Source organism: Pseudomonas sp. GW821-FHT02B10 (assembly GCF_059421865.1).
The window spans coordinates 223,696-281,366 of record NZ_JBWKVU010000008.1; the positions used below are offsets into that span (position 1 = coordinate 223,696).

The 57,671-nt window shown below is 64.2% G+C and carries 46 protein-coding genes (1 of these 46 running past the window's edge); 17 read left to right on the forward strand and 29 right to left on the reverse strand.

Annotated features, from left to right (window positions below; genetic code table 11):
- The 3 genes from AC07VU_RS18890 to AC07VU_RS18900 form a co-directional block, all read right to left on the reverse strand.
- Window positions 1–62 carry the beginning of a response regulator gene (locus AC07VU_RS18890; protein WP_009044922.1) on the reverse strand. 598 nt of this gene lie to the left of the window's left edge, so 62 of the gene's 660 nt are visible here — the first part of the coding sequence; its start codon is at window positions 60–62; its stop codon lies beyond the left edge, outside the window.
- On the reverse strand, window positions 59–952 hold the full coding sequence (locus tag AC07VU_RS18895) for a sensor histidine kinase (RefSeq protein WP_277590031.1): 894 nt from the start codon (window positions 950–952) through the stop codon (window positions 59–61). The genes AC07VU_RS18890 and AC07VU_RS18895 overlap by 4 nt, the downstream gene beginning before the upstream one ends.
- 503 nt (window positions 953–1,455) lie before the next feature.
- Window positions 1,456–1,923, reverse strand: coding sequence for a hypothetical protein (locus AC07VU_RS18900; RefSeq protein ID WP_102679601.1), 468 nt, complete (start codon window positions 1,921–1,923; stop codon window positions 1,456–1,458).
- A gap of 540 nt (window positions 1,924–2,463) precedes the next feature.
- Here AC07VU_RS18900 and AC07VU_RS18905 point away from each other — a divergent pair.
- Both AC07VU_RS18905 and AC07VU_RS18910 read left to right on the forward strand, forming a co-directional pair.
- Complete coding sequence (locus AC07VU_RS18905; RefSeq protein WP_009044919.1) at window positions 2,464–3,399, forward strand: chemotaxis protein CheV; 936 nt, start codon at window positions 2,464–2,466, stop codon at window positions 3,397–3,399.
- A 99-nt stretch (window positions 3,400–3,498) separates the two neighbouring features.
- The gene (locus AC07VU_RS18910) at window positions 3,499–4,302 is read left to right on the forward strand and encodes an MOSC domain-containing protein (protein WP_495030240.1); all 804 of its coding nucleotides are present in this window, start codon (window positions 3,499–3,501) and stop codon (window positions 4,300–4,302) included.
- Between the two features lie 82 nt (window positions 4,303–4,384).
- On the opposite strand, the gene ppnP is transcribed toward AC07VU_RS18910, so the two are convergent.
- The 8 genes from ppnP to AC07VU_RS18950 form a co-directional block, all read right to left on the reverse strand.
- Window positions 4,385–4,669: a pyrimidine/purine nucleoside phosphorylase gene (gene ppnP, locus AC07VU_RS18915; protein WP_007930001.1), complete on the reverse strand. Its 285-nt coding sequence runs from the start codon at window positions 4,667–4,669 to the stop codon at window positions 4,385–4,387.
- 81 nt (window positions 4,670–4,750) lie between these two features.
- Window positions 4,751–5,293, reverse strand: a complete 543-nt coding sequence (locus tag AC07VU_RS18920) for a 3'-5' exonuclease (protein WP_007930003.1) — start codon at window positions 5,291–5,293, stop codon at window positions 4,751–4,753.
- A gap of 69 nt (window positions 5,294–5,362) precedes the next feature.
- Window positions 5,363–7,321, reverse strand: coding sequence for an acetyl/propionyl/methylcrotonyl-CoA carboxylase subunit alpha (locus tag AC07VU_RS18925; RefSeq protein ID WP_495030241.1), 1,959 nt, complete (start codon window positions 7,319–7,321; stop codon window positions 5,363–5,365).
- Window positions 7,322–7,429: 108 nt separating this feature from the next.
- The gene (locus AC07VU_RS18930) at window positions 7,430–8,227 is read right to left on the reverse strand and encodes an enoyl-CoA hydratase/isomerase family protein (protein WP_495030242.1); all 798 of its coding nucleotides are present in this window, start codon (window positions 8,225–8,227) and stop codon (window positions 7,430–7,432) included.
- A complete protein-coding gene (gene atuD / locus AC07VU_RS18935) occupies window positions 8,224–9,381 on the reverse strand; it encodes a citronellyl-CoA dehydrogenase (RefSeq protein ID WP_007930006.1) in 1,158 nt (385 codons plus the stop codon). The genes AC07VU_RS18930 and atuD overlap by 4 nt, the downstream gene beginning before the upstream one ends.
- Window positions 9,382–9,589: 208 nt before the next feature.
- On the reverse strand, window positions 9,590–11,206 hold the full coding sequence (gene atuC, locus AC07VU_RS18940; RefSeq protein ID WP_495030243.1) for a geranyl-CoA carboxylase subunit beta: 1,617 nt from the start codon (window positions 11,204–11,206) through the stop codon (window positions 9,590–9,592).
- Window positions 11,207–11,209: 3 nt separating this feature from the next.
- Window positions 11,210–12,094, reverse strand: a complete 885-nt coding sequence (locus tag AC07VU_RS18945) for an SDR family oxidoreductase (protein WP_007922898.1) — start codon at window positions 12,092–12,094, stop codon at window positions 11,210–11,212.
- Between the two features lie 12 nt (window positions 12,095–12,106).
- Complete coding sequence (locus AC07VU_RS18950; protein ID WP_495030244.1) at window positions 12,107–13,897, reverse strand: acyclic terpene utilization AtuA family protein; 1,791 nt, start codon at window positions 13,895–13,897, stop codon at window positions 12,107–12,109.
- Window positions 13,898–14,106: 209 nt separating this feature from the next.
- Here AC07VU_RS18950 and AC07VU_RS18955 point away from each other — a divergent pair, with 209 nt between their 5' ends.
- From AC07VU_RS18955 to AC07VU_RS18965, 3 genes are all read left to right on the forward strand, one after another.
- Window positions 14,107–14,730, forward strand: coding sequence for a TetR/AcrR family transcriptional regulator (locus tag AC07VU_RS18955; protein WP_009044910.1), 624 nt, complete (start codon window positions 14,107–14,109; stop codon window positions 14,728–14,730).
- Window positions 14,731–14,836: 106 nt separating this feature from the next.
- Window positions 14,837–15,628, forward strand: a complete 792-nt coding sequence (locus AC07VU_RS18960; RefSeq protein WP_274304233.1) for a substrate-binding periplasmic protein — start codon at window positions 14,837–14,839, stop codon at window positions 15,626–15,628.
- An 83-nt stretch (window positions 15,629–15,711) separates the two neighbouring features.
- The gene (locus AC07VU_RS18965) at window positions 15,712–16,149 is read left to right on the forward strand and encodes a pyoverdine biosynthesis protein (RefSeq protein WP_495030245.1); all 438 of its coding nucleotides are present in this window, start codon (window positions 15,712–15,714) and stop codon (window positions 16,147–16,149) included.
- A 56-nt stretch (window positions 16,150–16,205) separates the two neighbouring features.
- Here the strand turns inward: AC07VU_RS18965 and AC07VU_RS18970 are convergent, their stop codons facing one another.
- Window positions 16,206–16,754, reverse strand: a complete 549-nt coding sequence (locus AC07VU_RS18970; RefSeq protein WP_007922891.1) for an RNA polymerase factor sigma-70 — start codon at window positions 16,752–16,754, stop codon at window positions 16,206–16,208.
- Between the two features lie 375 nt (window positions 16,755–17,129).
- On the opposite strand from AC07VU_RS18970, the gene AC07VU_RS18975 reads away from it, so the two are divergent.
- From AC07VU_RS18975 to AC07VU_RS19005, 7 genes are all read left to right on the forward strand, one after another.
- Entirely contained in the window at window positions 17,130–30,161 is a 13,032-nt protein-coding gene (locus AC07VU_RS18975) for a non-ribosomal peptide synthetase (protein WP_495030246.1), read from the forward strand.
- Between the two features lie 91 nt (window positions 30,162–30,252).
- The gene (locus AC07VU_RS18980; protein WP_495030260.1) at window positions 30,253–30,516 is read left to right on the forward strand and encodes a hypothetical protein; all 264 of its coding nucleotides are present in this window, start codon (window positions 30,253–30,255) and stop codon (window positions 30,514–30,516) included.
- A 289-nt stretch (window positions 30,517–30,805) separates the two neighbouring features.
- The gene (locus AC07VU_RS18985; protein WP_007922888.1) at window positions 30,806–31,024 is read left to right on the forward strand and encodes a hypothetical protein; all 219 of its coding nucleotides are present in this window, start codon (window positions 30,806–30,808) and stop codon (window positions 31,022–31,024) included.
- Between the two features lie 62 nt (window positions 31,025–31,086).
- Entirely contained in the window at window positions 31,087–31,551 is a 465-nt protein-coding gene (locus AC07VU_RS18990) for a nitrogen fixation protein (RefSeq protein ID WP_096375044.1), read from the forward strand.
- Window positions 31,552–31,853: 302 nt separating this feature from the next.
- Window positions 31,854–32,672 carry an alpha/beta fold hydrolase gene (locus AC07VU_RS18995; RefSeq protein ID WP_495030247.1) on the forward strand — a complete coding sequence of 273 codons (819 nt, stop codon included), beginning with the start codon at window positions 31,854–31,856 and terminating at the stop codon, window positions 32,670–32,672.
- 96 nt (window positions 32,673–32,768) lie between these two features.
- Window positions 32,769–33,821, forward strand: a complete 1,053-nt coding sequence (locus AC07VU_RS19000) for a hypothetical protein (RefSeq protein ID WP_495030248.1) — start codon at window positions 32,769–32,771, stop codon at window positions 33,819–33,821.
- 559 nt (window positions 33,822–34,380) lie between these two features.
- Window positions 34,381–34,725, forward strand: a complete 345-nt coding sequence (locus AC07VU_RS19005; protein ID WP_009044904.1) for a DUF6124 family protein — start codon at window positions 34,381–34,383, stop codon at window positions 34,723–34,725.
- Window positions 34,726–34,836: 111 nt separating this feature from the next.
- On the opposite strand, the gene AC07VU_RS19010 is transcribed toward AC07VU_RS19005, so the two are convergent.
- The 4 genes from AC07VU_RS19010 to dsbD form a co-directional block, all read right to left on the reverse strand.
- Window positions 34,837–38,199, reverse strand: coding sequence for a DEAD/DEAH box helicase (locus tag AC07VU_RS19010; protein WP_495030249.1), 3,363 nt, complete (start codon window positions 38,197–38,199; stop codon window positions 34,837–34,839).
- 94 nt (window positions 38,200–38,293) lie between these two features.
- Window positions 38,294–39,061 carry a thiol:disulfide interchange protein DsbG gene (gene dsbG, locus AC07VU_RS19015; protein WP_495030250.1) on the reverse strand — a complete coding sequence of 256 codons (768 nt, stop codon included), beginning with the start codon at window positions 39,059–39,061 and terminating at the stop codon, window positions 38,294–38,296.
- A complete protein-coding gene (locus AC07VU_RS19020) occupies window positions 39,037–39,909 on the reverse strand; it encodes a TlpA disulfide reductase family protein (protein ID WP_009044901.1) in 873 nt (290 codons plus the stop codon). Before AC07VU_RS19020 ends, dsbG begins: the two co-directional genes overlap by 25 nt.
- Window positions 39,909–41,639, reverse strand: a complete 1,731-nt coding sequence (gene dsbD, locus AC07VU_RS19025; protein WP_274304224.1) for a protein-disulfide reductase DsbD — start codon at window positions 41,637–41,639, stop codon at window positions 39,909–39,911. The genes AC07VU_RS19020 and dsbD overlap by 1 nt, the downstream gene beginning before the upstream one ends.
- 153 nt (window positions 41,640–41,792) lie before the next feature.
- On the opposite strand from dsbD, the gene AC07VU_RS19030 reads away from it, so the two are divergent.
- From AC07VU_RS19030 to AC07VU_RS19045, 4 genes are all read left to right on the forward strand, one after another.
- The gene (locus tag AC07VU_RS19030) at window positions 41,793–42,470 is read left to right on the forward strand and encodes a response regulator (protein WP_007922871.1); all 678 of its coding nucleotides are present in this window, start codon (window positions 41,793–41,795) and stop codon (window positions 42,468–42,470) included.
- A 3-nt stretch (window positions 42,471–42,473) separates the two neighbouring features.
- Entirely contained in the window at window positions 42,474–43,796 is a 1,323-nt protein-coding gene (locus tag AC07VU_RS19035) for an ATP-binding protein (RefSeq protein ID WP_007922870.1), read from the forward strand.
- 273 nt (window positions 43,797–44,069) lie between these two features.
- The gene (locus AC07VU_RS19040) at window positions 44,070–45,482 is read left to right on the forward strand and encodes an aspartate aminotransferase family protein (RefSeq protein ID WP_495030251.1); all 1,413 of its coding nucleotides are present in this window, start codon (window positions 44,070–44,072) and stop codon (window positions 45,480–45,482) included.
- A gap of 81 nt (window positions 45,483–45,563) precedes the next feature.
- Window positions 45,564–45,788, forward strand: coding sequence for an MbtH family protein (locus AC07VU_RS19045; protein WP_016704262.1), 225 nt, complete (start codon window positions 45,564–45,566; stop codon window positions 45,786–45,788).
- 176 nt (window positions 45,789–45,964) lie between these two features.
- Here the strand turns inward: AC07VU_RS19045 and AC07VU_RS19050 are convergent, their stop codons facing one another.
- The 11 genes from AC07VU_RS19050 to soxR all read right to left on the reverse strand — a co-directional run bounded on the left by AC07VU_RS19050 (window position 45,965) and on the right by soxR (window position 54,711).
- Window positions 45,965–46,792 carry a class I SAM-dependent methyltransferase gene (locus AC07VU_RS19050; protein WP_495030252.1) on the reverse strand — a complete coding sequence of 276 codons (828 nt, stop codon included), beginning with the start codon at window positions 46,790–46,792 and terminating at the stop codon, window positions 45,965–45,967.
- Between the two features lie 254 nt (window positions 46,793–47,046).
- Window positions 47,047–48,033 (reverse strand): metal ABC transporter solute-binding protein, Zn/Mn family, encoded by a 987-nt coding sequence (locus tag AC07VU_RS19055; RefSeq protein ID WP_277589330.1) that lies wholly within the window; start codon window positions 48,031–48,033, stop codon window positions 47,047–47,049.
- On the reverse strand, window positions 48,034–48,933 hold the full coding sequence (locus AC07VU_RS19060) for a metal ABC transporter permease (RefSeq protein WP_085531635.1): 900 nt from the start codon (window positions 48,931–48,933) through the stop codon (window positions 48,034–48,036).
- Window positions 48,933–49,688, reverse strand: a complete 756-nt coding sequence (locus AC07VU_RS19065; RefSeq protein ID WP_274304221.1) for a metal ABC transporter ATP-binding protein — start codon at window positions 49,686–49,688, stop codon at window positions 48,933–48,935. Before AC07VU_RS19065 ends, AC07VU_RS19060 begins: the two co-directional genes overlap by 1 nt.
- A complete protein-coding gene (locus tag AC07VU_RS19070) occupies window positions 49,685–50,614 on the reverse strand; it encodes a metal ABC transporter substrate-binding protein (protein ID WP_007930423.1) in 930 nt (309 codons plus the stop codon). Before AC07VU_RS19070 ends, AC07VU_RS19065 begins: the two co-directional genes overlap by 4 nt.
- A gap of 34 nt (window positions 50,615–50,648) precedes the next feature.
- Entirely contained in the window at window positions 50,649–51,221 is a 573-nt protein-coding gene (locus tag AC07VU_RS19075; RefSeq protein WP_495030253.1) for a DUF6162 family protein, read from the reverse strand.
- Window positions 51,218–51,562 carry a hypothetical protein gene (locus tag AC07VU_RS19080; RefSeq protein ID WP_274304219.1) on the reverse strand — a complete coding sequence of 115 codons (345 nt, stop codon included), beginning with the start codon at window positions 51,560–51,562 and terminating at the stop codon, window positions 51,218–51,220. Before AC07VU_RS19080 ends, AC07VU_RS19075 begins: the two co-directional genes overlap by 4 nt.
- Window positions 51,559–52,080 (reverse strand): PA2404 family protein, encoded by a 522-nt coding sequence (locus AC07VU_RS19085; protein WP_053262111.1) that lies wholly within the window; start codon window positions 52,078–52,080, stop codon window positions 51,559–51,561. Before AC07VU_RS19085 ends, AC07VU_RS19080 begins: the two co-directional genes overlap by 4 nt.
- Before the next feature lie 17 nt (window positions 52,081–52,097).
- A complete protein-coding gene (locus AC07VU_RS19090; RefSeq protein ID WP_274304218.1) occupies window positions 52,098–53,309 on the reverse strand; it encodes a PepSY-associated TM helix domain-containing protein in 1,212 nt (403 codons plus the stop codon).
- 282 nt (window positions 53,310–53,591) lie between these two features.
- Entirely contained in the window at window positions 53,592–54,053 is a 462-nt protein-coding gene (locus tag AC07VU_RS19095; protein WP_274304217.1) for a VOC family protein, read from the reverse strand.
- A 202-nt stretch (window positions 54,054–54,255) separates the two neighbouring features.
- Window positions 54,256–54,711 carry a redox-sensitive transcriptional activator SoxR gene (gene soxR, locus AC07VU_RS19100; RefSeq protein ID WP_274304216.1) on the reverse strand — a complete coding sequence of 152 codons (456 nt, stop codon included), beginning with the start codon at window positions 54,709–54,711 and terminating at the stop codon, window positions 54,256–54,258.
- A 118-nt stretch (window positions 54,712–54,829) separates the two neighbouring features.
- On the opposite strand from soxR, the gene AC07VU_RS19105 reads away from it, so the two are divergent.
- Window positions 54,830–55,195, forward strand: coding sequence for an antibiotic biosynthesis monooxygenase (locus tag AC07VU_RS19105; RefSeq protein ID WP_085531627.1), 366 nt, complete (start codon window positions 54,830–54,832; stop codon window positions 55,193–55,195).
- Here AC07VU_RS19105 and AC07VU_RS19110 read toward each other — a convergent pair.
- A complete protein-coding gene (locus AC07VU_RS19110; protein ID WP_085531625.1) occupies window positions 55,192–56,298 on the reverse strand; it encodes a sigma-54 interaction domain-containing protein in 1,107 nt (368 codons plus the stop codon). The genes AC07VU_RS19105 and AC07VU_RS19110 overlap by 4 nt on opposite strands.
- A 23-nt stretch (window positions 56,299–56,321) precedes the next feature.
- Window positions 56,322–57,509: an acyl-CoA dehydrogenase family protein gene (locus tag AC07VU_RS19115; protein WP_457274532.1), complete on the reverse strand. Its 1,188-nt coding sequence runs from the start codon at window positions 57,507–57,509 to the stop codon at window positions 56,322–56,324.
- Between the last annotated feature and the right edge of the window lie 162 nt (window positions 57,510–57,671).

Sequence of the window (57,671 nt, forward strand, 5' to 3'; positions counted from 1 at the left end):
AGGGCACGCACGCCAGCCCTGATGAGCGAGTGGTCATCCACCAGAAGTAAATTGCAGGTCAATGTAAAACCTTATTCGTACTGGCCCGTTCGAGTGCGCGAGGCGCCCAGGGGAAGAGTGCTTCGATTTGTGTGCCCTGGTCGGGCTGGCTGGAAACCTTCAGGGTGCCACCCAGTTGCGCGATTCTTTCCGCCATGCCCGCCATGCCGCGTTGTCCTTGCGCGCCAGGATTGGCCGCTGGGGAAAAGCCACAGCCATCATCGCTGATAAACAGCGAAAGGCCCTCGGGCAGGCGTTGCAGGCGTACCAGCAGGTTATCCGCCTGGGCGTGGCGCAGCATGTTGGTGACGGCTTCCTGAGTGATGCGAAAGGCGGCCACTGCCATCTCCTCGGGGATGCCTGCCAGGCGTTGCTTGCATTCCAGGCTCCAGTGCACGGAAGTGTTTTCCAGGGTCTTCAGCAAGTGTGCCCGCAGGCTGGCTTCCAGGCCCAGGCTGGCCAATTGCCGGGGATTAAGAATGGCCGATACATCGCGCACCTTGGCCAGGGTTTCTTCCAATGTGCTTTGAAGCGTCGTGCAGTGCTGTTGCAGGTCTTCGGGCAGGCGGCGCTTGAGCCATTCGCTTTGCAGCTTGGCGGCAGTCAACAACTGACCAATATCATCATGCAATTCACGACTGAGGCGATGGCGCTCGTTTTCCTGGACTTCCAGCAAGCGATCCGCCAGTTCCTGAGGCTGGAACTTGATCGATTTGCGCGAATCGCCGTAATAGGCCCAGACACTGGCCAGGGCCGCCAGATTCAGGATCAGCAGGCTGAGGGGAAAGGTCGTCGACAGGCAATAGACGGCCAGACTTCCAAGTGCCGAGCATGAGCACAGCAACAGGTTGAGCCAGCGCAGGTTTATTCGAGAGAGAAGCCTGGTGGCAGTTGACTTGAGGCTGGCGTACATAGCGGATGGAGCCAATGAATGTTCGCTGCGGGGAGACCGGTCAAGTCGACTGACGGGCCCCGGTTTGGAAAACGGTATTGTTTGAGTATGCGGCTTCAATTAACGCGGTCTATTCGTTGGGAGCAAGCCTTGCACTGATCAGGTGTGTAACAAGATCAATCTGAAATCACAGTGCCATTAAGGATATCGTTTAGTGGCTGGCATAGTATCAGCTTAGCTACCGTTGGTCGCGCCTCTATATATGTCCAGCGGGTCAGGAATATTGCCTTTTGGGACGTATGTTCCGATTCGCTTGTTTTAACTGGCTCCGCTCAAACAGTGACTGTATCTGGCCTTGGCGAACGGGTAGGCGAGATTCAGAACACTTGAAGTCTCGGGATTGGTTTTATTTAGTTGTGTTAGTTGGTTCTGTCGTTAACAGGCATGAAATATTGGATAACGACATGATGCTGGTCAATGTCACGACATATCTAACGACTGAAGTTAGGTATTAACGACAGGGTCTATGCGTTTCTCTTGGCGATCGAAAAAACTTTGAACGAATTTTGGTGGCAGGACAGGGGGGCGGGCAGAGGGTCGATTTGCACGGCGAGGGATTCGATGAGGGTGGCCTGTTCGTTGCCATCGAGGTTCAACTGCCCAGTCACCGGATCGACGAGTTCAAGCTGCCAGGCCATCAGGCTGAAGCATTCCTCGAGGGTGTCGAGGATCTGCTTGTTCATGTCCGGATGAGGATGGGAGTGATCCAGCAACGCATGAACCTGGCGCGAGAATTCGGCGGTGCTGCGCAGCGCCAGCGCGTCGGTTTTCTCGGCCAGTTTGAGCAGGGTGGACAACATGCACTCGATGGCGTCCTGATCGTTCCTGATCAGGTTGAGATGGTTCAGGCATTCAACAGACTTGGCCAATAGTGCTTCTGCCTCAAGCAGAAAGTCGGGTGACTGGTGCCACTCTTTATCGTCGATCAGCATGCTTGTCTCCACGACGCCACGTCAGATGATGGAATGGTCCGTTTTGTGAGCGGCTGTAAGGTATTACGTCGGTTATGCCGTGGGATATAGGACGAATCTGATTGGTTCTCAATGGGCGAAGACGCTGTGCTGGTGTTTAGTCTGCAGGCGACAGACTGCCGAGCACGGTGTGTCGGCCGCGCTTGGACAGCGGAGGCGGGGGGGCTCGAAGGGGCACCAGCCCATCTTCCTGCGATCACAAACAAAAGCCTGACTCCATTCATGCAATGAGAATGGCGTCACATTAATGGCTATTGGATATTGCGAATATCAGGTTGGTCCTGATTGCCGATAGGGGATTCCCTTACAAAGGGGAACCAAGCGCTGAAATAGAGGTCGCGGCGGGGAAGTTGTGTGGATGAAATCGCGAAGCCAGTAAAGCATGATGTTAATGTGACATCAATGCCTTTGCATGGCATTTTGTACGCGGGTCAAGATTCGGCAAATCGCGCCGATAACCCGCGTTAGTGAATTCATCAGAACAAGCCCAGGAGTCATTACATGGCCGGCATTCTCGACACGGTAGATCAACGCACGCAACTGGTGGGTGAGAATCGCCTGGAAATCCTCATGTTTCGTCTGGCCGGGCGACAGTTGTTCGCGATCAACGTGTTCAAGGTGCAGGAAGTCCTGCAATTGCCAAAGCTGACGCTGATGCCCCAGCGCCATCCGTTCGTCTGTGGCGTGGTCAACCTGCGGGGGCAGACGCTGCCGGTCATCGACCTGTCCCAGGCGATCGGCATGCGGCCACTGGTGCCGGGTCCCAACAGCACCATCATCGTCACCGAGTACAACCGCTCGGTGCAGGCCTTCCTGGTGGGAGGCGTCGACCGCATCGTCAACATGAACTGGGAAGCCATCCTGCCGCCGCCGACCAGTGCCGGGCGCCAGCATTACCTGACGGCGATCAGCAAGGTCGACGATCAACTGGTCGAGATCATCGACGTGGAAAAGGTCCTGGCCGAAATCGTTCCGTACAACGCCAAGGTCTCGCGGGACAAGCTCGACGATCCGGTGCTCGAACGTGCCCGCGGCCGTGAAGTGCTGTTGGTGGACGACTCCAACGTGGCGCTGTCGCAATTGCGCGACACCCTGGGCCAGTTGGGGGTGAAGATGCACATTGCCAGCGACGGCCTGAAGGCCCTGAAGATGCTCAAGGCGTGGGCCGATACCGGGGTCGACATGACCGACAAGCTGCTGATGGTGTTCACCGACGCCGAAATGCCGGAAATGGACGGCTATCGTCTGACCACCGAAATCCGCAACGATCCTCGTCTGCGTGGCCTTTATGTGGTGCTGCATACCTCCCTGTCCGGCAGCTTCAACGAGTCGATGGTGAAGAAGGTCGGTTGCGACAACTTCCTGTCCAAGTTCCAGCCGGACAAACTGGTCGACGTGGTGCGCCAGCGCCTGATGCTGGACGAAGTTCCCGCCTGACGGGAGCATTGGCCGGAGCGACGCCTGCGCGGCAGGTGCTTCTTTGATTCGCGGGCCGGCTCGTATAAGGTTGCTTTTTTTGCTACCCGGGAGCTGGCCATGCGTCTCAGCGCGCTTTATCGATACCCCTTGAAATCCGGCAAGGGCGAGTCCCTGCAACAGGTCGCGCTGGACAGGCTGGGGCTGGAGGGAGATCGACGCTGGATGCTGGTCGATGAACCCAGCGGGCGTTTCCTGACCCAACGTGCGGTCCCGCACATGAGCCAGCTTTCGGCGCTCTGGAACGCCGAGGGAGGGCTGACCCTCAGTGCTCCCGGTTATCCATCCCTCGATGTGCCACTGCCTGGTGCGGATGCCCCGTTACGTGGCGTGACCATCTGGCGCGATACCCTGCGCGTACCGGATGCCGGCGACGAAGCCCATGCCTGGCTGAGCAATTTCATCGGCAAGCCGACCCGCCTGGTACAGGTCCCCCCGGAGCGTGCGCGCACCACTCAGGCCGGTTACGGCAAGGATGACGATCAGGTGGCCTTTGCCGACGGTTTTCCGTTGTTGCTGATTGGCGAGTCCTCCCGGGAAGACCTGTCCAGTCGTGTCGGCCGTCCCCTGGAGATGCTGCGCTTTCGCCCGAACCTGGTGATCGAGGGCTGCCCGGCCTTCGCCGAAGATGGCTGGAAACGCATCCGCATCGGCGATATCGAGTTTCGGGTGGTCAAGCCTTGTGCGCGTTGCATTCTCACCACCATCGATCCGCAGACCGGCGAGCGCAGCGCCGACCGTGAACCGCTGGCCACGCTGCAGCAGTACCGGGCGCAAGAAGGCGGGGCGATGTTCGGGCAGAATCTGGTGAACGATGGCATTGGCCGCCTGGAAGTCGGCATGCCGGTCACGGTGCTGGAATAGTCGGTGGCGTAGAAACGAAAAATGCCCGTATCGTCAGATACGGGCATTTTTTATCGCCGACGATTAGTCCCTGGGAGTGGGATCAGCCGCGGTATTCGCACAGGTAGGCGGTGTCGACGGCCACTTTCAGCTGGAACTTGCTGTTGGCCGGTACGTTGAACTGGCTGCCGGCGGCAAAGGTTTCCCAGTCGTTGCTGTCAGGCAGCTTGACGGTCAGGGCGCCGGAAACCACGTGCATGATTTCCCGTTGAGCCGTGCCGAACTCGTATTCGCCCGGAGCCATGACGCCGATGGTGGCGGGACCTTCGGCCGTGCCGAAGGCAATCGACTTGACGGTGCCGTCGAAGTACTCGTTGACTTTAAACATGGGCGATTCCTCAAAAAGGGGTCAAAAAGGCCGGCCAGTATGCACAAGGCCTTCAGATGCGTCACCTGTTGCGCGGACGGATCAGCCGGGAAGAATCAGAGGCAATAAACGCGCCGTATTGCGGGCATCTTCCAGGGCGCGATGCTGCTGGCCGGTGAACTGCAGCCCGGCCAGTTGCAGCGCGCCGTTCAGGCCCAGCGGTCGTTCGAGGCGGCGGGCCTTGGCGAAGCGTTGCTTGAGGTTCATGTGCGGCAGTTGGGCGAGGGCGCTGTGCAGTTGCGAGCGTTGCCACTCCTGCAGCAGTTGCTTGCGATCGTAGTCGCCCCAGCTGGCCCAGCCCTCCAGGCGCGTGTGATGCTGGCCCAGCCAGCGTTCGAACAGCGGCCAGACTTCGCTCAACGGCTGGGCGCCGTCGATCTGGGCCTGGGTGATGTGGGTCAGTTCACGGCAGAACGGCGTCAGCATCGGCCGCCGCAGCGGGCGCACGAAGCGTTGGAAATGGTCCAGTTCACGCCCTTCGCGGTTCACCAGGGTGGCGCCGATCTCGATGATTTCCATGTCGGTCAGCGGCCAGCCTCCTTCGTCCGTGGTGGCTTCCAGATCAATTACCAACCAGTGGGGCATCACAGGCTCCAGCTTCAACATCCCGATGAGGCTTGAGCGTAGCCAAACCCGACGTCTGCGCCTAGCGGCTTATTCCACCTCCAGCAGAATCTGGCGGCTTTTCACCTGATCGCCGAGATTGACCTGCAGCCGCTTGATCACGCCATCGATACCGGCCTTCAGCGGATGCTCCATTTTCATCGCCTCCAGCACCAGCAGCAGTTGCCCCTTGCTGACGGTCGCGCCCTCGCTGACCAGTACGTCGACTATGGCGCCGTCCATGGGCGCCTTTAGCATGCCGCTGTGGGCGCCGGCCTGGCTGGCGACCGGTGCGTGGCTCAGGTCTTGAAGGTGCAGGTTGCCAGGACGGGTGAACAGCCAGAGCTGCCCGGCTTCCAGGGTGTAGGCGTAGCGGCGGCGGATACCGTCGATGGTCGCGCAGGCCCAGCGGCCATCCGTCTCCAGCAGCTGTACCTCGAAGCCTTGGTCGGCGTGTTGAATCCGCAGCGTTCCGGCCTGGTTATTCAGTTCAAGGTTCCATACGGCTTCACCCGAGCCCAGGCGATAGTGCAGCGGCACACTGGCGTTGTTGCGCCAGCCGGCCAGCGCTGCGCCGTGAGGCTGGGCCGCGTGCTGATAAAACAGTGCCGCGGCCAGGGCCAGTTCGGCGCCGCTTGGCGGTTGCGGGCGCAGGCTTGGATCGTCGGCGAAATGTTCGGCGATAAAGGCGGTGCTGAATTCACCGCTGGCAAAGCCAGGGTGGCGAAGCAGGTTCGCCAACAGCTTCTGGTTGCTCGCCACGCCGGTCAGCACCGTGTCCTCGACCGCGCGCAACAGCTTGCGGCGCGCCTCTTCGCGGGTGGCGCCGTGGGCGATGAGCTTGCCCAGCATCGGGTCATAGAACGGGCTGACGCTCTGGCCTTCCAGCAGGCCGTGATCGATACGCACATCGGCACCCAGTGCCGGTTCCCAGCGCCGTACCTGGCCGGTTTGCGGCAGGAAATCCTGCGCCGGGTCCTCGGCATACAGCCGCACTTCGATGGCATGGCCCTTGAGTTCGACCTGTTCCTGGCGCAGTGGTAACGGTTGACCCGCCGCCACCTGCAGTTGCAGGGCCACCAGGTCCAGGCCGGTGATCATTTCGGTGACCGGGTGTTCGACCTGCAGGCGGGTGTTCATTTCCAGAAAGTAGAATTGCCCCCGTGCATCGAGGAGAAATTCCACGGTGCCGGCGCCGACATAATTCACCGCCCGGCCGGCCTTGAGGGCGGCCTCGCCCATGGCCTGGCGCAGCTCGGCGGTCATCACCGGGCAGGGCGCTTCCTCGACGACTTTCTGATGACGGCGCTGGATCGAGCAATCGCGCTCGCCGAGGTAGATCAATTGTCCGTGGCGGTCGCCGAACACCTGGATTTCCACATGCCGCGGTTCGATCAGCGCCTGCTCCAGAATCAACTCGTCGCTGCCGAAGGCGTGCAGCGCCTCGGAGCGCGCGGTACGCACCTGGGCCAGCAGCTCATCGGCTCGCTGCACCAGGCGCATGCCGCGTCCACCGCCACCGGCGCTGGCCTTGATCATCAGCGGGTAGCCGATGCGTTCGGCTTCGCGTTGCAGGGTCGCATCGTCCTGTTCCGCGCCCTGATAACCGGCGATGCAGGGGACGCCCGCCGCGAGCATCGCCAGCTTGGACAGGCGCTTGCTGCCCATCAGTTCGATGGCCTCGGCGCTGGGGCCGATAAAGGTGATGCCGGCTGCCTCGCAGGCGCTGGCGAATTCGGCGTTCTCCGACAGAAAGCCGTAGCCGGGATGCAGCGCGTCGGCGCCCGTGCGCCGGGTCGCGTCGAGGATCGCCTGGCTGTTCAGGTAGGACTGTTGGACCGCCGCCGGGCCGATACGCACCGCCTCGTCGGCCATCCGCACATGCAGCGCATCGGCGTCGGCATCGCTGAACACCGCCACGGTGCGATAACCCAGGGCTTGGGCGGTGCGCTGGATGCGGCAGGCGATTTCACCGCGATTGGCGATCAGGATTTTGCTGAAGGCGGGCATGGGGGAGCTTCCTGAAGTCGGTGGTGGCTGGGCGGGTTTATCGCGAGCAAGCTCGCTCCTACAAGGTGAGCGTCGTCTCTGCAGGAGCGAGCTTGCTCGCGATGGGGCTCATGAGGCCCACGCCGGTTTGCGTTTCTGCACGAAGGCCATGGTTCCTTCGATGCCTTCGGCACCGGTGACGGCGGCGCCAAACTGTTCCGCTGCGCGATCGAGCAGCGGCGCCAGCGGTTCTTCAGTGCTGGCCAGCAACAGGGCCTTGGTCGCGGCGTTGGCCTCGGGCGCGCAGCACAGCACATGGGCCAGCACTTCATCGAGGCGTTCGGCCAGGGCCTCTGGGCCGTCTTCGACAAAATGCACCAGGCCCAGCCGTTCGGCTTCGTTGCCATCAAAGCGCGCGGCGGTCAGGGCCAGCCGACGGGCCTGGGTCAGGCCGATGCGCTTGACCACAAACGGCGCGATCTGCGCCGGCAGCAGGCCGAGGCTGGTTTCCGGCATGCCGAACTGCGCCTGATGATCGGCGATGGCGATATCGCTGACACAGGCCAGGCCGAAGCCGCCACCCAACACCGAGCCCTGCAGCAGCACGATCAGCACCTGTGGGGTGTGCTGGGCTTCCTCGAGCAGTGTGCCGAACGCCCGGTTCAGTTCCTGATAGGCACTGGCGCCCTGGGCACGGGCACTGGCCATGTCTTTCAGGTCGCCGCCGGCGCAGAAGTGCCCGCCGGCGCCCCTCAGGACCAGGGCGCGAATGCCGCGGTCATCGCGTACCGCCGCCAGCACCGCGCGCAGTTCGGCGACCATGTGCAGGCTCATGGCGTTACGGCTGTCCGGGCGATCGAGGGTGATGTACAGGACGCCGCCACGGGGCGCCAGCAGCAGGGTTTCGCAGGCGGGCAGGCGGCTCATTTTCTTTTCCCCGGCAGGATGCCCATGAGTTTGCAGATGATGCCCAGCATGATTTCGTCGGCGCCGCCGCCGATCGAAACCAGGCGCACGTCGCGGTAGGCGCGGGCCACTGGGTTGTCCCACATGAAGCCCATGCCGCCCCAGTATTGCAGGCAGCTGTCGCTGACTTCGCGGCCCAGGCGCCCGGCCTTGAGCTTGGCCATGGACGCCAGGCGGGTGACGTCCTGGCCGCGCACGTATTGCTCGGTGGCCTGGTACACCAGGGCCCGCAGGCATTCGATTTCGGTGGACAGCTCGGCCAGGCGGAAGTGGATCACCTGGTTGTCGATCAGCGCGCTGCCGAAGGTCTTGCGCTCCTTGCAGTACTCGATGGTGCTGTCGACGCAGTACTCCAGGCCCTTGATCATGTTGGCCGCGCCGAACAGCCGCTCTTCCTGGAATTGCAGCATCTGCATCATGAAACCCGCGCCTTCGTGGCCGATGCGATAGCGCTGGGGCACGCGCACGTTGTCGAAAAACACCTGGGCGGTTTCCGAACTGCGCATGCCGAGCTTGTCCAGGTGCGGGCTGAGGCTGATGCCGGGGCTGTTCATCGGCACCATGATCAGCGACTTGTTGACGTGGGGCTTGTCGTCCGAGGTGTTGGCCAGCAGGCAGATGAAGTCGGCGCTGGGGGAGTTGGTGATCCACATCTTGCTGCCGTTGATCACATAGTCGTCGCCGTCCTTGCGCGCGGTGGTCTTGAGCCCGGCCACGTCGGAGCCGGCACCGACTTCGGAGACACCGATGCAGCCGACCATTTCCCCGCTGATGGCCGGGCGCAGGAACTCCTCGCGCAACTCGTCGGAGCCGAAGCGCGCCAGGGCCGGGGTGCACATGTCGGTCTGCACGCCGATGGACATCGGGATGCCGCCGCAATGGATGGTGCCGAATTCTTCGGCGGCGACGATCGAATAGCTGTAGTCCAGGCCCATGCCGCCGAACTTCTCCGGCTTGGAGATGCCCAGCAGGCCCAGTTCGCCGGCCTTGCGGAATATCTCGTGGATTGGAAAGCGTCCGGCCTTTTCCCATTCCTCTACGTGCGGGTTGATCTCGCGCTCGACAAAATTGCGCACCGTGCGCCGCAGTTCTTCATGTTCCTGGGTGAAGATCATTTTTATTGTTCTCCTCAAGTTGAGTGACGCAATCCCTGAACCTTGTTACCCCTGTAGCCGCTGCCGCAGGCCGAAAACACCGTCGTTGCGGAACTGCTCGCTGTCCCTGTAGCCGCTGCCGAAGGCTGCGATCGGCCCCGCAGGGGACGTGCTCTTGATTCCCTCGAAGACCCTTCGGGCCTTATCGCAGCCTGCGGCAGCGGCTACATCAGAACCGTGCGACGCCGAAGCTGTTGGGTTGTAGCTGACGCACCTGCGCCTCGTGGCAGATATCCAGCAGATAACCCAGCAGGGTGCGGGTATCCCGTGGGTCGATCAGCCCGTCGTCCCACAGGTTGGCACTGCCATACAAGGCCGTGGATTGGCTGTCGAGTTTCTGCGCCGTGACCTGTTCCAGCATATCCAGCATCTGCGGATCGGCCGCCTGGCCCTGCTTGGCATGCTTGGCCTCGGTGACGATGCGCAGCACCTTGCCGGCCTGGGCACCGCCCATCACCGCGGTGCGGCTGTTGGGCCAGGCGAAGATGAAGCGCGGGTCCAGGCCGCGGCCGCACATGGCGTAGTTGCCGGCGCCGTAGGAGCCGCCGACCACGATCGTCAGTTTCGGTACCCGGGCATTGGCCACCGCCTGGATCAGCTTGGAACCGTGCTTGATCACGCCCTGCTGCTCCGACTCGGTGCCGACCATGAAACCGGTGGTGTTGTGGAAAAACAGCAGCGGGGTGCAGCTCTGGTCGCACAACTGAATGAACTGCGCGGCCTTGCTTGCGCCTTTCGGGGTGATCGGCCCGTTATTGCCGATAAAACCGCAAGGGCGTCCCTGGATCTGCAAATGGCCGCAGAGGGTCTGCGGGTCGAACTCGCCCTTGAACTCGAGGAAGTTCGAACCGTCGGCGATGCGCGCGATGATTTCCCGGGCGTCATAAGGCTTTTTCGGGTCGTCGGGAATCAGCCCCAGCAGCTCGTCGATCGGGTATAGCGGTTCCGTGTAGGTGCGGGTCGGCTGTAGCGGCAGCCGGGCATTCCATGGCAGGGCTGCGAGGATTTCCCGCACGATGCGCACGCCGTCGCCGTCGTTTTCCGCCAGGTATTCCGCGGTGCCGGCCACCTGCGCATGCATCTCGGCGCCGCCCAGTTCTTCATCGGTGGCCACCTCGCCGGTGGCGGCCTTGAGCAATGGCGGGCCGGCGAGAAACAGCTTGGCCTTGCCGCGCACCACCACCACGTAATCCGACAGCCCCGGCTGGTAGGCCCCGCCGGCGGTGGCCGAGCCGTGGACCACGGTGATCTGCGGCAGGCCCATGGCCGACATGCGTGCCTGGTTGGCGAAGCTGCGCGCGCCTTCGACGAAAATCTCCGCCGCGTAATTGAGGTTGGCGCCGCCGCTTTCGGCCAGGGTCACCACCGGCAGTTTGTTTTCCATGGCGATCTGCTGCAGGCGCAGGGATTTTTTCAGGCCGCTGGGGGAGATGGTGCCGCCCTTGATCGCACTGTTGTTGGCCACCACCAGCACCCGCACGCCGCTGACGTAGCCGATGCCGGCGATCAATCCGCCACCGGCCTGGCTGCCATCCTTGTCGTCGTGCAGCTTGTAGCCGGCCAGGCTCGCCAGTTCGAGAAAGGGTGCGCCGGGGTCGAGCAGCAGGTTGAGGCGTTCGCGGGGAAGCAGTTGCCCGCGCTTTTCGAATTTCGCCTTGGCCTCGGCGGCCTTGGCCAGCAGGTTCTGTTCCAGCTGGCGGATCTGCGCGATGCCGGCCAGCATCGCTTCGCGGTTCTGCTGGAACTGCGGGCCGTGGGGATCGAGCTGGGACTGTATGACTGGCATGGCTTATTTCCCGTCCTTGAGTGGCTCGTCCTTCAGCACATCCGGCAGGTAGGCGCGGTGGAAGCCGTTGTAGGACTCGCTGTGGGACGCCTTGTGCAGCGGCCAGGCACGGCTGCCCAGGCTGGCGGCGCCGTCGATGCGCAAGGTGCTGCCGCTGATGAAGGCCGCCGCCGGGCTGAGCAGGAAGACGATGGCGGCGCTGACTTCCGACTCGGTGCCGATGCGCTTGAGCGGCACGTGTTCGCGCAGGGTCGGGATCACCGCCTTGAATGCGCCTTCGTAGGTGTCCATGCCGCTGGAGGCGATCCAGCCCGGTGCCACGGCGTTGACCCGCACCCCGGCATGGCCCCATTCGAACGCGGCGGTCTTGGTGAAATTGTCCATCCCCGAACGGGCGGCGCCGGAATGGCCCATGCCGGGCATGCCGCCCCACATGTCGGCGAGCATGTTGACGATGCTGCCGCCGTGCTTGCTCATGGACTGGTTGAAAACTTCCCGGGCCATGAGAAAACCGCCCACCAGGTTGGTGCGCAGCACGGTTTCAAACCCTTTCTGATTGATCGAGGCCAGGGGCGAGGGGTACTGCCCGCCAGCGTTGTTGACCAGGCCATGCAGCGGCCCGTGGTCACGGATCAGTTCGCTGACCAGGGCCTTGACCGCTTCCTCGTCGCGGATATCGCAGGCATGTCCGCTGGCCTGGCCGCCGTCTTCGGCGATCTCCGCGGCCACCTTGTGCAGCTTGTCCGCCTTGCGCCCCACCAGCAGCACCCGGGCGCCAAGGGCCGCCAATTCATGGGCGGTGCAGCGCCCGATGCCGCTGCCGCCGCCGGTGACGACCAGGGTCTGGCCGGCGAACAGGTCGGGTTTGAAAATCGAGTCGTAGCCCACGAAAAGCCTCCTTCAGTTGACGGCGTCGGCGATGCTCTGCGGCACCGGGATCTGGATTTCCAGCAACTGCTGGGCGAAGGCCTTGCCTTGCGGGTCGATGCGCAGGCTGGCGACACCGCCGCCGCCGAGGGCGTTCTCCAGCAGGAAATTCAGGCTATGGCTACCCGGCAGGTACCAGCGCTGGACCCGGCCATGCACCGGGTCCAGCACATGGCTCATCCAGTCCACCACGACGGCGGGTGTCAGGGCCTCGGCGATCCACGGCAGGTATTCGGGGGCGCGGGCCATGACCCCTATATTGCTGTGGTTGCCCTTGTCGCCGGAGCGTGCCACCGCCAGCTTGACCAGCGCCACGCTGGCGTCGGCGCGGCCCACGGGGCTGGCCACGGCATGGGGCGCGGGCAGGGCGCTGGCGTCGAGGCTGTCGAGCTCGGGCAGCTCGACCCGGTGGCGCTGGCCGGCCATCTCGACTTCCAGGGTGCAGGCGCTCTTGTCGATCAGGAACGAGAACAGGCGGATCAGCGGATAGACTGTGGGCCGGCCGCCGACGATGCCGGTCAGGCCCGGGGCCATGCCCGTGGCGGCCTGGGCGATCTCCCGGGAAAACAGCACCAGCGCGCGTTTGTCCGGATGGCGCACGGCGAGCTTGATCACCACTTCGCGGCTGTCCTGGCGCTGACCATGGGGGCCATAGGTGGCTTCGCTGCCGAGCAGTTCGATATTGACTTCGCTGTAGGGCGCCCAGCCGCGCTGGCCGAACATTTGCGTGGTCTTGTCGATGATCGCCTGGCTGACCCGACGTGCCTTGGCCACCGCGTCGATGCCGGCGATCAGGCAGCTGGCGGTGCAGCGGAAACCGTCCGGGTAAGTGGCGCTGACCTTGTACTGGCCGGTCGGCGGCAGGCCCTTGGCGCCATGCACGCTGACCGCATTCTTGCCCTGTTGGCGCAGCTTGACCTGGGTGAAGTCGCAGACCACATCCGGCAGCAGATAGGCCCGTGGGTCGCCGATCTCATAGAGCAGCTGTTCGCCGACGGTCAGCGGCGTGACCAGCCCGCCGGAGCCTTCGGGCTTGCTCACCACGAACTGGCCGTCGGCGCTGACCTCGACGATGGGAAAGCCGATGTGTTCGTAGTCCGGCACATCGCGCCAGTCGGTGAAGTTGCCGCCGGTGCACTGCGCGCCGCATTCGATGATGTGCCCGGCGAGGGCGGCCTGGGCCAGTTTGTCGTAGTCGTGCCAGGACCAGCCGAATTCATGCACCAGCGCCGCGCTGACCACCGCGCTGTCGACCCCGCGACCGGTGATGACGATGTCGGCGCCCAGCTTCAGGGCTTCGACTATCCCGGGGGCGCCTAGGTAGGCGTTGGTGGACACGCACATCGGCGGCAGCGGCGCACCGCTGAACATTTCATGAATGCCGCTGCCGCTCAGTTGCTTGAAGCGGGGTTGCAGGTCGTCGCCCAGCAGCACGGCGATTTTCAGGGCCACGCCGGCCTGGTCGCAGGCCGCTTGCAGGGCCGCGGCACAGGCCTGCGGGTTGATCCCGCCGGCGTTGCTGATGACCCGGATCTCCTGCCGGGCGATCTCGCCCAGTAGCAGGCTCAAGACCTCGACGAAATCCGTGGCGTAGCCGGCAGTAGGGTCCTTCATTCGCGCGCCGGCCATGATCGACAGAGTGATCTCGGCCAGGTAGTCGAACACCAGGTAATCCAGGCGGCCGCCCTCCACCAGTTGCGCGGCGGCGCTCGAGGTGTCGCCCCAGAAGGCGCTGGCACAACCGATGCGAAGGGTCTTGGTCATGGCTGGGGCTCTCGATAAAAGACTCGATAAAAAGACGCGATGACAGAACTGGATCGAGACTACCAAGCAAGCGCTTGGTTTGTAAACGTCGGAAATATCTTATTCCCAAGCGCTTGCTTGGTCGTCCCCACGGGCTTAAATTGCGCGCGCAAGCTCCCTGTTTCAGGGGGCTGCCCGCATAACGATCGAGCGAATGTAGGAGAGAGGCCGTGGACGAGCAAAAAGCCTTGCTGGTGATGCGCCAGCTGGTCGCCAACGGGCAACTGACCGATCCGGACAGCGCCCGCGGCAAGCTGCTGCAAACCGCGGCTCACCTGTTTCGCAACAAAGGCTACGAGCGCACCACGGTGCGCGACCTGGCCGGCGCGGTGGGCATCCAGTCCGGCAGCATCTTTCATCACTTCAAGAGCAAGGACGACATCCTGCGCGCGGTGATGGAGGAAACCATCCACTACAACACCGCCCTGATGCGCGCCGAACTGGCCGAGGCCGGCAGCGTGCGCGAGCGGGTGCTGGCGCTGATCCGCTGCGAGTTGCAATCGATCATGGGCGGCAGCGGCGAGGCCATGGCAGTGCTGGTCTACGAATGGCGCTCGTTGTCGGCCCAGGGCCAGGCCGACGTCCTGGCGCTGCGCGACATTTATGAGCGGATCTGGTTGCAGGTGCTGGGCGAGGCCAAGGAGGCCGGCTTTATCAAGGGCGATGTGTTCATTACCCGGCGTTTTCTCACTGGGGCGCTGTCCTGGACCACCACCTGGTTCCGCGCCGAGGGCAGCATGACCCTGGAGCAACTGGCCGAGGAAGCGCTGACCCTGGTGCTCAAGGAGCCGTAGGCCTCCTGCAAGTAATTAATTATTCAGTGGAAAGTTGTCGAAGCCAGGGAAACCGCCTAGTTTTAATGGCATTGCCCTGTTTCTTTTCTTGAGGTGAGTTGCCTTGATGTCTTCGCCAATGCGGACGGCTTTGCGAGTGCTGGTGTGGGGCCTGGCCACCCTGACGGTTTTTCCGGCCTGCGCTGCGCAGTTGGTACGCGTGGGGGCGGCGCATTTTCCCCCTTATACCGTGCGTCCCGAGCAGGGCGCCGACACCGGGCTGCTGCCGCAACTGGTGGACGCCTTGAACGCGCTGCAGAGCGACTACCAATTCGTTCTGGTGCCGACCTCGATTCCCCGGCGTTTTCGCGATTTCGAGCAGGGGCGCGTCGACATGGCGATTTTTGAGAACCCGGCCTGGGGCTGGCAGAACATTCCCCACACCAGCGTCGACATGGGCCTGGAAGATGCCGAAATCTTCACCGCCCAGCGCGAGCCCGGCCGCGGCCAGGAATATTTCGCCGACCTCAAGGGCAAGCGCCTGGCCCTGTTCAGCGGTTACCACTACGCGTTCGCCAACTTCAATGCCGACCCCAAGTACCTGGCCGACACCTACAACGCGACCCTGACCTATTCCCACGACAGCAACCTGCTGATGGTGCTGCGCGGTCGTGCCGACATTGCGCTGGTAACCCGTTCCTACCTCAGTGATTTCCTTTCGCACAATACTGACACGGCGCAGCAATTGTTCGCCTCCGATCGGATCGATCAGGTCTACCACCACTACGCGCTGATTCGCCCCATGGCGCCGATCAGCGGCGAAAACTTCGCCAAGTTGCTGGGGCGCCTGCGCGACAACGGTGAATTGCTGAAGATCTTCGATCCCTACCGCATCGTGGTCATGCCACCGGCCAAATGAAGCCGCCGGCAAGGCGGCTTGCCTAAATTTCCCTGTGCGGCTCACGTCACTTGGTTGAACACTGATGACGCTGAGTCCGTGCCATGTCCTCTCTCGATACGCTGTCCGCTGTGGCCGTTGCCGATACCTGCCGTTGCGCTGCCGATCCCGCTGGCCTGCAAGCGCTGCGCCTGGCCGGTATTGAAACGAGCGGTGCCAGCCGCGGGCCTGGCACGCCACTGCCACCGGCGGGCAGCGAGGTGCTGCAAGCCTTGCGTGGGCAAGAAGGGTGGCGTGACGAGTGGATGGCCGGCTGGTTATCGACCCTGGTGCATTCGTTATGCCTCGACCACGGGCCGAGCGAATGGCTGGCCGAGGACGCGGGCCAGGGGCTCGAGCAGCAGGAGCGTTGCCTGCATTGTGGGAGAGCCTTCGATTTTTCCCACAAGCGCGCCGCCTTGCTGATTCTGGCGCAGGGGCGGGGGGACGGACGGCATCAGACGGTCGAGAAGATCTGGCGGGAGCGTTCCTGTTCGCGGTAGCGCCGTGGCTGACGGTGGCTATCGCGATCAGGTGCGGGAGTCGCGTGCGGCGCGGATCAGTGGCGGGCGTAGGTGTCGGCGCGGTTGCCCGAGACTTTGCGGCAATGCACCAGCGCATCGCGAATCATGAAGTTCACCAGTGTCGGCGAGACCCCGAGTTCCTTGGCGATGTCCTTTTGCGGCACGCCATGCAGGCGATACATCTCGAAGGCATAGCGGGTGCGGCTGGGCAGCTCCGTCAGCGCGTCGGCAATGTGTTCCAGGGTCGAGAAATTGATGTGTGAGGTTTCCGGCGACGCTCCCTGCACGACCACATTCAGACCCTCTTCTTCAGTGCCCGAATACTTCTGCTCCAGCGCCTGCTTGCGATAGTGGTCAATCGCCAGGTTGCGCACGATCTGGAACAGATAGCTCAACTGCGCCTTGAACGATGAGGTGATCTGCGGCGCCGATTGCAGCCGGAAGAACGCGTCTTGCACCACGTCTTCGGCACGGGAACGACAGCCGGTAATGCGCGCCGCGATCTTGACCAGGATCAGGCGGTTGTCGACAAAGGCCTGGAGTAGCGGTGAATCGCACCTGCTTGTGGATACTTGTTCCGTCATGGAAATCACCTTGCTGCAAAAGGGTTAGTAGGACGACAGAAATTTCAGATTCGTCTTACACATCGAGCGACAAATTATGTTGAATGATAATGATTGTCAATTGAGAAAGAGAATTAATGAGCATCTTTGGTGCAGAGTGAGAACTGCGGCTCGTTGTCGCACGTTGTGAAGGGGTTCGAGGGCAGAGTGCGGACTAATTATTTCAAGACGTCATCCGTTCTCATTGGAGAAAGGTTCCGGGTGAAAAATCCCGCCACAGCGCTCTCCAGATGTCCCATTCCGAGGGCAGGGGCCTTTATTTTTCAAAGGTTTATGTAACGGTCGCGGCGTTTTCCCGCGGCTCTACGTGCAAGCACAATCCGCGCAGGAAACCCCATGATGGACGCGTTCGAACTCCCCAGCACTCTGGCTCAAGCCCTTCAACGCCGGGCGGCTCAGACCCCCGATCAAGTGGCCTTGCGCTTCCTTGCCGAAGAGCAGGATCAGAGCGTGGTCCTCAGTTATCGCGACCTGGATCTGCGTGCCCGGACCATCGCCGCCGCGCTGCAGGCCAATGCCGGTCTGGGCGATCGCGCGGTGCTGCTGTTCCCTAGCGGCCCGGACTATGTCGCGGCGTTTTTCGCCTGCCTGTATGCCGGGGTTATCGCGGTGCCGGCCTATCCACCGGAGTCGAGCCGACGCCATCACCAGGAGCGGCTGATCTCGATCATCGCCGACGCCGAGCCGCGGCTGCTGCTGACCAGCAGCGGGCTGCGCGAATCGTTGTCGCAGATGGACGAACTGCAAGGTGCCGACGCGCCGCAACTGCTCTGCGTGGACACCCTGGCGGCGAGCCTGGCCGAAGGCTGGAGCGCCACCGAACTGCGGGGCGACGACATCGCCTTCCTGCAGTACACCTCGGGCTCCACCGCCTTGCCCAAGGGTGTGCAAGTCAGCCACGGCAACCTGGTGGCCAACGAGCTGCTGATCCGCCGCGGCTTCGGTATCGACCTCAACCCCGACGACGTGATCGTCAGCTGGCTGCCGCTGTACCACGACATGGGCCTGATCGGCGGCCTGCTGCAACCGATCTTCAGCGGCGTGCCCTGCGTATTGATGTCGCCGGCGTATTTCCTCGGCCGGCCGTTGCGCTGGCTGGAGGCGATCAGCGAATACGGCGGCACCATCAGCGGTGGCCCGGACTTCGCCTACCGCCTGTGCAGCGAGCGGGTCAGCGAGTCGGCCCTGGAACGCCTGGACCTCAGCCGCTGGCGCGTGGCCTATTCCGGGTCCGAGCCGATCCGCCTGGACACCCTGGAACGCTTTGCCGAGAAGTTCGCCGCCTGCGGTTTCACCTCGAATCATTTCTTCGCCTCCTATGGCCTGGCCGAAGCCACCCTGTTTGTCGCCGGCGGCACCCGTGGCCAGGGCATCCCGGCCCTGCGCCTGGACGAGCAGGCCCTGGCGCAGAACCGCGCCGAGCCGGGCACCGGCAACGCCATGATGAGCTGCGGCACCAGCCAGCCCGAGCACGCGGTGCTGATCGTCGAGCCCAATACCCTGGCCGAGCTGGAAGAGAACCGGGTCGGTGAAGTCTGGGCTGCCGGCCCGAGCATCGCCCATGGTTACTGGCGCAACCCCGAGGCCACGGCCAAGACCTTCGTCGAGCATGCCGGCCGGACCTGGCTGCGCACCGGCGATCTGGGTTTCATGCGCGATGGCGAGCTGTTCATTACCGGCCGCTTGAAAGACATGCTGATCGTGCGTGGCCACAACCTTTATCCACAGGACATCGAGCAGACCATCGAGCGTGAGGTCGAGGTGGTGCGCAAGGGCCGGGTCGCGGCGTTCGCCGTCACCGAGCAGGGCCAGGAAGGCATCGGCATCGCCGCGGAAATCAGCCGCAGCGTGCAGAAGATCCTCACGCCGGACGCGCTGATCAAGCTGATTCGCCAGACCGTGGCCGAGGCCTATCAGCAAGCGCCGAGCGTGGTGGTCCTGCTCAATCCCGGCGCCTTGCCCAAGACGTCCAGCGGCAAGCTGCAACGTTCGGCCTGCCGCAACCGCCTGGCCGAGGGCAGCCTCGACAGTTACGCCCAGTTCTCCGATAACAAGCTCCCCGATCGCCAAGCGGCGGGCGGCGAGGCCAGTGGCGAAGCGACCCGCGAACTGCAAGAGCTGATCGGCCGTATCTGGCGCGAACAGCTGCAAGTCGAGCAAGTAGCGAGCGACGATCACTTCTTCCTGCTGGGCGGCAACTCCATCGCCGCGACCCAGGTCGTCGCGCGCCTGCGTGAAGCACTCGGCCTGGAGCTGAACCTGCGCCTGCTGTTCGAGGCGCCGACCCTCGGCGCGTTCGCCGCGCAGGTCGCCCAGTTGCAACAGGATGGCGGCCTGGCCCAGGGCGCGATCAACGCCTTGCCGCGCGCCGAGGCGCTGCCTCAATCCCTGGCGCAGAACCGCCTGTGGATCACCTGGCAGCTCGACCCGCACAGCAGCGCCTACAACATTCCCGGTGGCCTGCGCCTGCGTGGCGAGCTGGACGAAGACGCCCTGCGCGCCAGCTTCCAGCAACTGATCGAACGCCACGAATCCCTGCGCACGCGCTTTTTCGAGCGCGACGGCCAGGCGCTGCAACAGGTCCTGCCGGCCAGCGAATTCAACCTGCAGGTGATCGACCTCAGCGACCTGCCGCTGGCCGAGCGAGAGGCGCGGGCGCAACAGATCCGTGAGGATGAAGCCCGTACCCGGTTCGACCTGGAACAAGGCCCGCTGCTCCGGGTGACCCTGGTGCGCCTCGACGATGAGGAACACCAACTGCTGGTGACCCTGCACCACATCATCGCCGACGGCTGGTCGCTGAATGTGCTGATCGACGAGTTCTCGCGCCTGTATGCCGCCGCCGTACAAGGCCAGGCGGCAAGCCTGGCGCCGCTGCCGTTGCAGTACGCCGACTACGGCAGCTGGCAGCGCCAGTGGCTGGCCCAGGGCGAAGGCGAACGGCAACTGGCCTACTGGAAACAGCAGTTGGGCGACGAGCACCCGAGCCTGAGCCTGGCCACCGACCACCCGCGTTCGGCGCAACGGCAACACAGCGCCGCGCGGCACAGCCTGCGCTTGGGCGCGAGCCTGAGCGAAGCCATTCGCCAGACCGCCCAGGCCCATGAATCGACGCCGTTCATGCTGTTGCTCACGGCGTTCCAGAGCCTGCTGCATCGCTACAGCGGCCAGCGCGACATCCGCATCGGCGTGCCCAACGCCAACCGTCCGCGCCTGGAAACCCAGGGCCTGATCGGTTTCTTCATCAACACCCTGGTGCTGCGCGCCGAGGTGGACGGGCGCCTGCCGTTCGTTGATCTGTTGGCGCAGACCCGCCAGGCCGCGCTGCAGGCCCAGGCCCATCAGGACCTGCCGTTCGAGCAACTGCTCGAAGCCTTTCCCCAGGCCCGCGAACAGGGTCTGTTCCAGGTCATGTTCAACCACCAGCAGCGCGACCTCGGCGCCCTGCGCCGGCTGCCCGGGCTGCTGGCCGAGGAGTTGCCGTGGCACAGCCGCGAGGCCAAGTTCGACCTGCAACTGCACAGTGAAGAAGACCGCAACGGCCGCCTGAGCCTGTCGTTCGACTACGCCAGCGAACTGTTCGAGGCCGCGACCGTCGAGCGCCTGGCCGAGCATTACGTCAGCCTGCTGCGCGAAGCCTGCGCGCGTCCGCAAACCGCCATCGCCGACCTGCCGTTGCTCAACCCCTGCGAGCAGGCGCAGCAGCAACAGTGGAGCGAAGCTCCGTGCGCGGCGGCCAGCCAATGGCTGCCCGAGCTGCTCGATGAACAACTGCAGCAGACCCCGGAACGCACCGCACTGGTGTGGCAGGGCGGCGAGCTGAGCTTTGCCGAGCTGCATGCCCAGGCCAACCGCCTGGCCCATTACCTGCGCGACAAAGGGGTCGGCCCGGATGTCTGCGTGGCCATCGCCGCCGAGCGTTCGCCGCAGCTGTTGATCGGCCTGCTGGCGATCGTCAAGGCCGGCGGCGCCTATGTGCCGCTGGACCCGGACTACCCGACCGAGCGCCTGGCCTACATGCTGGCCGACAGTGGCGTCGAGCTGCTGCTGACCCAGACCCACCTGCTTGAGCGCCTGCCCCAGGCCGCGGGCGTCAGCGCCATCGCCATGGACAGCCTCAAGCTCGACGGCTGGCCGAGCCATGCGCCGCGCCTGCACCTGCACGGCGACAACCTGGCCTATGTGATCTACACCTCCGGCTCCACCGGCCAGCCCAAGGGCGTGGGCAACACCCACGCGGCCCTGAGCGAACGCTTGCAGTGGATGCAGAACAGCTACCGCCTGGACGCCAGCGATGTGCTGATGCAAAAGGCGCCGATCAGCTTCGACGTGTCGGTGTGGGAGTGCTTCTGGCCGCTGATCACCGGCTGCCGCCTGCTGCTGGCCGCGCCGGGCGAACACCGCGACCCGCATCGCATCGCCCAGCTGGTGCAGCAATACGGCGTGACCGCGCTGCACTTCGTGCCGCCGCTGTTGCAGCTGTTCGTCGAGGAGCCGCTGAGCGCCGGATGCGGCACCCTGCGCCGGGTGTTCTCCGGTGGCGAAGCCTTGCCGGCCGAATTGCGCGACCGGGTGCTGGAGCAGCTGCCGAACGCTCAACTGCATAACCGTTACGGCCCGACCGAAACCGCGATCAACGTTACCCACTGGCATTGCCGCAGTGTCGATGGCCAGCGTTCGCCCATCGGCCGTCCGCTGGGCAACGTGATCTGCCGGGTGCTGGACGCCGACCTCAACCCGGTACCGACCGGCGTGCCGGGCGAGCTGTGCATTGCCGGGGTCGGCCTGGCCCGTGGTTACCTCGGGCGGCCGGGGCTGAGCGCCGAACGTTTTGTCGTTGATCCGCTGAGCAGCGAGGGCGCGCGCCTGTACCGCACCGGCGATCGGGTGCGCTGGGCGGCCGATGGCGCGCTGGAATACCTCGGGCGTCTCGATCAGCAGGTCAAGCTGCGCGGCTTTCGGGTCGAACCCCAGGAAGTCGAAGCGCGCCTGCTGGCCCAGGAGGGTGTGGCCCAGGCGGCGGTGCTGGTGCGCGAGACCGCGGCCGGTGCGCAACTGATCGGTTATTACACCGCCAGCGCGGATGGGGAAGAGGAGGGTGCGCAGATTGTGCGCCTGAAAACCGCCCTGGCCAGTGAGCTGCCGGAATACATGGTGCCGGCGCAACTGATGCTTCTTTCGGCCATGCCCCTGAGCCCGAGCGGCAAGCTCGACCGCCGCGCCTTGCCGGAACCGCAATGGCAGGTGCGTGAACACGTCGAACCCGTCACTGAGTTGCAACAGCAGATCGCGGCGATCTGGCGCGAGGTGCTGGGGCAGCAGCGCATTGGCTTGCGCGATGATTTCTTCGCCCTGGGCGGCCACTCGCTGCTGGCTACGCAGATCATTTCCCGGACCCGCCAGGCCTGTGACGTCGAGTTGCCGCTGCGGGCCTTGTTCGAAGCCAGCGAGTTGGGCGACTTCGCCGAGCAGGTGCGGCTGATCCAGGAAGCCGGCAAGCGCAACCAGCAGCCGCCGATCGCCAAGGTCGATCGCAGCCAGCCTGTGCCGTTGTCTTATTCCCAGCAGCGCATGTGGTTCCTCTGGCAGATGGAGCCGGACAGCCCGGCCTACAACGTTGGCGGCATGGCGCGTTTCAAGGGCGTGCTGGATGTCGGGCGTTTCGAGGCGGCGTTGCAGGCGCTGATCCTGCGTCACGAAACCCTGCGCACCACGTTCCCCAGCGTCGACGGCGTGGCCCAACAACGGGTGCATGGGGAAACCGGCGTGCGCATGGGCTGGAAGGATTTCTCCAGTTTGGATGCAGCGAGCCGCGAGCAACGCCTGCAACAGCTGGCCGACAGCGAGGCGCACCAGCCGTTCGACCTGGAAACCGGTCCGCTGCTGCGCGCCTGCCTGGTCAAGGCGGCGGAGCATGAGCACTACTTCGTGCTGACCCTGCACCACATCGTCACCGAAGGCTGGGCGATGGACATCTTCGCCCGTGAGCTGAGCGCGTTGTATGAAGCCTTTATCGACGACCGCGACTCGCCGCTGGAACCGCTGCCGGTGCAGTACCTGGATTACAGCGTCTGGCAGCGCCAGTGGCTGGAGTCCGGCGAGCGTCAGCGCCAGCTGGATTACTGGACTGGGCAACTGGGCAACGAACACCCGCTGCTGGAACTGCCGGGCGACCGTCCGCGGCCGCCGGTGCAAAGCCACCAGGGCGAGCTGTACCGCTTCGACCTCAGCGACGAGCTGGCGGCACGGGTGCGGCGCTTCAACGCGGAACACGGCCTGACCCTGTTCATGACCATGACCGCGACCCTGGCTGTGCTGCTCTATCGCTACAGCGGCCAGACCGACCTGCGCATCGGCGCGCCGGTGGCCAACCGCATCCGCCCGGAAAGCGAAGGGCTGATCGGCGCCTTCCTCAACACCCAGGTACTGCGTTGCCAGCTCGACGGGCAGATGAGCGTCTTTGATCTGTTCGAGCAGGTGCGGCACACCGTGATCGAAGGCCAGTCCCATCAGGACCTGCCGTTCGACCATCTGGTGGAGGCCTTGCAACCGCCGCGCAGCGCCGCCTACAACCCGCTGTTCCAGGTGATGTGCAACGTCCAGCGCTGGGAGTTCCAGCAGAGCCGCAGCCTGGCCGGCATGACCGTGGAATACCTGGCCAACGATGCGCGGGCCACCAAGTTCGACCTCAACCTGGAAGTCACCGACCTGGATCATCGCCTGGGTTGCTGCCTGACCTACAGCACCGACCTGTTCGACGAGCCGCGCATCGCGCGCATGGCGGCGCATTGGCGCAACCTGCTGGAGGCCTTGCTGGCCAGCCCTGAACAGCGCCTGAGCGAATTGCCGCTGCTCGACCGCGTCGAACAACAGCAGCTGCTGGACAGCCTGGGCGTCGAGCCCGGCGAACACCGCCTGGACCAGTGCATCCACCACCTGTTCGGCGAACAGGCGCTGCTGCGCCCGGATGCGTCGGCCCTGACGTTCGCCGGGCAGACCCTGAGCTACGCCGAGCTCGACAGCCGCGCCAACCGCCTGGCCTGGATGCTCCGTGAGCGTGGTGTCGGCCCGCAGGTGCGGGTCGGCCTGGCCCTGGAGCGCTCGCTGGAAATGGTCGTCGGCCTGCTGGCGATCCTCAAGGCCGGCGGCGCCTACGTGCCGCTGGACCCGGAATACCCACTGGACCGCCTGCACTACATGATTGAAGACAGTGGTATCGGCCTGCTGCTCAGCGACGCGGCGATGTTCCAGGCTTTGGGTGAGTTGCCAGCCAGCGTGGCGCGCTGGTGCCTGGAAGAGGACGGCGCGCAACTGGCCAACTACCCGGCCAGCGAACTGCCCTTTATCAGCTTGCCGCAGCACCAGGCGTACCTGATCTACACCTCGGGCTCCACCGGCAAGCCCAAGGGCGTGGTGGTGTCCCATGGCGAGATCGCCATGCACTGCCGCGCGGTGATCGAGCGCTTCGGCATGCGTGCGGACGACTGCGAGCTGCACTTCTATTCCATCAACTTCGACGCCGCCACCGAGCGTCTGCTGGTGCCGCTGCTCAGCGGTGCCCAGGTGGTGCTGCGGGCGCAAGGGCAGTGGGACGCGCAAGAGATCTGCCAGCTGATCCGTGAGCACCGCATCAACATCCTCGGCTTTACCCCGAGCTACGGCAGCCAGCTGGCGCAGTGGCTGGCGACCCAGGGCCAGACCCTGCCGGTGCGCATGTGCATCACCGGTGGCGAGGCGCTGACCGGCGAACACCTGAGCCGCATCCGCGCGGCGTTCAAGCCGAGCCTGTTCTTCAACGCCTATGGCCCGACCGAAACCGTGGTCATGCCGCTGGCCAGCCTGGCGCCGGAACAACTGGAAGAGGGTGCTGGCAGCGTACCGATCGGCACGGTGGTGGGTGAGCGCGTGGCCTACATTCTCGACGCCGATCTGGCCCTGCTGCCGCAAGGCGCCACCGGTGAGCTGTATGTTGGCGGGGCCGGCCTGGCCCAGGGTTACCACCAGCGTCCGGGCATGAGCGCCGAGCGTTTCGTCGCCGACCCGTTCAGCGCTAAAGGCGGGCGCCTGTATCGCACCGGCGACCTGGTGCGCCAGTGCGCCGATGGCCAGGTGGAATACATCGGCCGGGTCGACCATCAGGTGAAGATTCGCGGCTTCCGTATCGAGCTGGGGGAAATCGAAAACCGCCTGCTGGAACATGACGCCGTGCGCGAAGCGGTGGTGCTGGCCCTGGACATGCCGGGCGGCAAACAGCTGGCTGGCTATCTAGTCAGCGACGTTGCCGAGCAGGGTGACGAGCAACAGGCGGCCCTGCGCGAGGCGATCAAGGCCCAGCTGAAAATCCACCTGCCGGATTACATGGTGCCCACCCACCTGATCCTGCTGGCGAGCATGCCGCTGACCGCCAACGGCAAGCTCGACCGCCGCGCCTTGCCGGCCCCGGACCTGGAGCTCAACCGCCAGCAGTACGTGGCGCCGAGCAACGAGCTGGAGCAGACCCTGGCCCAGGTCTGGTGCGACGTGCTGAACCTGCGGCAGGTCGGCCTGCACGACAACTTCTTCGAACTGGGCGGCGACTCGATTCTGTCGATCCAGGTGGTCAGCCGCGCCCGTCAGCTGGGCATTCATTTCAGCCCGCGGGACCTGTTCCAGCATCAGACCGTGCAGGCCCTGGCCGCGGTGGCCAGCCGCAGCGAGCGGATCGTCGCCGAGCAAGGCTTGCTCAGCGGCGAGTCGCACCTGACGCCGATCCAGCACTGGTTCTTCGACAGTGCGATCCCCGAGCGTCAGCACTGGAACCAGGCCCTGCTGCTGGCGCCGACCCAGGCGCTCGATGGGCAGTTGCTGGAGCAAGCGCTGCACGCGGTGCTGGCCCAGCATGACGCCCTGCGCCTGCGCTTCACCCAGGTCGACGGCCAATGGCGGGCCGAGCACCAGCCGCTGTCCGAGGCGCCACTGCTGATGCAGCTGCGCGTAGCTTCCATGGAGCAATGCCCGGCGCTGTTCGCCGAGGCGCAGCGTAGCCTCGACCTGGCCAACGGACCGCTGTTGCGCGCGCTGTTGGTGGACGGTCCGGATGCGCAGCAACGCCTGTTTATCGCCATCCACCACCTGGTGATCGACGGCGTGTCCTGGCGGGTGCTGCTGGAGGATCTGCAAAACCTCTATCGCCAGCTTGAAGCTCAGCAGACGCCGCGCCTGCCGGCGAAAACCAGCGCCTTGCGCGATTGGGCGTCACGCCTGCAGGCCTATGCCGGCAGCGAGTCGCTGCGCGAAGAGTTGAGCTGGTGGCAGGACCAATTGGCTGGCCCGGCGGCGACGCTGCCGGTGCAGCATGCCCAGGGCGGGCGGCAGAACAAACATGCGCGGACCGTCAGCGTGAAGCTGGATGCCGAGCGCACCCGGCAGCTGCTGCAACAGGCGCCGAGCACTTACCGCACCCAGGCCAACGACCTGCTGCTGACGGCCCTGGCCCGCGTGTTGTGCCGCTGGACCGGCGAAGCGTCGGCGCTGATCCAACTGGAAGGCCATGGCCGCGAAACCCTGTTCGACGAGATCGACCTGACTCGCACGGTCGGCTGGTTCACCAGTGCTTACCCGCTGCGCCTGACCCCGCTGGCCATCGAAGCGGCGGCCGGGCAGGGCGCCTCGATCAAGGCGATCAAGGAACAGCTGCGCGCCGTGCCGCATAAAGGCCTGGGTTATGGCGTGCTGCGCTACCTGGCCGACGGGGCGATCCAGCAACGCATGGCGGCCTTGCCGCAGGCGCCGATCACCTTCAACTACCTGGGCCAGTTCGACCAGAGCTTTGCCAGCGACGCGCTGTTCCGTCCGCTGGACGAGCCGGTGGGCGCCGCCCATTCGCCGGAAGCGCCGCTGCCCAACGAGCTGAGCGTCGACAGCCAGGTCTACGCCGGCGAGTTGGTGCTGCGCTGGACCTTCAGCGGCGAGCGTTTTGATGTGCAGAGCATCGACGCGCTGGCCCAGGCCTACCTCGGCGAACTGCACAGCCTGATCGTCCATTGCCTGGAGGACGATGCCGGCGGCCTGACGCCGTCGGACTTCCCCCTGGCACGCCTGACCCAGGCGCAACTGGACGCGCTGCCGGTGCCGGCCAGTGCCATCGAGGACGTCTACCCGCTGACCCCGATGCAGGAGGGCATGCTGCTGCACACCCTGTTGGAGCCGGGCACCGGCCTGTACTACATGCAGGACCGCTACCGCATCGACAGCGAGCTGGACCCGGCGCGTTTCGCCCAGGCCTGGCAGGCAGTGGTGGCCCGTCACGAAGCCCTGCGCGCGTCCTTCTGCTGGAACGTCGGCGAAGACATGCTGCAGGTTATCCACAAGCCGGGCAGCACGCCGATCGAGTTCCTGGACTGGAGCGCTGTCGCGCAAGACGAGCAGGAACCGAAGCTGCAGGCGTTGCTGAAAAGCGAGCGCGAGGCCGGTTTCGATCTGCTCAGCCAGGCACCGTTCCACCTGCGGCTGATCCGCGTGGGGGCCGCGCGCTACTGGTTCATGATGAGCAACCACCACATCCTGATCGATGCCTGGTGCCGTTCGCTGCTGATGAACGACTTCTTCGAGATCTACACCGCCCTGGGCGAAGGTCGCGAAGCCCAGCTGAGCGTGCCGCCACGCTACCGCGACTACATCGGCTGGCTGCAACGCCAGAGCCTGGCCGAGGCGCGCCAGTGGTGGAAAAACAACCTGCAAGGCTTCGAGCGCACCACGCCGATTCCGAGCGACCGGCCGTTCCTGCGCGAACACGCCGGCGACAGCGGCGGCATGATCGTCGGTGACTGCTACACCCGGCTCGATGCCCGCGACGGCGCGCAACTGCGCGAGTTGGCGCAGCAGCATCAGCTGACCATCAACACCTTCGCCCAGGCGGCCTGGGCCTTGGTCCTACGGCGCCTGAGCGGTGAGCGTGACGTGCTGTTCGGCGTCACCGTGGCCGGGCGTCCGGTGGAAATGCCCGAGATGCAGCGCACCGTCGGCCTGTTCATCAACAGCATCGCGCTGCGGGTGAAGCTGCCGGAGGACGGCCAGCGCCTGAGCGTGCGTCAATGGCTCAGCAGCCTGCTGGAACGCAATATGGAGCTGCGCGAGTACGAATACCTGCCGCTGGTGGCGATCCAGGAAAACAGCGAACTGCCCAAGGGCCAGCCGCTGTTCGACAGCCTGTTCGTGTTCGAGAACGCGCCGGTGGAAGTCTCGGTGCTGGACCGCGCGCAAAGCCTGAACGCCACCTCGGATTCCGGCCGCACCCACACCAACTTCCCGCTGACCGCGGTGTGCTACCCGGGGGATGACCTGGGGCTGCACCTGTCCTACGACCAGCGCTACTTCGAGCAAGCGACCATCGAGCGCATGCTCGGCGAATTCAAGCGCCTGCTGCTGGCGCTGGTGCAGGGCTTCCATGGCGACATGGCCGAGCTGCCGCTGCTGGGCGCAGCAGAGCAGGACTTCCTGCTCGCCGGCTGCAACCAGAGCGAGCATGAGTACCCGCTGCAGCGCAGCTACGTCGAACTGTTCGAGGCCCAGGTGGCGGCGCATCCGCAACGCATCGCCGCCAGTTGCCAGGACCTGCAATACAGCTATGCCGAACTGAACCAGCGCAGTAACCGCCTGGGCCACGCCCTGATCGCCAACGGCGTGGGCCTGGACCAGCCGGTGGCCCTGCTGGCCGAGCGCAGCCTGGACCTGCTGGGCATGATCATCGGCAGCTTCAAGGCCGGCGCCGGCTACCTGCCGCTGGACCCGGGCCTGCCGGGCCAGCGCCTGGGGCGGATCATCGAACTGAGCCGCACGCCGTTGCTGGTGTGTACCGCGGCCTGCCAGGAACAGGCGCGAGCCTTGCTGGACGAATTCGCCTGCGCCAACCGACCACGCTTGCTGGTGTGGGAGGAGGTGCAAGCGGCTGATCATTCGCAGGACAACCCGGGGCTCTACAGCGGCCCGGACAACCTGGCCTATGTGATCTACACCTCGGGTTCCACCGGCTTGCCCAAGGGTGTGATGGTCGAGCAGCGCGGCATGCTCAACAACCAGCTGAGCAAGGTGCCGTACCTGCAATTGAGCGAAGCCGATGTGATCGCCCAGACCGCGTCGCAGAGCTTCGACATTTCGGTCTGGCAGTTCCTCGCCGCGCCGCTGTTCGGTGCGCGGGTGGACATCGTGCCGAACGCCATCGCTCATGATCCGCAAGGCTTGCTCTCCCATGTGCAGGCGCAGGGCATCAGCGTGCTGGAAAGTGTGCCGTCGCTGATCCAGGGCATGCTCGCCCAGGAGTCGATCGACCTCGATGGCCTGCGCTGGATGCTGCCGACCGGCGAGGCGATGCCGCCGGAGCTGGCGCACCAGTGGTTGCTGCGTTACCCGCAGATCGGCCTGGTCAACGCCTACGGTCCGGCCGAGTGCTCGGATGACGTGGCCTTCTACCGGGTCGACATGGCTTCGACCCGTGGCAGCTACCTGCCGATCGGTACGCCGACCGACAACAACCGCCTGTACCTGTTGGATGGCGCGCTGGACCTGGTGCCGTTGGGCGCGGTGGGCGAGCTGTGCGTCGCCGGTACCGGGGTCGGCCGTGGTTACGTCAGCGATCCGCTGCGCACCGCCCAGGTGTTCGTGCCGCATCCGTTCGGTGCCCCGGGCGAACGCCTGTACCGCACCGGCGACCTGGCACGGCGCCGCGCCGATGGCGTGCTGGAGTACGTCGGGCGCATCGACCATCAAGTGAAGATCCGTGGCTACCGCATCGAGCTGGGGGAAATCGAAGCCCGCCTGCACGAACAGCCGGAAGTCCGCGATGCGGCGGTCGGCGTGCAGGAAGGGGTCAACGGCAAGCATTTGGTGGGGTATTTGGTAGCCAGCGACTCGGCGCTGAACCCGACGGAGCGCCTGGAGCGCATCAAGCAACGCCTGCGCGTCGAGCTGCCGGAATACATGGTGCCGCTGCACTGGCTGTGGCTGGAGCGCCTGCCGCTCAACGCCAACGGCAAGCTCGACCGCAAGGCCCTGCCGGCCATGGAGATCGGCCAGCTGCACAGCCAGGACTACCTGGCACCGCGCAGCGAGCTGGAGCAGACCCTGGCCGATATCTGGGCCGAAGTACTCAAGGTCGAGCGGGTCGGGGTCCGGGATAACTTCTTCGAGCTGGGCGGGCATTCGCTGCTGGCCACGCAGATCGCCTCGCGGGTGCAGAAAACCCTGCAACGCAACGTGCCGCTGCGGGCGATGTTCGAGTGCAGCACGGTGGAGGAGCTGGCGCAGTACATCGACGGCCTGGCGAGCAGTGAAATCAACGAGGAGAAGGTCGATCGCCTGAGCGATCTGATGGCGGAGCTGGAGGGGCTGTAATCCAGCGTTGCCAGTGCTGGCCCTATCGCGAGCAAGCTGAACTGGCCTGATAAGCCGGGACACCCCAATCGGGCGCCATGATAGCGCCCAAATCTGCACCTTCGTCTGGCAGGGCCTTACCATCGAGGCCCTGCTCACTTCCGGTTGGCCCGAGTGCTACCGCCACATCCACGGTTATCCGCTGCCCATCTTTGAAACCGGCTACCGCTCCCGCTTCGAATGCGCCGACAACATCGACGCGGCAGATGTCGCTGTTCTAAAAAACTCGGCCCTTCGGGTCGAATTATTCATCCCTCACCGTGCGAGATTAGAGTCCTTCGCAGAACTGCTCATGGGGCTCGCAATGAAATTTTGAAGTATCTCCGCGATCAGGGCGATTCAGTCTTTCACTTATAGTGATTCGAGTTAATCCATCTTCCAAATTTGACTTTTGACGCTAACTTTAGTGGCTATGCTCTTACAGTGGGTTGACTATCAAAGTCATTGCCGCGCCAGCAATAATGGCAGATCGTTATTTTGGAGTTTTTATGGACATGGAGCTGTTTGAAGCGAGCCATTACCAAGCCCCCGAGACACCAAAACGCCATTGATGTTCTGCTTGCACGCCTCCAGTTATTTCAACGGCTATGTTTTGGAGAATTAAAATGTCCAATGAAAAGTTTGATCGCGTAACAGCGAATCTGTCTGTTGCCGATATAAGCACTGCAATCGCTACCGGTTTGCAAAGAGCGCTTGATACTCGTGGAGAAGCGTTGCGCGATAAAATCCTTATTTATGGTGGAAGGATTGACTTCAACATTCAAGTGCTCCCCCAAAGCGCGGTAGGCGAACTCAAGGAAGTTGCCAATATTGGCAAGGTCTAGGTTTTTCGGCATTTTTTCGTCAAGCCAATAGGGACAGAAGGAATGCTGGTGGAGGGAATAAAATGCCACCCAAATCGTTGGAAAAATCCCGCCGATTGATTGAGAACGGTCGAAATAAGGAGCTTCTGTGCCCAAGTGCTCAGCCGGAATGGGAAGGAGCGAAAATATTCGGGGTGGTGAATGGCACGGTGGCAGCTCCTGAAGTAGCTTACCTTTCACAAGCAATACCCATGACGAAAGAGCTGGCTGAATCAACAGTCCCTGTCAGTCCGGCAGAGGTATTTCGCATTTCCGCACCCTGTGCGGAAATGCGATGCCAGCATTACAAGGAAGGAGGCTGCCAGCTTGTATCGCGCACCGTAGAGAAATTAAAAACGGTCACAGACAAACTTCCCCGTTGCTCGATAAGAGCCTCCTGTCGCTGGTGGAATGAACAGGGCCCCGATGCCTGTTTCCGCTGTCCGCAAGTCGTAACCAACAGTTTTTCCCAGGACGAGATGATCATTATTGCGGCAACCCCGATATAGCTCAAAGTGTGAGTCTCGTTGAACTGATCAACTTGCACTCTCTGATATGAACTTTGAGTCTATTTGCCACAAAGGGACCGGCTGTGCCGCTCTTCGATATCTCACTCAAGGGTGTCGAAGGTATACACATCGTTCAGGCGTTCAGCAGCCTACATGGATTCCATCATCTTCTGTGGGGGCAAGTTTGCTCGCGAAAAACCTCCAGGCTTGCACGGCCCTTAGGACTTGTCCGATTGACGGCAACCCTTCACCGGCACAGTCTACCGAGGCTTTTTCGCAGCCCACCTGACAGGAGACAGTTGATGCCCTTCGCGACTATTGATGGACAAGCCCTTCACTACCTGGACCAGGGCAGCGGCCCGGCGGTGCTGCTGGCCGGCAGCTACCTGTGGGACTTGAACATGTGGGCGCCGCAGATCGAGGCCCTGTCCCGGCAGTACCGGGTGATCGCCCTGGACCTGTGGGGCCACGGCCAGTCCGGCGTGCTGCCGCAAGGCACTGCTTCACTGGACGACATCGCCCGGCAGGTGCTGGCGCTGCTGGATCATCTGCAGATCGAACGCATCAGCCTGGTAGGCCTGTCCGTGGGCGGCATGTGGGGCGCGCGCCTGGCCCTGGCGGCGCCGCAACGCATCAATGGCCTGGTACTGATGGACACCTATCTGGGGGCCGAGCCGGAGCCGACCCGCCAGTATTACTTCTCGTTGTTCAAGCAGATCGAAGAGAGCGGGGTGATCGCGCCGCAGCTGCTGGACATCGTGGTGCCGATTTTCTTCCGTCCTGGCATCGACCCGCAGTCGGCGCTGTACCAGGACTTCCGCGCCGTGCTCGCGGCACTGCCCTGCGAACGCCTGCGCGAAAGCGTGGTGCCCATGGGCCGCATCACCTTCAGCCGCGCAGACCTGCTGTCGCGCCTGGACCAGCTGGACCCCAAGACCACCTTGCTGCTGTGCGGCGACCAGGACAAGCCGCGCCCACCTGCGGAAACCCGGGAAATGGCCGAGCTGATTGGTTGCCCTTATCAGCTGGTGCCCGAGGCGGGGCATATCTCCAACCTGGAGAATCCGGCGTTTGTCACCGAGGCGTTGTTGAAGTTTTTGGCGGAGCGGTATTCCTGCTGACAGTGCAGCGGCCACCCCCCCCAGCCCTCTGCTATAGTCGCGCCCGGCACAGGTCCAAGCACCTGCGCCGGGCGTTTTCATTCAGGGACAGGGGCGATGACGGAACACATTCACTGGCGTGATATCGAGGATCTGGCCGGCAACTGGAACGGCCTCGGGGTGGAGGTCAAGCGCCCGGCCAGCGGCAAGCCGAACTTGCGCCTGCTCAGTGGCAACCACCGCCGCATGCAACTGGTGCTGGGTGACCAGACGCTGCTCTGGGGCACCATGTCCCGCTGCCTTTACGGCGTGTGGCTGGTGCGCAATCACCTGCTGGAGCAATGGCCGCAAACCCTGGTGTGCCCCATCGATTCGCCCCAGGTGGAGCAACAGCTACGCCTCGACCCGGCCCTGCGCCTCAAGGCCTGGAGCCGCTTTTTCGTCCAGCAGTTGATGCAGCACCAACCGGACTTTTTCTACCCCGGCTACTGGCTGGTACGGGCCCTGCGCCCGGAATCCCTCAAGCCGATGCGGCCGTTGCTGAGCGGCACCGAAGCCTGGTACTTCAAGGGCGGCGAAGACGCCCTGAGCCATATGCCGCAGTGGGCGATCTACGGCCGCAACATCCTCGACAACCGGCAACCCGGTGCGGCGCGCTGGGTCGAGTTGGGCGAGAGTGGCGGCGCGGTGGTCGGCCTGCATGCAGTGGACCCGCATTCCGGGCGCCTCAAATGGTGGCGCAAGAAAGCCCGCGAGGGCAGCTTGCCGCCCATCCTGCTGTGGTACGTCAGCGGCCTGAGCTGCCACCTGATTCTCGATGGCCATTACCGCTTGCAGGCGGCCATCGATGAAAACCTTCCACCGGAGTTCCTGGTGCTCAGCTCGCCGCGGCTCTTCAGCTATCGCCCGAACCCGCAAGAGCAGCAGAAGGTGCTGGGGGCGCTGCAGATGCAGATCCAGCGCAAGAACCTGGAAACGGTGCGCTTCAACCAACTGCTGATCAGCACCTTCGATGACCGGCCGTATCACGGCTTCGGCAGCCAGTCGTGGGCCGGGATTGCCTCGGAAAAGGTCTGGGTAGATCAGGTCAGCGGCCTCCTCAACGAACGAGGCGACACGGGCGACCTGGAGAACATCCTCGCCCGCGAAGCGCCGGACGAGTTTGCCTGAGCCTTACGCACAAACCCCAAATCACGCCCCTGTAGCCGCTGCCGAGCCTGCGAGGCTGCGCTCGGGCTGGCGGCATTCCGACGAAGCGGCCGCAAACCAGGCGACGGTTTTTTGCCTGACCCACCTCATGGGCAGGTTTGGCGTCAGCTGCGCCCGAACGCGGACCGAGCCGATCGCAGCCCTCGGCAACGGCTTATGCACAGGCGCCGAACTCAGACACGCCCCTGTAGCCGCTGCCGAAGGCTGCGATCGGGCGCGAAGCGGCCGCAAACCAGGCGACGGTTTTTTGCCTGACCCACCTCATGGGCAGGTTTGGCGTCTGCTACGCAGTCGATCGCAGCCTTCGGCAGCGGCTACAGTGGGATGTTTCGCGTTCTTTTGTAGGGTCTTTCCGAGAAGCAGTTTGCCGCTTGAATGTGGTTGTTCTGAGGCTCTAGTCTGCGTGGGTCATCGCGAAATCGATGGCCGGATGTGCAAGTCCGAAAAACATATCAGGAACGTACGAAGACCCAGAAGTAATTGCTGGGTGTTCATATCCACTGTGTTGAGGACCGCATCCATGAAAAAGCCAATTCCTGCATATCGCTACCCTGAGTTGAAAACCGCCAATCAAACCTTGCGTCAGGCACTGGCCAGTTCGCCTCCTGAAGCATTTGATTCTCTCCATGCCACTACGGCAGGGCCGGTAGGTCCGGATTCTCTTTTCTGTGTACGCGAAGGCATCAGCGCCGAAGAAGCCCTGGTGCATGTCTCGCTCTTGCTCAAATGCGCTGAAGAAGTCAGCGATGAAATCACCGAACGCGGCAGTGGCCTGGAGCGTGGGTTGATCTGGTCGATGGTCCATTCCGTGGAAATGGCCAGGGCGGTGGTGGATGCGTTGCTGGATGGGCGCGGCGCCCGTTGAACTGAAGCGCGCATCATGAGCGGGCTTGCCCCCACGGAGGCCTGATAGTCGTTTCACAATCAGGTATCCGTGGGGGCGAGCGCTCAGGTCAGCGTCAGGCGCTGACGGTGTTCAACTTGGGGTCTGTTCTTCCAGCGCATTCATTTTCGCCAGAAATGAAGCGGGCCCCATTCTTTGCAGCGGGAATTTGCCGCGACTCACCGCATCGAAATAGCGCAGCGACCCCCACAGTTCAAAATCCCCCACCAGATAGACCCGACGTTTGGCCCGGGTAAGGGCAACGTTCAACAGGTTGGGTTTGGAGGCGGCCCACTGCGCCGCTCCCGCATGCTCAGGGTCTGCCCCCAGCAGCATGAACACAGTGTCTTGTTCTTTACCCTGGAAGGTATGCACGGTGCCGACGGAGGCTTTCAACCACTGCTTCAACTCGCCCGCAGGTAATTTCGGGCGATGGTTGGGCCTGGCCCAGGCCGCCGCGCGTATGGCTTTTTGCAGGGCCAGGCGCACGGCCTTGAACGGCGAGATCACGTACAGCTGCGGCAGCTCTCCATCGCGTGAGTAGAGTTGTCCGAGAAGATCGACCATGAACTCGATCTGCTGGGGGACAACCTGTTTGTGTTCGACATTGCCAGGGATATCGACCCAGCAACTGGAGCTGTACACCGGGGCGTCCTGTTCGGCGTGGGCGTTGGGCAGGCCAAAGACCATCTTGTTACCGTAGGCGATCTGATTCGACAGGCTGAACATGGGTTCGATGCAGCGTCTGTGGACCCGCAACGGGCTGCCGATCCACAGCTCTTGATCGGTGTCGTTCTTGAACACGCTGCCATACAGATTGTTGTGGTCCGCCAGGCTTTGCACCGACACACGATTGGGGGCGAAGGCATCGTTCGCCGTGTGTACCGATAGCTGGCCCAGGGTCTTGACCAGGCGTTGCGGCAGGGTGAAGACCGGCTCGATTTGCAGGGGGTCGCCCACCACCATGGCTCTTTGCGCCCGCCACAAGGCACCGACGGCGGCCTGGGGCACGGCCTGTCCCGCCTCGTCGATGTACAGCCAGCCCAAAGAGCCAGCACCCAACCCACGGAACTGGTTGGCAAAGGAGGCAAAGGTGCTCGAGACCACCGGGATCACCATGAACAGGCTTTGCCAGAGCACCTGGGTCAGTCGCTCATCCTCGGGAGTCTTGTTGCTCAGCAACAGGCTGATGGCGGCGAGGTTGGCGCTGAAGCCCTTGCCGTTCGAGCCTGAGGGCGCCACCTCGGCCAGCCAGGCTTCATGCAGGGTCAAAGCCGCGGCGAACAAGGTCGAGCGCAAGCGATTGAGTGCTTCATCATGCCAAAGCCCATTGATCTGGAACTCGCTGTTCTCCAGCTCACTGAGCTGGCTTGGCAAATCCGGACGGCCCAGGCGGCTGGCGAAATCGGCCAGGCATCGGCACTTGTCTTGCCATTGCGCCAGACGGGTATCGAGTTCGCTTTTACAGAACAGCAATGCGGTTTGCGCGTTTTCAAGTTCTGGTCTGAGGCTATTGTTCAGTAGGCTTTTCGCGCGGTTGATCTCTTCATGCGCCAGACGCTGGAGCCGGGCATTTTCCAGTTGTTCGTCACGGTGGGTTTTAGCTGCTTGAGTATTGAACAAGCGCTTCCACCAGACCGGACGGCTGCGATCTATCAAGCGCTCCAGTTCCTGAAGGCTGCTCAGATGTTGCGCCGTTGCTTGAAGTTGCTGTTGCTGTTGGTCGAGGGCTTGCTGGGCGGACGCCCTGGTCTGTTCGGCCTGATTGAATGAGTGTTGCTGAAGGCGCAGGAAGGCCTGTTCATCGGTAGCCGCCATTTCTTCCAGCAGGCTGGCGTAACGGGCTCGTTCCTCCAGTGCTTTGTTGACCGCCTCATCGGCTTTTTTGAAGGCTGCGCTGGCATCCTTGAAGGTGGGGCCCTTGTATTCATCCACCCATTGCCGAATTGTCAGTGGCCGATTGGGCTCGATGGAGTCTACCGGGGCGAAGAACATGCGCTCCTGCAGGACCTTTCGGTTGTTGCTATTGCCGAGTGCGGCGCAGATCAAGCCCCAGGGTTTGTCCTCGTCGGACAGGTCGCTGATGCTGCCATCGCTTTTTTGTGCGGCAATCTTATGGGCAACCGGTTGCAGGTACTGCACGTCGTTCCAGCATTTTCCCAGGGATTTGCGTTTGGGCAGGTCTCGGGAAATGTTTTCCACGGCGGCATTGTTGGAGGAGGCCACCACCATTTCATAGCCGGTCAACTCAGGTTTGAGCGCGCGGATGGTGTAGGTATTCGGCATGCCCTTGAAGGTGACCTGCGGTTTTTTCCCGCCGACGAAAGCATCTTCCGCCTCGCTGTATCCCGCCAATACCCGCGCCCGACGCACGATGTTCTCGGCGAACATGTCGCGCAATAACGTCGTTTTGCCTGTCCCGGGTGGTCCGTTAACGGAGAACACCCCACTGTTTTCCAAGGTGCCGAGCGCGGTATTGATCGCGAACTGTTGCATCAGGCTCATGGCATGGCCCGGCTCATCCGGCCAATGCCCGGGGTTTATGCATTGCGGTTGCAGGGCCTGGTAAATGGCCTTGCGGCCATTGTCGGTATACAGGTCGATTCTTTTGCCCGGGTCGGCTTCGCCCAGGTATTGAAGCAAAGGCAGCGGCTGTTCTGCGCGTTGCAGGCTGGCGATCGCACGCTCGATGTCTTTTATGAAAAAGCTGTTGAGGATGTCGATCTCGGTATCGGGCTCCTCTTCGTCCTCGACTTCCGTTGCCTGCGCCGCAGAGGGTTGCGTGAGTGGTTTCTCGACCTTGGGTTGGGTCAGCACTTGAAGCAATGCGACCGAGCTACCGCTGTTTTGCTCAGGCGTGAAACTGGCCCAGTTGCACAGCAGTTGATGCAGATGCATGACTTCCTCAGCCATCAAGGCTGGGTCATCGTTTTGCTGACGCTGTCCGTGGAAGTTGTGCAGCAGTTTGATCAACTGCTCCTTGGCGTCCTCGAAGGCTTGATGGCCAAGCGCACCAAGCCCTTTGCTCACCGTTTGCCCCAGGGCCCAGGGAGCCGTCGACAGTGACACGGCATCCAGTTGCGGGACGGCTTGAGCATTGAGCTTGATCTTGGCGAAGCAGGTAAAACCTTCAAGCTCCACCCGTTCCTGCTCTTCGTAGAAGGTGTTCTCGTCTACCGATAAAGCGGCCAGATACGGTTCGCAAAGAGTCGCAATGACGGAGGCGTCAAAGACCCCGATATAGAGATTGAAGCCTTTGACTTGAAGGTCGTCAGGTATGGAAAAGTTGCGCCAGTGGCTGTCCTTGCTCTGCTGGAGAATTTCCTGGGAGAGCCATCGGGTCTCCCATTTCTTGAAGTCCTCAACATATTTCCCGAGGGCATAAGGTAGAAAGAATTCCACCTTGTGCCAGTAGTCGAGAATGTCTAAAAGCCTAGCTTGTCCTTGAGCTGTCAAAACGTCACATCCCTGTCTGCGTGAATAAAGGCAGTAGTGTAACGCTGTCGTTAAGGCTAAAGGCCATTAGTGGTCAGGTCGTGGCGCATCTCATTTATTTGGGCCCGAAAATCTTGCCCAGCTTGTCCGGCGCGGGCGCGCCTTGTTGCTGTTGCAGCTCGCCCTTGTCGTCCATGTAGAAGATCGCCGGGGTGGCGGACAGCTCCAGTTCGTCCATCAGCGCCATGTTGGCGTCGAGCTTGGCCTGGACTTCGGCGGGGATCTTGGCCAGGGGCTTGAGGCTGCTGCCCTTGCCGGCTTTCTCGTGGTCCTGCAGGGCTTTCTGCGGGTCTTTGGCGGCCAGCAGGGCGGCGGATTTGCCCGGGCTGTCTTCGCGGATGATGCCGACCATGATGTGCCGCAGCTGGACCTTGCCGGCGTTCACCCAGGGCCGCGCCTGTTCCCAGAACATGTTGCAGTAAGGGCAGTTGGGGTCGCTGAACAGGTAGACCACGCGCGGCGCGTCGGCCTTGCCGTCGGCGATCCAGTGGCTCTTTTCCATCTTGGCCCAGACGGCCTTGGCCATTGGCGCGTACACCAGTTTCTGCAGCGGCTCGGCGCTCAGGTCCTTGCCGTCGGCGTCGTACAGATTGCCCAGCAGCACATGCTTGCCGTCCGGCGTCAGGTACAGGGCCATGCCGCGGTTCTGGTACTGCGCGGCATAGCCCTTGAGGCCGTCCGGGGCATCGAAACTGCCGATGATCTTGGCGCCTTTGGCTTCGATGTTCTTGATTGCTAGTGGCAGTTCTTCGGCGTGCAGCAGCGGGGCCTGGAGCAGGGCGGCGCCCAGGGACAGGCTCAGCAGGTGGCGGATGAAAGGCATGGCAATTTCCTTGAAGGGGCGGCCTGCGTGGCCGTGGTCGAATGCGCTGAGTCGAAATGTTCCAGGGCGCGGGCCAGGCTGGCTTCGGACAGCTCGCCCAGGTGGCTGCCGAGCAGGCGCCCGTCGGCGCTGTAGAACAGCGTAGTCGGTAGCGCCATGGAGCCCACGGCCTTGCCCAGGCGGCCGCTGCCGTCGAACAGCACGTTGTTCAGGTTCAGCTCCTGGGTGGCCAGGAAGGTGCTGACGCTCTGCATGCTTTCGGCCTGGTTGACGAACAGGAAGGTCAGGTCCGGGCGTTGCTGCTGGGCTCTTTCCAGCACCGGCATCTCCCGGCGGCACGGTGGGCACCAGGTGGCCCAGAGATTGATCACCAGCGGTTTGCCCTGGTAGCTGGTCAGTTGCACGGTGCCGCCGTCGGGGTTGCGCAGGGCGATTTCCGGCAGCCGCGTGCCTTGTTCGAAAAGGCTCAGGGACAGGGTGGCGAGCAGCCAGAAGGCCAGGCCGCTGCCGACCCCGGCGCCCAGCGGCTGGCGCAGGGCCGGGCGGCGCCAGCCCCAGGCGAGGGCGGCCAGCAGCAGGACGATGGCCCCCGGCCAGGCGAGGAAACCGCCGTCGCGCAGGTCGATGATCTGCCACAGGTCGTGGCGATAATGCTTCCAGTAGGCGACCACGAAGCCGATGCGCGCCGCCAGCATGCCCAGCAGGAACAGGCCGAACAGCACCGATTCCGGGTTCTCGCCACCGCGCTTGGCGACTCGCCAGCCGACAAGGGTGGCCAGCGCCAGGGCACTGATCAGCAGCAGGTGGTTGAGCGCGATGGCAAAGGTGCCGATGGTAAAGGTCAGCATCAACGGGCTTCTCGGGTAGCGGTCCAGCGTTGCAGGAAGGCAGCCGCGTCTACCTCACCGGTAATCCGCTGGCTGCGGCGTTCTTCGCCGTCCGGGCCGATCCACAGCAGGCTCGGCGGCCCCGGCACTTTATACCGGTTGAGCAGTTCGCGGCTGGCGGCGTTGTCGGCCGTCACGTCCAGGCGCAGCAGGCGCACGTCTTTCAGGGCCTCGAGGACCTGGGGTTGGCCGAACACCTGTTTTTCCATGATCTTGCAGGACACGCACCAGTCAGCGTAGTAGTCCAGCAGCACCCACTGGCCCTGGGCCCTGGCGGTGTCGAGGGCGCCTTGCAGGGCGGCCGGGTCGTTGACGGTGCTGAAGGCGTCGTGGGCGCTGACGGTCGCCACGCCATTGCCGCCGCTGTAGACCTTCAGCGGTCGCCACAGGTCGTCGCTGCCACCGGCGGCGCCCACCAGCAGCAGGCTGCCCCACAGGCCGAACACCACCGAGCTGGCGCCGAACAGGTGCCCGGCGCGCCCGGCGGCACGCATCTGATACCAGGCGGTGTAGGCCAGGACCAGCGCCAGCGCGCCCCACAGGCCGATCCACAGCGATTCGTCGAGCACCGGGCGCAGCAGCACAATGGCGGTGCCGAGAAAGAGGAAGCCGAACACGCCCTTGAGCAGGTTCATCCACGGGCCCGGCTTGGGCAGGAAGCGGTTGCCCACCGTCACCAGCAACAACAGCGGCAGGCCGATGCCCAGGCCCATGACGAACAGGATCAGCCCGCCGTGCAGGGCATTGCCGCTCTGGGCGATGTACAGCAGGGCGCCGGCCAGCGGCGCGGTCATGCACGGGCCGACCAGCAGGCCGGACAGGGCGCCGAGCACCCCGGCGCCGACCAGACTGCCGCCGCTGCGCGAGCGGCTGGCGTTTTCCAGGCGATCGCGCAGGGCCGCCGGCAATTGCATCTCGAAGAAACCGAACATCGGCAGTGCGAGGATCACGAACACCGCGGCAAAGCTGCCCAGCAGCCAGGGTTGTTGCAACAGGGCTTGCAGGTTGGCGCCGAGCAGCGCGGCCAGCACACCCATCGCGGCATAGACCAACGCCATGCACACCACATAGCTGCCGGCCAGGGCGAAGCCGCGCCGCGGGCTGGCGCCGCTGCCCACCACCAGGCCGGCGAGGATCGGCAGCATCGGCAGCGAGCAGGGGGCGAAGGCCAGGAGCAGGCCGAGGCCGAAGAACACCAGCAGGCTCCAGCCCAGGGTCCGCTGTTGCAGGCCGCTGGCCAGGGACTGGTCGCTGGCTTCGGTGGCATTGGCGGCGGCCGGACTGCCACCCAGGTCCACTTCCAGAGATTGCGGCGGGTAGCACAGGCCGGCGTCGGCGCAGCCTTGCCAGCCGACCTTGACCTTGCCGGTGGCGCCGGCGGGGATTTTCAGTTCCAGGCCCTGGCGATACACCTGCTGCGCACCGAAGAATTCGTCGCTGTGGGCCTCGCCCTCGGGCAGCGCCGGTGTGTGCGCCTCCGCCAGGCCGTCGAATTTCAGCCGTTGCTGATACAGGTAATAGCCGTCGGCGATCTGCCAGAACAGCTGGGTTTCCCCCGACGCCAGGCGTTCGGAGGTGAAGACGAAGGCTTTGCCGACCGGGAGAAAGTCGGGTTTGACCTCGAACGGGTTGTTACCCGCCTGGGCCAGGCCCGACAGCAGCATGAACAACAGGATGAACAGACGACGCATGGAAAAGCCTTAAACCGGTGCAGGTGACCGCACAATGGCCGATGGCGATTAACCGATGATTAACCCTGCACGCCTTGTGGCACTGGCGGTGCAGGCATAATGTCGGCTTAATCGGCGCTGGTTTTAATGCACCCCTTTTCTACAGGTTCCACCATGCACGTACTTGTCTGTGAAGATGATGAGCTGATTGCCAGCGGGATCGTGGCCGGCCTCACGGCCCAGGGCCTGACGGTCGAGCACGTGGCCACCGCCTCGGCGGCGCGGGCCATGCTCGGCGTGGCGGAATTCGACGTGATGGTGCTCGACCTCGGCCTGCCCGACGAAGACGGCCTGAAACTGCTCAAGCAACTGCGCCACAACGGCCTGGAAATCCCCGTGCTGATCCTCACGGCGCGGGACTCGGTCACCGACCGGGTCGACGGCCTGCAGGCCGGCGCCGACGATTACCTGCTCAAGCCCTTCGACCTGCGGGAACTGGCGGCGCGCCTGCATACCCTGTTGCGCCGGGTGGCGGGGCGCAGCGTCAACCTGATCGAGCACGGCCGCCTGACCTACGACCCAAGCACCCGCGAAACCCAGCTCGGCGGCCAGCCGGTGGACCTGTCGCGGCGCGAGCAGGCGCTGCTCCAGGCGCTGTTGCACAACCGTGGCCGAGTGCTGTCCAGCGAGCAGCTCAAGGACAGCGTCTACGGTTTCAACGACGAACTGGAAAGCAACGCCCTCAACGTGCACATCCACCACCTGCGGCGCAAACTCGGCAACGGCATCGTCGAGACCGTGCGCGGCCTGGGCTATCGCCTGGGGCCGGCGGATGGCGGGGAGGAGTCGTAAGTGATGAGCCTGCGTTTGCGCCTGAGCCTGACCATCGGCGCGGCCTTCGTGCTGATCTGGGCGCTGGCCGCGGCCTGGATGTTCAGCGACCTGCGCAACCAGATGATGTTTTCCCTCGACCAGCGCCTGGTGGCGTCGGCGCGCATGGTCGCCGGCCTGCTGGAACAATTGCCGGCCTTGCCGAGCAAGGGCGAGGGCACCCATTTCAGCGCCGAACAGCTGAACATTCCCGGGGGCATGGCCTGCCAGGTCAGCTCCCTGCGCGGCGAGATCCTCGCCCGCAGCCATAACCATCCCGACGAAAAGCTCGAAGCCGAGCGCATGGGTTTTCACGACCAGATGATCGACGGTGTGCGCTGGCGCAGTTTCACCCTGGCCCGGGGTGACCTGCGCATCACCACCGCTGATCGCCAGGTCGAGCGTGAAGCGCTGAACATGTCGGTGCTGCTGGCCGCCTCGGTGCCGGTCGGCGTGGCCTTGCTCGGTTGCCTGTGGTTGTTGTGGCTGGGGATCGGCCAGGGCCTGGCGCCGCTGAACCGCATGCGCGATGCCCTGATGCGCCGCAGCGCCGACTCCCTGGAGCCGTTGCAGATCCAGCCGCTGCCCAGCGAGCTGCGGCCATTGCTGGAAACCCAGAACCAGCTGTTCCAGCGCATCGGCAAGACCCTCGAACGCGAGCGCCGCCTGACCGGTGACGCCGCCCACGAATTGCGCAGCCCGCTGACGGCGATCAAGACCCACCTGCAAGTGGCGCGGATGACCGACGGCGCGGCCCGCGATCAATCCCTGGCGCGCGCCGAAGAAGGCGCCGACCGTCTGCACCGGACCCTGGAGCAACTGCTGTTGCTGGCGCGGGTCGAAGGCAGTCTGTCGTTCGAGGACGGCGTGCAGTGCAGTGCCGAACAGGTGGCGAAGACCGCGATCCAGGACGCCGCCAGCGGTGCCCGGCAGCGGGTCAGGCTGCACATCGACGAGCGGGTGTCGGCGGCGCCGCTGGAAATGCCCTCGGTGCTGGCCATCGCCGCGCTGCGCAACCTGCTGGACAATGCCCTGCGCCACACCCCGAGCGATGCGCCGGTGGAGCTGAACCTGGAAACCATCGGCAATCGCGTGCGTTTCCAGGTGCGCGACCACGGTGATGGCATTCCCGAGGACGACTTGCAGCACCTGACCCAGCGCTTCTGGCGCAACGGCCAGAGCACCGGTTGCGGCCTGGGCCTGGCCATCGTCCAGGCGATCGTCCAGCGTTGCGGTTGCGTGCTGCACTTCGACAGCCGGCCCGATGGCTTGCGGGTCGAGCTGACCATGCCGCTGCAAGCGGCCTGAGGGCCTATCGCGAGCAAGCTCGCTCCTACAAGAAGGGTTGTGCTGCCCACTGTAGGAGCGAGCTTGCTCGCGAAAAAACTCGAATCGCCACAGTCCCCTGACAATTCGTCCGCTTCCCGTTATCTCCCCACGCAATAAACCCTCGCCTGGGTGTAAATCCTCTCGTCGCTGATGCGTTTCCAGAACAGGAAAACCTGCGAGTGCGCGCTGAACCGGCTGCGTACCTGTGTGGTGTGCGGTTTCGCTCAACTCATCAGCGTGAGGATTCGAGAGATGTCAGTTGCTACCAGCCTTGTCGACGATCAGCCCGCGCGGACCAGTCCCGCGCCTGCCGAGACGCTTTACCAGTTCACCGAATCGCCGTTGCTGGCCCGGCAGAACCAGCAGGAATCCAATGCCCGCAGTTACCCGCGGCGGATCCCCCTGGCGCTCAAACGGGCGAGCGGGATTCATGTCGAGGACGTCGAAGGCCGGCGTTTCATCGACTGCCTGGCCGGTGCCGGGACCCTGGCCCTGGGCCACAACCACCCGGTGGTGATCGAGGCCATCCAGCAGGTGCTGGCCGATGAGCTGCCGCTGCTGACCCTGGACCTGACCACCCCGGTCAAGGACCAGTTCGTCCAGGACCTGTTCGGCCTGTTGCCGCCGGCCCTGGCCGCCGAAGCGAAAATCCAGTTCTGCGGCCCCACCGGCACCGACGCCGTGGAGGCGGCGCTGAAGCTGACCCGCACCGCCACCGGCCGCAGCACTGTGCTGTCGTTCCAGGGCGCCTACCACGGCATGACCCAGGGCGCCTTGAGCCTGATGGGCAGCCTGGGGCCGAAGCGCCCGCTGGGTGCGCTGCTGACCAATGGGGTGCAGATCCTGCCGTTCCCTTACGACTACCGCTGCCCGTTCGGCCTGGGTGGCGAAGCCGGGGTCAAGGCCAACCTGAGCTACCTGGAAAACCTGCTGAGCGATCCGGAAGCCGGCGTACAGCTGCCGGCAGCGATCATCGTCGAAGCGGTGCAGGGCGAGGGTGGGGTGATTCCCGCCGACCTCGACTGGCTGCGCGGCGTGCGCCGCATCACCGAAAAAGCCGGGGTGGCCTTGATCGTCGATGAGATCCAGAGCGGTTTCGGTCGTACCGGCAAGATGTTCGCCTTCGAGCACGCCGGGATCATTCCAGATGTGGTGGTGCTGTCCAAGGCTATCGGCGGCAGCCTGCCGATGGCGGTGGTGGTCTACCGCGACTGGCTCGACACCTGGCTGCCGGGCGCCCATGCCGGCACCTTCCGTGGCAATCAGATGGCCATGGCCACCGGTTCCGCGGTGATGCGCTACCTCAAGGAACACCAGGTGGCCGAGCATGCCGCCGCCATGGGTGAGCGTTTGCGCGAGCACCTGCGGATCCTGCAGCGCGACTATCCGCAGATGGGCGACATTCGCGGGCGCGGCCTGATGCTGGGGATCGAGCTGGTGGACCCGGCCGGCGAGAAAGACGCCCTCGGTCATCCGCCGCAGTTCAGCCGCCTGGCGCCGCTGGTGCAGCGTGAATGCCTCAAGCGCGGGTTGATCCTGGAAATGGGCGGGCGCCATGGCAGCGTGGTGCGTTTCCTGCCGCCGCTGGTGATCACCGCGGCGCAAATCGATCAGGTGGCGGATATTTTCAGCCGGGCGTTGGCGGCGGCGGTCGCCAGCCTCTAATTTTTCATGGGCCTTGAACGTTCCTTATTCACAACCGCTGCGCGTTCAGCGCAGCGAGCCTTATAGCGATGGAGACACGTAATGACTTCAGTATTCGACCGCGAGGACATCCTCTTCCAGGTAGTGGTCAACCATGAGGAGCAGTATTCGATCTGGCCGGACTACAAGGCTGTGCCGCAAGGCTGGCGCACCGTGGGCAAGAGCGGCTTCAAGAAAGAGTGCCTGGCCTACATCGAAGAGGTGTGGACCGACATGCGTCCGCTGAGCCTGCGGCAGAAGATGGACGCCCAGGCGGCTACCAACTGATTACCGCGTACTGACGTTGACCCGTAGCCGCTGCCGCAGGCTGCGATAAGCCCGCCAGGGCTTCGGCGATCTGAAGATCGCCAGCGACCGTTCCGGTCGATCGCAGCCTTCGGCAGCGGCTACAGGGTGCAAAAGCCCGTTGAACCCCGCAGGTCCAGCGGGCTTTTTTGTAGGCGTCAGCCCAGGCGTTTGACGGCCTGCAAGGTGTAGCTCAATGGCAGGCGCCAAGGGGCGTGTTGCAGGTGCCATTCGCCTTGCCCGTCATAGCGCATCTGCCCGGGCAGGGCTTCCCAGGGGATGCTCTGGTGTTCCACCAGGCCGCTGATGTCCAGGCCGTGCTTGAGCAGCGCGCTGACGATTTCCCCCAGGCCGTGGTTCCACGCATGGGTCACCGTGGCCTTGAGCGGTCGGTCGGTACTGACGTAGGTGCTGTCGTCGTCCCACACCAGCGGTTCGTTGCGCTCGAAGTAGGGCAGGTCGACCACCAGCGCATCCTCGCGGCTTTCGTCCAGGGCCCAGAGCATCGGGTGGCCTTCGCGGATAAACAGCCGGCCGCCGGGCTTGAGCAATTCGCTGACATTACGCGCCCAGGTGTCGACGCTGGGCAGCCAGCACAAGGCGCCGATACCGGTGTAGACCAGATCGAACGCGCCTTTGGGCAGCACCTCGCAGGCCTTGTAGATGTCGGACTCGACGAACTCGATGGCGCTCTCGGTGCGCGCCGCCAGGCTGCGGGCTTCGGCCAGGGACGCGGGGGAGAAGTCCAGCCCGGTCATCCGCGCGCCGAGGCGGGCCAGCGACAGGGTGTCGGTGCCGATATGGCATTGCAGATGCACGCCGCGCAGGCCGCTGATGTCGCCCAGCAGCGGCAGGTCGAAACGCACCACTTCGGACAGGTGCCGCGGGTCGTCGACAAACATTTGCGCCTGGTAGTCCGGCGAGGCCGCGTGCAGCGGTGCGCGCTCGTCCCAGTTGGCCTGGTTGAGCTTGAGGTAGTCACTCATGGCGGGGCTTCCTGTCCGTTCGATGGGAGCAGCAGGCTAGCACCGGCGAGGCGGGCGATTCTTGGGGGAATTTGTAAGTGCAGGCAGGCGCCTGTAGCCGCTGCCGAGCCTCAGCGAGGCTGCGATCGCCCGCGGAGCGGGCGCCAAGCCAGGCAACCCCAAGCATCAGACCAGCGTCCGGTCCACGGGGCTGCGCCCCGATCGCAGCCTGCGGCAGCGGCTACAGGAATCGCGGTCGCGCCTCTGTCACCCATTCAGAGCTTGGCGTTCAGCGCCGTTATCACCTGCTTGATATTGTTCTCCAACTCCGCCAGCGGGTCGGCGCTGTCGGTTTGCAGCACCAGCAACTGGCTGCCGGCGGCGCTGATGGCGGCCTTGATCGCGTCGGACGGCTGGCGGTGATGCAGGACGATGGCCACGTCGTTGTCCTTGAGCCGGGTTTGCAGTTGCTGCAGGGCTTCGGGCGTCCACTCGTTGTCGGCGCGGGCGTCGACCTCCAGCAGCTCCAGGTTGAGCCCGCTGACCAGGTAACCGAAGTGGTCGCTGAGGCTGAGCACGCTGAGGTTGTCGGCATTGGCCAGTTGTCCCTCGCTATCGGCGCTGAGCTTGAGCAGGCGCTGCTTGAGGCTGGCCAGGTTGGCGTCGATCTGCGGCTTGGCGGCCGGGGCCAGACGCACCAGATCGGCGGCCAGCACATCGGCCATGCGTCCCAGGTTATTGCTCGACAGCCACGGCTGGCTGTTCAGGCCGTCGCTCTTGCCGGGCTGCAGGGCGACCCCGGGCAGGGCGCCATCCACCGGGCGCGCGGCATCGACTTCGACGATGCGGATGTTGCTGCGCCGCGCATTGGGGTACAGCGGGTCGTCCGGCCAGATCGAGCGCAGGCCGATCACCGCGTCGGCGTCGAGGGCCAGCTTATGCAGCGCCGGGGCGCCGCGACCGGTGAAGTAGGCGGTCTGGCGTGAGCCCGGCAGGTTGTCGGGGGCGGCGCGTTCGAGTCGCACATCGGTGCCTTGCAGCAGCCACTGGGCGAGGCCGAAGGTGATCGGTAGCGAGGCCAGCACGGTGAGCGGCTTGGGTGAGCTGGCGCTGTGCAGCGCCGTGGTGCCCAGGCTCTGGTTGGCGGTGACGCGCATCGGTTCGAAACGGTCCGGCTGGGCCAGGACCGGCGCGCTGCTCAGCCCGCCGAGGGCCAGGGCCAAAGCCAGGGGGCGTGTCAGGTGACGTAATGAACTGTGCATTTATCCGATATTCCCTTTGAGGCTGGGGACAATGCCGCGGGCAACGGCGGCCAGGGCGAAGGCGACACCGGCCACCAGGATGATCGCGGCGCCGGAGGGGACGGGCAGGTCGAAGAGGATCGGCAGCAGGATGCCGCACAGGGTGCTGACCGTGGCGATCAGCACCGAGATCCAGAAAAAGCCCTTGAGCGACTGGCTCAGCAGGCGCGCGGCCGCCGCCGGGATCACCAGCAGGGCGCCCACCAGGATCGCGCCTATGACTTTCACCGCGGCCACGGTGATCAGAGTCACCAGGATCACGAACAGGTAGTCCAGGGTTTTCACCGCGACACCGCGCACCGCCGCCAGTTGCGGGTTGAAGCTGGCCAGCATGATGCGGTTGTACAGCGGCAGGCTCAGGCCCATCACCAGGGCGCCGACGATCAGCAGCACCAGCAGGTCGTTGCCGTTGACCGTGAGCACCGAACCGAACAGCACGTTTTCCAGGATGTGCACGTTGATCTTGCCGGCGAGGATCAGCAGCAGGCTGGCGCCCAGGGCCAGGGACACCGACAGGAACACCCCGATCAGGGTGTCCGGCGCCAGGCCGGTGCGGTTGCGCAGGTAGTTGAGCAGGATGCCGAACAGCAGGCAGTAGCCGAACAGGCTGCCGTAAGGGCCGGTGTAGGGTTCGCCGAGCAGGATGCCGATGGCCACGCCGGTCAGCGCCGCGTGGCCCACCGCTTCGGAGAAGAACGCGAAGCGCTTGACCACTACCAAAGTGCCGAGGCCGCCCAGCACCGGGCCGATCAGCAAGCCGGCGAGCAGGGCGTTGACCACAAACCCATAGGCCAGGGCTTCTGGCAGGTAACCGGAGGAGGCCCAGCCCTGGATCATCAGACGAAAGGCTTCGTAACTCATCAGGCAACACTCCCGCTGACGATATCCGCGCTGCGCGGGTGGGTGGAAAACAGCGTCAGCAGGCGTTCCGGGGTCAGTGCCTGCTGCGGGTGGGCGTCGAACAGCACACGGCGATGCAGGCCGGTGACCCGGTCCGCCAGGCGGCCGACCGCTTCCAGGTCGTGCTCGATCCACAGCAGGGTGATCCCGGCCTGGCGCCAGTCGCCGAGCAGGCGCTCGAAGACCTGGATGCCGGCTTCGTCGAGGGCCGACATCGGTTCGTCCAGCACCAGCAACTGCGGTGCTGGGATCAGCCCCTGGGCCAGCAGCACCCGCTGGCGTTCGCCGCCGGACAGGGCGCCCATGCGCCGCTTGCGTTTGTCCTGCATGCCGACCCGCTCCAGGGCTTCGCCTATGGTCGCGGCGTAATGCCGGCTGAGGCCGAGGAAAGCTGGGCGGCGCTGGCACATGGCGGCCATGAAGTCGTCGACGGTCATTGGCAGGCCGCGGTCGAATTCCAGGGCTTGCGGTACATAGCCGATCACCCCCGGCTCGCCCGGCCATTGCAGGCGCAACTGGCCCTGGTGGGGCATCTGCCCGAGCAGGGTCTTGATCAGCGAGCTCTTGCCGCCGCCGTTGGGGCCGACCAGCGCATGTACGGTGCCGGGCTGCACCTTGAAGTTGACGTTGTCGAGGATGGTGGTGCGACCCAGGGTCAGGCTGACCTGGTCGAATTCGATGGACGGGCCGCGGGCCAGGCTGTGCAGGGCGGTCATGCACCGGCCTCCTGGATCGCCCGGACCACGGTGTCGAGGTTGCCGGCCATTTCCTTCTCGTATTTCTCGGCGCTGTAGTCGCCGTAGGAAATGTGCGACAGCGGGTACAGCTTGACCCCGGACTCGCGCTGGATGGTGTCGACGTAGGTGGAGGGGAAGTCCATCTCGGAGAAGATCACCTTGACGTCCAGTTCACGCAGCTGGTCGATGGTCTTTTTCAACTGGCTCGGGCTGGGCTCGATGCCATGGGCCGGCTCGACCACGGCGGTGACTTCCAGGCCGAACTCGCGCAGCAGGTAATCGTAGGCGGCATGCACCGTGGCCACCCGCAGGTCGGCGTTGGGCGCCTTGGTCAGCTTGGCCAGGGCGTCGGCGCGCATCTGCCGCAGGCGTTTGCCGTAGGCGCGGGCGTTCTGGGTATAGGTCTTGGCGTTGGCCGGGTCCATCTTGCCCAGCTCGCGGGCGATGTTGTTGACCTGGGCGATGGAGGCGCTGATGGACAGGAAGGTGTGCGGGTTGACCACTTTGCCGGCGCCGCGCGCGGCGATGCCGGTGGCGGCCAGCAGCGGCACGTTCTGATTGGCCTCGATCACCGGGATGTCCGGGCGTTCGCTGGCCTCGATCATGCGGTCGGCGAAGTCGTCGTGGCCGACGCCATTGAGCACGATCACGTCCAGGGTGCCGATGCGCTTGATGTCTTCGGCGCGCGGTTCATAGGCGTGGGGGTTGAAGCCGGCGGGAATCAGCGGCACGACCTCGGCCTTGTCGCCGACGATGTTGGCCACGTAGCTGTAGTAGGGGTGCAGGGTGATGCCGATACGCAGGCGCTTGGCCTGGTCGGCCGTGGCGAGAGGGCTGAGCAACAGGGCGAACAGGCTGACCAGCAGCACCCGCAGGAGCGGGCGGCGTTGAGATGAAATAGGCATGGGCTAGCGGTCTTCTCTCGGTGAATGCGTGGGTTCAGTGGCGATGCTGGCGGGTCACTCCGGCATCGAATTGCGCGACCACCTGCTGCCAGCCGGCACTGGCCAGGGCGGCGTCGCTGAGGTCGTCGGGGGCGGCGAGGGACGGGCCGCGGTTGAGCCAGATGTCCGGGACGGCGGCCGGGTCGGCGGCGATGCGCATCAGGAAGGAGCCGGCCACTTGATTGTTCTGGCTGAGGCCGACATAGGCCTGTTGCCGCAACTGCCAGGCATGCCCGCCACGGCTCACCGAGCTGGCGTCCTGGGCAAAGGGCGCGAAACCTTCCTCGGCCAGTTGTTCGGGCGTCGGCAGGGCCTGGGCTTCTTCGCGCAGCAGGCGGATTTCGTCGAGGGTCACCCGCAGGTCGGCGTACAGGCCCTGTTCACCGGCGGTGAGGTCGCGGCGGGCGTCCAGTTGCTGGCTGTCGATGCTGGCTACTTCGCTGGTTTCGCCGCGCCAGAGCACCACGGTGCCGGCCACGCTGAGGATCAACAGGCACAGCAGCAGGACGTAGAGGGTTTCATGGCCGGCACCGGCCGGGCGCACGACTTGGGGGGTGGAGGTGTTCATGGGGCCTCGATGTCGGCTTGGTCGATCTCGACCACGTGGCCGGGGCCGGCGTCGAACAGCACGTAGAACTCGGCGTCGGGCTTCTTGAAGGTCAGGGTGGAGTCGGCGCCCAGTTTGCCGGGCACCAGGATGGTTTCGTCGTAGCCGATCACGTCCAGGGTCACCCCCGGGGCGCCGCTGCCATCGGAGAAGCCGCCGGTGCAGCGGATCTGCTCGCCGTCGATCTGCTTGCACTCGCACATCGGGTTGTGGGCCAGGGCGCCGCCGCTGAACAGGGCGCTGGCCAGCAGGAGTGCGCCGGCACCGAGCAGGCGCTGGCGGGCGGTGGGTACAGCAATCATGGTTTGCCTCCTTGTTGGTTCAGCCAGGCGAGGGTGGCCGGGGATGCCTGGCCCAGGGGGATGGCCGCCTGGTGCATGCTGCCGTCCCAGCCTTCCATGGTGATCCACAGCTCGGCGTCGGCCTTGGTCTTTTCCGGAACGGGCAGGCTGGCCCCCATGCGGTACGGGGTGCCGAAGAAGATCACCCCGGCGGCGCGCAGGCTGCGGGGTTTGCCGATGCGCAGGTAGGTGGCCTTGACCTGGTCGATGCAGGCATCGCACAGGGCGGCATTGAAGCCCTTCATATAGCCGGCTGGCCCCTGAAGTTGCGGCGCTTGGTTGCGCAGTTCGGCCAGGCGCAGGCTCCAGGGCCCGACCTGCACCTCGCCCACCTCGCGTTCGCCCAGGCCGCTGTCGCCACGGGCCAGCGCCGCGTCGGCGAAGTACTTGGGCATGAAGCCGAGGGGGATCAGCAACAGCAGGATGTTCAGGTGGAAACGCCATTTCAGCCAGAACTGGCGCAGGGGCGAAACCGGCATTGGGTTGTCTGTCTTGCTCACAGGTTGCCCTCCGGCGTGTCGCTGTGCAGGGCCACAACCGGGCGCTGGGCGAGGGCGGGACGTGGTGTCTTGGTGCTGCGCTTGAGGGCCGCGGCGGTGGCCAGGGCGGTGCGTTTGGTCCAGATCAGCAGGCCGCTGAGCACCATCATGCTCAGCAGCAGGCCGAAGAAGCACCAGATCAGCTTGATCCAGATGCCGCCGAAATCACCGGTGTGCAGCGGACGCATGGACTCGGTGACGAACTCCAGGGCCGAGCGATGGGACAGCAGGTGCATGGTATCGACCGAGCCGCTGTAAGGATTGAGGTTGGCGGTCTGGTACATCAGCGGGTACCAGCCGCGGCCGCCAATGAACAGGTGGCTGTAGGCATTGCTCGGCAGCATGACGAAGCTGACCTCGAAGCCCGGGATCTGCTGGGTGGCGATGCGGATGGCTTCATCGACGCCGATCATCGGCGCCGGGCTGCCGTCGGCGGAGGTCGGCACGCTTTCGCGGGCGATCACCGGAACTATGGGTTCGCTGGAAAGGGTGATCTGGTTGTCGCCAAGAATCGCCTGGATCAGGAACCAGGTGCCGGTGATGGAGATCACCGCGATGAACCAGATCGACCAGATGCCGCTCAGGCGATGGAAATCGCCCCAGAAAATCCGCGCGCCATGGCGCAGGCGCAGGGTCGGCTTGAGGAAGCCCTTCCAGAACTTCTTGTAGACCACCAGGCCGGTGACCAGCGAGGCCAGCATCGGCAGGCCGAGCAGCGATACCAGGTACCAGCCCCAGCTGTAGCCGTTGGTGAAAGGCACCAGCCACCAGCCGTGCAGGGCGCGGGTGAAGGCCTGGAAGTTGAACTGCGGGCTGACGCCCTGGATGACGCCGGTGTACGGGTTGACATAGACCTCGACGGAACGGCCATCGGGGTAGCTGACGCCCACGGTCAGGGCGAAATGCGCTTCGTCGGGGGTGCTGATGCTTTCGACCAGGGTCTGCGGTTCGGCCTGCTTGATGGCTTTGACGATCTGGTCGTAGCTCAGCGGTTGGGCGTCGCCTGTGGGTTTGCTGGCGCGGATGTCGGGGTTGGCCAGCCAGACGATTTCCTGGCTGACCACGGCCAGGGTGCCGGTGACGCAAACGATCAGCACAAAGAACCAGATGGGCAGGGCCAGCCAGCTGTGAACGAGAAACCAGATTTTCGAGCGGGACTTCTTCGACATTGAGCACGCGTCTTGATTCGAGGAGTGGAGCCGCGGGCGGCTGGTAAGCCCGGAGAGAAACCCGCGGCGTAACCTTCGCCAACGCGACCTGCTGCATCTAATTAAGACGAATGAGAATCGTAAATCCCGAAAGACGATATGAAAGTAAATGTTTCCGCGCGACCAATGGCGTGCGCAAGGCCCGCGCTGTGGGGCGTTGGGGGGGCTATCGCGGGCCAGCCTCGCGCGCTTCTTCTGTAGGCGCGAGGCTGGCCCACGATCAACGGTTTTCAGGCACAGCGCTTATCCCTGCTGTTTAAACATCTCCACGGCCCGTTGCTTGATCTGCTCTTCGCTCAGGTCTTCCTTGCGAGTGGCGAGAAACCACAGGTGGCCGAACGGGTCTTTGAGGGTGCCGCTGCGGTCGCCGTAGAACTGGTCCTTGACCTCGGACACCACCTGGCCACCAGCGGCGATGGCCTGGGCGAACTGTTTGTCGACATCGTTGACGTACAGGTGCAGGCCGACGGCGGGTGATTGGTCGGGATTGCTCAGTGGCCCCTGATCGCAGGGCGTTCCCAGCATGATCGGGCAGTCGCCGATGCGCAGCTCGGCATGGCCGACGCTGCCGTCGGGCATGTCCAGGCGCATGACCTGGATGGCGCCGAAGGCATTCTTGTAGAACTCGATAGCCTCGGCAGCCTGCGTAATCCCCAGGTAGGGCGTGATGCTGGGGTAACCCTCGGGGATGGGTTTGACGCTCATCTCGGTTCTCCTTTCTTGTCATGGGTTTGTCGAAGTGAACCTGGCCGGTTTTCCGGTCGGTTCACTATAGGCCCGGGCAGTCCACTGCCTTGCTTGAGCTGACGAGGTGTCCGCCTGGCAACAGTGATCCGGCGATCAGGAGAAGAGGTGCAGCCGCTGCCGCAGGCTGCGGTCGGGTTGGGGAAACCGATGGGCCGCCCGCTCAGTCGGTTTCCAGCAATCGCGCGCCCGGGCCGCGTTCGCCCAGCTGGTCGCCCTGGTTGCGCAGCGGGCAGTCTTGCATCGACAGGCAGCCGCAGCCGATGCAGCCGTTGAGGCGGTCGCGCAGCAGGGTCAGTTGCTTGATCCGCTCATCCAGCTCAACGGCCCATTGCTCGGACAGCCGCTTCCAGTCGGCGGCCGTCGGTGCGCGGTGGTCCGGCAGGCTGCGCAGGGCCTGGCCGATCTCGGCCAGGGGAATGCCCAGGCGCTGCGCCACCTTGATCAGCGCCACCCGGCGCAGCACTTCCCGCGGATAACGGCGCTGGTTGCCGGCGTTGCGGTTGCTCTTGATCAGACCCTTGGTTTCATAGAAATGCAGGGCGGTGACCGCTACGCCGCTGCGGGCAGCCACTTGGCCGACGGTGAGTTCCTTGTGCACGGTTTCGGGGCTGGGCATGCAGCGCTCCTGCGGGTGGGGAATGAGCAAAAGTCGCTTGACCTTTACTTAACTGGAGGTTTTACCCTGCGGGCCTTCGAATCACAAGATTCCGTTTATCCGTCAGTGGGGACTTGCCATGCACGCGTTTGCGCAAAACCGCAGCTTTACGCAATTGATCGAATTCGAAATCGAACCCCATCAACAATCCGGCCTGGTGTCGGCGCTGTCCGAGCAGACCGAGCGCCTGGCCCAGGGGTACCCGGGTTTCCTGAGTGGCAACGTGCAGGCCAGCGAGGACGGCCGGCGGGTGCTCAACTACCTGCAATGGCAAACCCGGGAAGCCGGCGAGGCGGCCTTCCAGAGTTTCGAGAAGGGCGAACAGGACTTCTGGCAACTGCTGCGTGCTTATCAGGCCAAGACCGTGACCTTTGGCTCGTTCCAGGTGGTGCGCAGCATCGAGCGCAGCCCGGACAACGCGCTGCACTGCCGCCTGGCCAGCTAGATCGACAGTTGCAGGGTGCGCTCGTGCTGGCCGGGTTTTTCCGGCGGGCGGCGCTTGTTCACCGCCAGTTCGCCGATCTTGATCAGCCGGGTGCGGGTGACATTGCGGCTCAGGCCCAGCAGGTTGGCGGTGTGCACCTGGTTGTAGTGGCTGAAGCGGTAGGCCGCGCGCAGCAGCGCGTCCTCGACCTTTTCATGCAGGGCGCCGGCCTGCTCTTCGAAGAGTTTGTGAAAGGCCCGCTCCAGCAGCGCTTCGGCTGAGTCGTCGTGGTTGTGGTGGCTGTCGTCCTGGCGCTCGATACGCATGTTCGACAGGCGCAGGTCGTCGCGCTCGATCACGCCGTCGCGGCAGATCAGCAGGGTGTGGTGGATGACGTTTTCCAGTTCGCGGATATTGCCCGGCCAGCTGTAGCTGCGCAGCTTGTGCTCGGCCTCGCTGCTGATGGTCACGGCGCCGTAGCCCAGGCGCTGGCTGTAGGCTTCGATAAAGTGCCGGGTCAGCGGCAGGATGTCGCCGGGGCGCTCGCGCAGTGGGCTCAGTTCCAGGCTGACCACGTCGAGGCGGTAGTACAGGTCCTCGCGAAAATGTCCGGCGTTGATGGCTTTCTCCAGTTGCACGTTGGTTGCCGCCAGCACCCGCACATCGATGGGAATGCTTTTGCGCGAACCCAGGCGCACCACTTCGCGTTCCTGCAGCACCCGCAGCAACTTCACCTGGATCGCCATCGGCAGGTCGCCGATTTCGTCAAGGAACAGGGTCCCGCCATTGGCCTCTTCGAACCAGCCGGCCTTGGCGCTCAGGGCCCCGGTGAAGGCGCCTTTTTCATGGCCGAACAGCTCGGCCTCCACCAGCGACTCGGAGAACGCGCCGCAGTTCACCGCCACGAAGGGCCGGTTGCGCCGGGCGCTGAGGTTGTGGATATGGCGCGCTACCAGCTCCTTGCCGGTACCGGTTTCGCCGATGATCAACACGCTGGCCTCGCTCGGCGCGACCTGCTGTAGATGCGCCAGCAAGGCCTGGGATTTCGGGTCTTCGAACACCTGGGCGGTGGCCCGGATCGAGGTGGCCAGGGCCGGCGAGGGCGGTAGGGTCAAAAGCTGCATGGACAAGCTCCGGGAGCAGAAGGCTAGGAATAGAAAGTCGGGGTCGGCAGGGACTGGTTCAGGGCCCAGTCACCCAACTCATGGAGTTTGTAATCCACCGGGTCGTGCAGGGTTTGCGTGCGCAGGTTGCGCCAATGCCGGTCCAGGCGCAGGGAGGCGTGGGTGGAGCGGGCACCGGTGACCTCGAACAGGCGGCTGCACAGCTCCAGACCCTGGCGCGTGGTGGCGACCTTGGCGGTGGCGATGGCCGTGGCCAGGTGGCCGCGTTCTTCGGCGCTCAGGTTCGGGCCCTTGGCCCAGGCCTTGTCCAGCAGCTCCGCGGCGCGCTCCACCAACAGGCGCATGCCTTCCAGGGCCACCCAGAAATCACCGTAGTGACCCAGCACATAAGGGTCCTGATAGGCCTCCTGCGCGCTGGACTTATGCCAGGGCCGGGTTTCGGTGAGGGTGTATTGGCGAGCTTCTTCAAAAGCCCCTTCGGCGATGCCGAGAAACATGTGGGTGAAGGTCAGTTGGGCGATCAGTGGGCGCAGGCAGGCGAAGGGCGTGCTCAAGGGCCCCGGGTCCAGCAGCAGTTCCGATTCCTCGACCCGCACCCGCTCGAAGCTGGCGCTGCCGCTGTCGGTCTGGCGCTGGCCCATGTTGTTCCAGTCGTTGTGCAGGGTGATGCCGCTGCGGCCGCTGGGAATGGCGGCAATCAGCAGCTTGCCGCCGTTGCTTTCGTCGACCGCCGAGGCGATGAGCATTTCTGAATCGTTGGCGCCGGAGCAGAAGCTTTTCTTGCCGGAGAACTCGCGCCAGCCGCCGAGGTTCTTCACCAGGGTACGGGTGTCCAGCGGGTTGAGGGCGTTGCCCCAGAACCAGTTCTTGCGCGCGGTCTGTTCGAACCAGGGTTGCCATTGTTCCGGGCGGGCGAACAGGCGCACGGTGGCCAGCATCAGGTGATGGAAGCCGAAGACGTGGGCGATGGAGCTGTCGACTTTGGCGAACTCGCGGACGATGTTCAGGGTCTCGCTCCAGCTGGCGCCGAGGCCGCCGTACTGGGTGGGAATGCTCAGGGCCAGCAGGCCGCTCTGGCGCAGGGCGTCGCGCTGGGCTTTCGGAGTACCGCCGCGTTCGTCGCGTTCGACAGCGGTCAGGGCAAACTCGGCCGCCAGCTGGCGGGTGGTCTGCAAGGGGGACAACAAGGCGCTTTGCGGCTTGGCAGTCACGCGGTGTTCCTCGTTTGGGGCCGGTTGGGCGGCCGTGAAGTCGGTGGGGCTGTGAGGTGAGCGCGGGGCGCTCGATCGCGAGCAAGCTCGCTCCTACAGGGTGCAGGTGGTTTCTGTAGGCGCGAGGCTGGCCCGCGATAGCGTTCTATCAGGCGATCAACA

Coding starts and splice junctions, on each gene's coding strand:
- AC07VU_RS18895 (WP_277590031.1), bottom strand. CDS start 952: ATGTACGCCAGCCTCAAGTCAACTGCCACCAGGCTTCTCTCTCGAATA.
- AC07VU_RS18900 (WP_102679601.1), bottom strand. CDS start 1,923: ATGCTGATCGACGATAAAGAGTGGCACCAGTCACCCGACTTTCTGCTT.
- AC07VU_RS18905 (WP_009044919.1), top strand. CDS start 2,464: ATGGCCGGCATTCTCGACACGGTAGATCAACGCACGCAACTGGTGGGT.
- AC07VU_RS18910 (WP_495030240.1), top strand. CDS start 3,499: ATGCGTCTCAGCGCGCTTTATCGATACCCCTTGAAATCCGGCAAGGGC.
- ppnP (WP_007930001.1), bottom strand. CDS start 4,669: ATGTTTAAAGTCAACGAGTACTTCGACGGCACCGTCAAGTCGATTGCC.
- AC07VU_RS18920 (WP_007930003.1), bottom strand. CDS start 5,293: ATGCCCCACTGGTTGGTAATTGATCTGGAAGCCACCACGGACGAAGGA.
- AC07VU_RS18925 (WP_495030241.1), bottom strand. CDS start 7,321: ATGCCCGCCTTCAGCAAAATCCTGATCGCCAATCGCGGTGAAATCGCC.
- AC07VU_RS18930 (WP_495030242.1), bottom strand. CDS start 8,227: ATGAGCCGCCTGCCCGCCTGCGAAACCCTGCTGCTGGCGCCCCGTGGC.
- atuD (WP_007930006.1), bottom strand. CDS start 9,381: ATGATCTTCACCCAGGAACATGAAGAACTGCGGCGCACGGTGCGCAAT.
- atuC (WP_495030243.1), bottom strand. CDS start 11,206: ATGCCAGTCATACAGTCCCAGCTCGATCCCCACGGCCCGCAGTTCCAG.
- AC07VU_RS18950 (WP_495030244.1), bottom strand. CDS start 13,897: ATGACCAAGACCCTTCGCATCGGTTGTGCCAGCGCCTTCTGGGGCGAC.
- AC07VU_RS18960 (WP_274304233.1), top strand. CDS start 14,837: ATGTCTTCGCCAATGCGGACGGCTTTGCGAGTGCTGGTGTGGGGCCTG.
- AC07VU_RS18965 (WP_495030245.1), top strand. CDS start 15,712: ATGTCCTCTCTCGATACGCTGTCCGCTGTGGCCGTTGCCGATACCTGC.
- AC07VU_RS18970 (WP_007922891.1), bottom strand. CDS start 16,754: ATGACGGAACAAGTATCCACAAGCAGGTGCGATTCACCGCTACTCCAG.
- AC07VU_RS18975 (WP_495030246.1), top strand. CDS start 17,130: ATGATGGACGCGTTCGAACTCCCCAGCACTCTGGCTCAAGCCCTTCAA.
- AC07VU_RS18985 (WP_007922888.1), top strand. CDS start 30,806: ATGTCCAATGAAAAGTTTGATCGCGTAACAGCGAATCTGTCTGTTGCC.
- AC07VU_RS18990 (WP_096375044.1), top strand. CDS start 31,087: ATGCCACCCAAATCGTTGGAAAAATCCCGCCGATTGATTGAGAACGGT.
- AC07VU_RS18995 (WP_495030247.1), top strand. CDS start 31,854: ATGCCCTTCGCGACTATTGATGGACAAGCCCTTCACTACCTGGACCAG.
- AC07VU_RS19000 (WP_495030248.1), top strand. CDS start 32,769: ATGACGGAACACATTCACTGGCGTGATATCGAGGATCTGGCCGGCAAC.
- AC07VU_RS19005 (WP_009044904.1), top strand. CDS start 34,381: ATGAAAAAGCCAATTCCTGCATATCGCTACCCTGAGTTGAAAACCGCC.
- dsbG (WP_495030250.1), bottom strand. CDS start 39,061: ATGCCTTTCATCCGCCACCTGCTGAGCCTGTCCCTGGGCGCCGCCCTG.
- AC07VU_RS19020 (WP_009044901.1), bottom strand. CDS start 39,909: ATGCTGACCTTTACCATCGGCACCTTTGCCATCGCGCTCAACCACCTG.
- dsbD (WP_274304224.1), bottom strand. CDS start 41,639: ATGCGTCGTCTGTTCATCCTGTTGTTCATGCTGCTGTCGGGCCTGGCC.
- AC07VU_RS19030 (WP_007922871.1), top strand. CDS start 41,793: ATGCACGTACTTGTCTGTGAAGATGATGAGCTGATTGCCAGCGGGATC.
- AC07VU_RS19035 (WP_007922870.1), top strand. CDS start 42,474: ATGAGCCTGCGTTTGCGCCTGAGCCTGACCATCGGCGCGGCCTTCGTG.
- AC07VU_RS19040 (WP_495030251.1), top strand. CDS start 44,070: ATGTCAGTTGCTACCAGCCTTGTCGACGATCAGCCCGCGCGGACCAGT.
- AC07VU_RS19045 (WP_016704262.1), top strand. CDS start 45,564: ATGACTTCAGTATTCGACCGCGAGGACATCCTCTTCCAGGTAGTGGTC.
- AC07VU_RS19050 (WP_495030252.1), bottom strand. CDS start 46,792: ATGAGTGACTACCTCAAGCTCAACCAGGCCAACTGGGACGAGCGCGCA.
- AC07VU_RS19055 (WP_277589330.1), bottom strand. CDS start 48,033: ATGCACAGTTCATTACGTCACCTGACACGCCCCCTGGCTTTGGCCCTG.
- AC07VU_RS19060 (WP_085531635.1), bottom strand. CDS start 48,933: ATGAGTTACGAAGCCTTTCGTCTGATGATCCAGGGCTGGGCCTCCTCC.
- AC07VU_RS19065 (WP_274304221.1), bottom strand. CDS start 49,688: ATGACCGCCCTGCACAGCCTGGCCCGCGGCCCGTCCATCGAATTCGAC.
- AC07VU_RS19070 (WP_007930423.1), bottom strand. CDS start 50,614: ATGCCTATTTCATCTCAACGCCGCCCGCTCCTGCGGGTGCTGCTGGTC.
- AC07VU_RS19075 (WP_495030253.1), bottom strand. CDS start 51,221: ATGAACACCTCCACCCCCCAAGTCGTGCGCCCGGCCGGTGCCGGCCAT.
- AC07VU_RS19080 (WP_274304219.1), bottom strand. CDS start 51,562: ATGATTGCTGTACCCACCGCCCGCCAGCGCCTGCTCGGTGCCGGCGCA.
- AC07VU_RS19085 (WP_053262111.1), bottom strand. CDS start 52,080: ATGCCGGTTTCGCCCCTGCGCCAGTTCTGGCTGAAATGGCGTTTCCAC.
- AC07VU_RS19090 (WP_274304218.1), bottom strand. CDS start 53,309: ATGTCGAAGAAGTCCCGCTCGAAAATCTGGTTTCTCGTTCACAGCTGG.
- AC07VU_RS19095 (WP_274304217.1), bottom strand. CDS start 54,053: ATGAGCGTCAAACCCATCCCCGAGGGTTACCCCAGCATCACGCCCTAC.
- soxR (WP_274304216.1), bottom strand. CDS start 54,711: ATGCCCAGCCCCGAAACCGTGCACAAGGAACTCACCGTCGGCCAAGTG.
- AC07VU_RS19105 (WP_085531627.1), top strand. CDS start 54,830: ATGCACGCGTTTGCGCAAAACCGCAGCTTTACGCAATTGATCGAATTC.
- AC07VU_RS19110 (WP_085531625.1), bottom strand. CDS start 56,298: ATGCAGCTTTTGACCCTACCGCCCTCGCCGGCCCTGGCCACCTCGATC.